Source organism: Streptomyces sp. NBC_01481, assembly GCF_026339995.1.
Taxonomy (GTDB): Bacteria; Actinomycetota; Actinomycetes; order Streptomycetales; family Streptomycetaceae; genus Streptomyces.
Genome location: NZ_JAPEPT010000001.1, coordinates 1760564 through 1817142, shown reverse-complemented (window position 1 = coordinate 1817142; position 56579 = coordinate 1760564). Strand labels below are relative to the sequence as shown.

General features: G+C 71.1%; 55 protein-coding genes and 1 riboswitch (2 of these 56 running past the window's edge). Of the genes, 29 read left to right on the top strand and 26 right to left on the bottom strand.

Annotation, left to right across the window (positions count from 1 at the left end):
• Window positions 1–982, top strand: the 3' portion of a protein-coding gene (tyrS, locus tag OOK40_RS08380) for a tyrosine--tRNA ligase (protein WP_266477861.1). It extends 287 nt beyond the left edge of the window; only the last 982 of its 1269 coding nucleotides appear in the window; its start codon lies beyond the left edge, outside the window; it ends in the stop codon at window positions 980–982.
• 227 nt (window positions 983–1209) lie between these two features.
• On the opposite strand, the gene OOK40_RS08375 is transcribed toward tyrS, so the two are convergent.
• The gene (locus OOK40_RS08375) at window positions 1210–1485 is read right to left on the bottom strand and encodes a GlsB/YeaQ/YmgE family stress response membrane protein (protein WP_266477859.1); all 276 of its coding nucleotides are present in this window, start codon (window positions 1483–1485) and stop codon (window positions 1210–1212) included.
• A 215-nt stretch (window positions 1486–1700) separates the two neighbouring features.
• Between OOK40_RS08375 and OOK40_RS08370 the strand changes: the two genes are divergently transcribed.
• Complete coding sequence (locus OOK40_RS08370) at window positions 1701–2075, top strand: DUF3099 domain-containing protein (RefSeq protein ID WP_266479009.1); 375 nt, start codon at window positions 1701–1703, stop codon at window positions 2073–2075.
• A 180-nt stretch (window positions 2076–2255) separates the two neighbouring features.
• Window positions 2256–2492 (top strand): hypothetical protein, encoded by a 237-nt coding sequence (locus OOK40_RS08365; protein WP_266477856.1) that lies wholly within the window; start codon window positions 2256–2258, stop codon window positions 2490–2492.
• Between the two features lie 26 nt (window positions 2493–2518).
• Here OOK40_RS08365 and moaA read toward each other — a convergent pair whose 3' ends face one another.
• From moaA to OOK40_RS08350, 3 genes are all read right to left on the bottom strand, one after another.
• Window positions 2519–3508, bottom strand: coding sequence for a GTP 3',8-cyclase MoaA (gene moaA, locus OOK40_RS08360; RefSeq protein ID WP_266477853.1), 990 nt, complete (start codon window positions 3506–3508; stop codon window positions 2519–2521).
• A 157-nt stretch (window positions 3509–3665) separates the two neighbouring features.
• Window positions 3666–5306 carry a cation acetate symporter gene (locus OOK40_RS08355; RefSeq protein ID WP_266477851.1) on the bottom strand — a complete coding sequence of 547 codons (1641 nt, stop codon included), beginning with the start codon at window positions 5304–5306 and terminating at the stop codon, window positions 3666–3668.
• Window positions 5303–5668, bottom strand: a complete 366-nt coding sequence (locus OOK40_RS08350; protein WP_266477849.1) for a DUF485 domain-containing protein — start codon at window positions 5666–5668, stop codon at window positions 5303–5305. Before OOK40_RS08350 ends, OOK40_RS08355 begins: the two co-directional genes overlap by 4 nt.
• 259 nt (window positions 5669–5927) lie before the next feature.
• Here OOK40_RS08350 and OOK40_RS08345 point away from each other — a divergent pair, with 259 nt between their 5' ends.
• Window positions 5928–7460: a S8 family serine peptidase gene (locus OOK40_RS08345; protein WP_266477847.1), complete on the top strand. Its 1533-nt coding sequence runs from the start codon at window positions 5928–5930 to the stop codon at window positions 7458–7460.
• A 58-nt stretch (window positions 7461–7518) separates the two neighbouring features.
• Here the strand turns inward: OOK40_RS08345 and OOK40_RS08340 are convergent, their stop codons facing one another.
• From OOK40_RS08340 to OOK40_RS08305, 8 genes are all read right to left on the bottom strand, one after another.
• A complete protein-coding gene (locus OOK40_RS08340; RefSeq protein ID WP_266477845.1) occupies window positions 7519–8577 on the bottom strand; it encodes a zinc-dependent alcohol dehydrogenase family protein in 1059 nt (352 codons plus the stop codon).
• An 18-nt stretch (window positions 8578–8595) separates the two neighbouring features.
• Window positions 8596–9261 carry a lysoplasmalogenase gene (locus OOK40_RS08335; RefSeq protein ID WP_266479005.1) on the bottom strand — a complete coding sequence of 222 codons (666 nt, stop codon included), beginning with the start codon at window positions 9259–9261 and terminating at the stop codon, window positions 8596–8598.
• A gap of 29 nt (window positions 9262–9290) precedes the next feature.
• Window positions 9291–10175, bottom strand: a complete 885-nt coding sequence (locus OOK40_RS08330) for a sterol desaturase family protein (protein WP_266477843.1) — start codon at window positions 10173–10175, stop codon at window positions 9291–9293.
• A 104-nt stretch (window positions 10176–10279) separates the two neighbouring features.
• Window positions 10280–10990 (bottom strand): VIT family protein, encoded by a 711-nt coding sequence (locus tag OOK40_RS08325; RefSeq protein WP_266477841.1) that lies wholly within the window; start codon window positions 10988–10990, stop codon window positions 10280–10282.
• A gap of 24 nt (window positions 10991–11014) precedes the next feature.
• Window positions 11015–12250, bottom strand: coding sequence for an amidohydrolase family protein (locus OOK40_RS08320; RefSeq protein WP_266477839.1), 1236 nt, complete (start codon window positions 12248–12250; stop codon window positions 11015–11017).
• Window positions 12247–13536 carry an amidohydrolase family protein gene (locus tag OOK40_RS08315; RefSeq protein WP_266477837.1) on the bottom strand — a complete coding sequence of 430 codons (1290 nt, stop codon included), beginning with the start codon at window positions 13534–13536 and terminating at the stop codon, window positions 12247–12249. The genes OOK40_RS08320 and OOK40_RS08315 overlap by 4 nt, the downstream gene beginning before the upstream one ends.
• A 10-nt stretch (window positions 13537–13546) precedes the next feature.
• Entirely contained in the window at window positions 13547–14431 is an 885-nt protein-coding gene (locus OOK40_RS08310) for an SDR family NAD(P)-dependent oxidoreductase (protein ID WP_266477831.1), read from the bottom strand.
• Window positions 14431–15228 (bottom strand): acetoacetate decarboxylase family protein, encoded by a 798-nt coding sequence (locus OOK40_RS08305; RefSeq protein WP_266477829.1) that lies wholly within the window; start codon window positions 15226–15228, stop codon window positions 14431–14433. Before OOK40_RS08305 ends, OOK40_RS08310 begins: the two co-directional genes overlap by 1 nt.
• A gap of 93 nt (window positions 15229–15321) precedes the next feature.
• Here OOK40_RS08305 and OOK40_RS08300 point away from each other — a divergent pair, with 93 nt between their 5' ends.
• From OOK40_RS08300 to OOK40_RS08275, 6 genes are all read left to right on the top strand, one after another.
• Complete coding sequence (locus OOK40_RS08300) at window positions 15322–15942, top strand: TetR/AcrR family transcriptional regulator (RefSeq protein ID WP_266477827.1); 621 nt, start codon at window positions 15322–15324, stop codon at window positions 15940–15942.
• Window positions 15943–16292: 350 nt separating this feature from the next.
• Window positions 16293–17285 carry a DEDDh family exonuclease gene (locus OOK40_RS08295; protein WP_266477825.1) on the top strand — a complete coding sequence of 331 codons (993 nt, stop codon included), beginning with the start codon at window positions 16293–16295 and terminating at the stop codon, window positions 17283–17285.
• Window positions 17286–17349: 64 nt separating this feature from the next.
• Window positions 17350–17583 (top strand): hypothetical protein, encoded by a 234-nt coding sequence (locus tag OOK40_RS08290; protein WP_124002417.1) that lies wholly within the window; start codon window positions 17350–17352, stop codon window positions 17581–17583.
• 132 nt (window positions 17584–17715) lie between these two features.
• Window positions 17716–18504, top strand: a complete 789-nt coding sequence (locus tag OOK40_RS08285) for an SURF1 family protein (protein WP_266477821.1) — start codon at window positions 17716–17718, stop codon at window positions 18502–18504.
• 71 nt (window positions 18505–18575) lie between these two features.
• Complete coding sequence (locus OOK40_RS08280; protein ID WP_266477819.1) at window positions 18576–20360, top strand: glycoside hydrolase family 15 protein; 1785 nt, start codon at window positions 18576–18578, stop codon at window positions 20358–20360.
• A 4-nt stretch (window positions 20361–20364) separates the two neighbouring features.
• On the top strand, window positions 20365–21120 hold the full coding sequence (locus OOK40_RS08275) for an SDR family oxidoreductase (protein ID WP_266477817.1): 756 nt from the start codon (window positions 20365–20367) through the stop codon (window positions 21118–21120).
• Window positions 21121–21669: 549 nt separating this feature from the next.
• Here the strand turns inward: OOK40_RS08275 and amaP are convergent.
• Genes amaP through OOK40_RS08250 form a run of 5 tightly spaced genes read right to left on the bottom strand, consistent with a single transcriptional unit; the run spans window position 21670 to window position 23941 of the window.
• A complete protein-coding gene (amaP, locus tag OOK40_RS08270; protein ID WP_266477815.1) occupies window positions 21670–22248 on the bottom strand; it encodes an alkaline shock response membrane anchor protein AmaP in 579 nt (192 codons plus the stop codon).
• 6 nt (window positions 22249–22254) lie between these two features.
• Entirely contained in the window at window positions 22255–22893 is a 639-nt protein-coding gene (locus tag OOK40_RS08265; protein WP_266477813.1) for a DUF6286 domain-containing protein, read from the bottom strand.
• A complete protein-coding gene (locus OOK40_RS08260; RefSeq protein WP_266477811.1) occupies window positions 22890–23237 on the bottom strand; it encodes a hypothetical protein in 348 nt (115 codons plus the stop codon). Before OOK40_RS08260 ends, OOK40_RS08265 begins: the two co-directional genes overlap by 4 nt.
• Window positions 23238–23243: 6 nt before the next feature.
• Window positions 23244–23435: a hypothetical protein gene (locus OOK40_RS08255; protein WP_266477809.1), complete on the bottom strand. Its 192-nt coding sequence runs from the start codon at window positions 23433–23435 to the stop codon at window positions 23244–23246.
• 11 nt (window positions 23436–23446) lie between these two features.
• Complete coding sequence (locus OOK40_RS08250; RefSeq protein WP_266477807.1) at window positions 23447–23941, bottom strand: Asp23/Gls24 family envelope stress response protein; 495 nt, start codon at window positions 23939–23941, stop codon at window positions 23447–23449.
• Between the two features lie 92 nt (window positions 23942–24033).
• On the opposite strand from OOK40_RS08250, the gene OOK40_RS08245 reads away from it, so the two are divergent.
• Window positions 24034–24699, top strand: a complete 666-nt coding sequence (locus OOK40_RS08245; RefSeq protein ID WP_266477805.1) for a hypothetical protein — start codon at window positions 24034–24036, stop codon at window positions 24697–24699.
• A 49-nt stretch (window positions 24700–24748) separates the two neighbouring features.
• Here the strand turns inward: OOK40_RS08245 and OOK40_RS08240 are convergent, their stop codons facing one another.
• From OOK40_RS08240 to OOK40_RS08230, 3 genes are all read right to left on the bottom strand, one after another.
• Complete coding sequence (locus tag OOK40_RS08240; protein ID WP_266477803.1) at window positions 24749–25540, bottom strand: enoyl-CoA hydratase/isomerase family protein; 792 nt, start codon at window positions 25538–25540, stop codon at window positions 24749–24751.
• Between the two features lie 128 nt (window positions 25541–25668).
• Window positions 25669–25887, bottom strand: a complete 219-nt coding sequence (locus OOK40_RS08235) for a helix-turn-helix domain-containing protein (protein WP_019060653.1) — start codon at window positions 25885–25887, stop codon at window positions 25669–25671.
• 428 nt (window positions 25888–26315) lie between these two features.
• On the bottom strand, window positions 26316–27914 hold the full coding sequence (locus OOK40_RS08230; protein WP_266477769.1) for an ABC-F family ATP-binding cassette domain-containing protein: 1599 nt from the start codon (window positions 27912–27914) through the stop codon (window positions 26316–26318).
• 284 nt (window positions 27915–28198) lie between these two features.
• Here OOK40_RS08230 and OOK40_RS08225 point away from each other — a divergent pair, with 284 nt between their 5' ends.
• Window positions 28199–28603 (top strand): VOC family protein, encoded by a 405-nt coding sequence (locus tag OOK40_RS08225; protein WP_266477767.1) that lies wholly within the window; start codon window positions 28199–28201, stop codon window positions 28601–28603.
• A 21-nt stretch (window positions 28604–28624) separates the two neighbouring features.
• On the opposite strand, the gene OOK40_RS08220 is transcribed toward OOK40_RS08225, so the two are convergent.
• The 3 genes from OOK40_RS08220 to OOK40_RS08210 form a co-directional block, all read right to left on the bottom strand.
• On the bottom strand, window positions 28625–29974 hold the full coding sequence (locus tag OOK40_RS08220) for a hypothetical protein (RefSeq protein WP_266477765.1): 1350 nt from the start codon (window positions 29972–29974) through the stop codon (window positions 28625–28627).
• Between the two features lie 212 nt (window positions 29975–30186).
• Window positions 30187–31314 (bottom strand): alpha/beta hydrolase, encoded by a 1128-nt coding sequence (locus tag OOK40_RS08215; protein WP_266477763.1) that lies wholly within the window; start codon window positions 31312–31314, stop codon window positions 30187–30189.
• A gap of 132 nt (window positions 31315–31446) precedes the next feature.
• Window positions 31447–32109 carry a class II aldolase/adducin family protein gene (locus tag OOK40_RS08210; RefSeq protein WP_266477761.1) on the bottom strand — a complete coding sequence of 221 codons (663 nt, stop codon included), beginning with the start codon at window positions 32107–32109 and terminating at the stop codon, window positions 31447–31449.
• 223 nt (window positions 32110–32332) lie between these two features.
• On the opposite strand from OOK40_RS08210, the gene OOK40_RS08205 reads away from it, so the two are divergent.
• From OOK40_RS08205 to cobI, 9 genes are all read left to right on the top strand, one after another.
• The gene (locus OOK40_RS08205) at window positions 32333–33565 is read left to right on the top strand and encodes an inorganic phosphate transporter (protein ID WP_266477760.1); all 1233 of its coding nucleotides are present in this window, start codon (window positions 32333–32335) and stop codon (window positions 33563–33565) included.
• Between the two features lie 12 nt (window positions 33566–33577).
• The gene (locus OOK40_RS08200) at window positions 33578–33799 is read left to right on the top strand and encodes a hypothetical protein (protein ID WP_266477759.1); all 222 of its coding nucleotides are present in this window, start codon (window positions 33578–33580) and stop codon (window positions 33797–33799) included.
• A gap of 108 nt (window positions 33800–33907) precedes the next feature.
• Window positions 33908–34050, top strand: a riboswitch (cobalamin riboswitch).
• Between the two features lie 105 nt (window positions 34051–34155).
• The gene (locus OOK40_RS08195; RefSeq protein ID WP_266477758.1) at window positions 34156–35121 is read left to right on the top strand and encodes a cobalamin biosynthesis protein; all 966 of its coding nucleotides are present in this window, start codon (window positions 34156–34158) and stop codon (window positions 35119–35121) included.
• Window positions 35118–36635: a cobyric acid synthase gene (locus OOK40_RS08190; RefSeq protein WP_266477757.1), complete on the top strand. Its 1518-nt coding sequence runs from the start codon at window positions 35118–35120 to the stop codon at window positions 36633–36635. The genes OOK40_RS08195 and OOK40_RS08190 overlap by 4 nt, the downstream gene beginning before the upstream one ends.
• Window positions 36632–40324 (top strand): cobaltochelatase subunit CobN, encoded by a 3693-nt coding sequence (gene cobN, locus OOK40_RS08185; RefSeq protein WP_266477754.1) that lies wholly within the window; start codon window positions 36632–36634, stop codon window positions 40322–40324. Before OOK40_RS08190 ends, cobN begins: the two co-directional genes overlap by 4 nt.
• A 73-nt stretch (window positions 40325–40397) precedes the next feature.
• Window positions 40398–42404, top strand: a complete 2007-nt coding sequence (locus OOK40_RS08180) for a putative cobaltochelatase (protein WP_266477746.1) — start codon at window positions 40398–40400, stop codon at window positions 42402–42404.
• Window positions 42404–43012 (top strand): cob(I)yrinic acid a,c-diamide adenosyltransferase, encoded by a 609-nt coding sequence (gene cobO / locus OOK40_RS08175; protein WP_266477744.1) that lies wholly within the window; start codon window positions 42404–42406, stop codon window positions 43010–43012. The genes OOK40_RS08180 and cobO overlap by 1 nt, the downstream gene beginning before the upstream one ends.
• Window positions 43006–44544 (top strand): cobyrinate a,c-diamide synthase, encoded by a 1539-nt coding sequence (locus OOK40_RS08170; protein WP_266477742.1) that lies wholly within the window; start codon window positions 43006–43008, stop codon window positions 44542–44544. Before cobO ends, OOK40_RS08170 begins: the two co-directional genes overlap by 7 nt.
• Complete coding sequence (cobI, locus tag OOK40_RS08165; protein ID WP_266477740.1) at window positions 44541–45269, top strand: precorrin-2 C(20)-methyltransferase; 729 nt, start codon at window positions 44541–44543, stop codon at window positions 45267–45269. The genes OOK40_RS08170 and cobI overlap by 4 nt, the downstream gene beginning before the upstream one ends.
• A gap of 5 nt (window positions 45270–45274) precedes the next feature.
• On the opposite strand, the gene OOK40_RS08160 is transcribed toward cobI, so the two are convergent.
• On the bottom strand, window positions 45275–45994 hold the full coding sequence (locus OOK40_RS08160; protein ID WP_266477738.1) for a ZIP family metal transporter: 720 nt from the start codon (window positions 45992–45994) through the stop codon (window positions 45275–45277).
• Between the two features lie 84 nt (window positions 45995–46078).
• Here OOK40_RS08160 and cobM point away from each other — a divergent pair, with 84 nt between their 5' ends.
• The 4 genes from cobM (at window position 46079) to cobC (ending at window position 50675) form a co-directional block, all read left to right on the top strand.
• A complete protein-coding gene (gene cobM / locus OOK40_RS08155; protein WP_266477736.1) occupies window positions 46079–46900 on the top strand; it encodes a precorrin-4 C(11)-methyltransferase in 822 nt (273 codons plus the stop codon).
• Window positions 46897–48588, top strand: coding sequence for a precorrin-3B C(17)-methyltransferase (cobJ, locus tag OOK40_RS08150; RefSeq protein ID WP_266477734.1), 1692 nt, complete (start codon window positions 46897–46899; stop codon window positions 48586–48588). The genes cobM and cobJ overlap by 4 nt, the downstream gene beginning before the upstream one ends.
• Before the next feature lie 127 nt (window positions 48589–48715).
• Entirely contained in the window at window positions 48716–49636 is a 921-nt protein-coding gene (locus tag OOK40_RS08145) for a sirohydrochlorin chelatase (protein WP_266477732.1), read from the top strand.
• Entirely contained in the window at window positions 49620–50675 is a 1056-nt protein-coding gene (gene cobC, locus OOK40_RS08140; RefSeq protein WP_266477730.1) for an Rv2231c family pyridoxal phosphate-dependent protein CobC, read from the top strand. The genes OOK40_RS08145 and cobC overlap by 17 nt, the downstream gene beginning before the upstream one ends.
• Before the next feature lie 235 nt (window positions 50676–50910).
• Here the strand turns inward: cobC and OOK40_RS08135 are convergent, their stop codons facing one another.
• Window positions 50911–51996, bottom strand: coding sequence for an amidohydrolase family protein (locus OOK40_RS08135; protein ID WP_266477727.1), 1086 nt, complete (start codon window positions 51994–51996; stop codon window positions 50911–50913).
• A 396-nt stretch (window positions 51997–52392) separates the two neighbouring features.
• On the opposite strand from OOK40_RS08135, the gene ectA reads away from it, so the two are divergent.
• Genes ectA through thpD form a run of 4 tightly spaced genes read left to right on the top strand, consistent with a single transcriptional unit; the run spans window position 52393 to window position 55559 of the window.
• A complete protein-coding gene (gene ectA / locus OOK40_RS08130) occupies window positions 52393–52929 on the top strand; it encodes a diaminobutyrate acetyltransferase (RefSeq protein WP_266477725.1) in 537 nt (178 codons plus the stop codon).
• A 26-nt stretch (window positions 52930–52955) separates the two neighbouring features.
• Window positions 52956–54224: a diaminobutyrate--2-oxoglutarate transaminase gene (gene ectB / locus OOK40_RS08125; RefSeq protein ID WP_266477723.1), complete on the top strand. Its 1269-nt coding sequence runs from the start codon at window positions 52956–52958 to the stop codon at window positions 54222–54224.
• 30 nt (window positions 54225–54254) lie between these two features.
• On the top strand, window positions 54255–54659 hold the full coding sequence (locus OOK40_RS08120; protein WP_142216390.1) for an ectoine synthase: 405 nt from the start codon (window positions 54255–54257) through the stop codon (window positions 54657–54659).
• A 3-nt stretch (window positions 54660–54662) separates the two neighbouring features.
• Entirely contained in the window at window positions 54663–55559 is an 897-nt protein-coding gene (thpD, locus tag OOK40_RS08115) for an ectoine hydroxylase (protein WP_266477715.1), read from the top strand.
• A gap of 86 nt (window positions 55560–55645) precedes the next feature.
• Here the strand turns inward: thpD and OOK40_RS08110 are convergent, their stop codons facing one another.
• Window positions 55646–56579, bottom strand: the 3' portion of a protein-coding gene (locus OOK40_RS08110) for an alkene reductase (RefSeq protein ID WP_266477712.1). The gene runs 146 nt beyond the window's last position; 934 of the gene's 1080 nt are visible here — the last part of the coding sequence; its start codon lies beyond the right edge, outside the window; the stop codon is at window positions 55646–55648.

Here is a 56579-nt window from a genome sequence, read left to right as displayed (position 1 = left end):
CTGGGTGGAGCGGCTGCGCGGGCAGATCGAGCGCTTCCTCGACTTCGAGGGCCCCCATGCCGCGACCATGGTCAACAACCTGGACTGGACGGCGGGCCTGTCGGCGATCGACTTCCTGCGCGACATCGGCAAGTACTTCCGGGTCAACAAGATGATCGCCAAGGAGGCGGTCGCCCGACGGCTGAACTCCGACGCGGGCATCAGCTACACCGAGTTCAGCTACCAGATCCTGCAGGGCATGGACTTCCTGGAGCTGAACCGGCGGTACGGCTGCACGCTGCAGACCGGCGGCAGCGACCAGTGGGGCAATCTGACCGCGGGTACCGACCTGATCCACCGGGTCGAGCCGGAGGCCGAGGTGCACGCGCTGGCCACCCCGCTGATCACCAAGGCGGACGGTACGAAGTTCGGCAAGACGGAGACCGGCACGGTCTGGCTCGACCCGGAGCGCACGACTCCGTACGCCTTCTACCAGTTCTGGCTGAACGCGGACGACCGGGACGTCTCCAAGTTCCTGCGGATCTTCAGCTTCAAGTCCCGCGAAGAGATCGAGGAGCTGGAGACGCTGACCGCGGAGCGGCCGCAGGCGCGTGCCGCGCAGCGGGCGCTGGCGGAGGAGCTGACGACGCTCGTGCACGGCACGGACGAGTGCGCGGCCGTCGTCAATGCCTCGAAGGCGCTGTTCGGGCAGGGCGAGCTGGCCGGGCTCGACGAGCCGACGCTGCGGGCGGCGCTCTCCGAGCTGCCGCATGCCCAGGTCGCCGAGCTGGCTCCGGTCGTGGACCTGTTCGCGGAGGTGGGGCTCGTGGCCAGCAAGTCGGCCGCCCGCCGGACCGTGAAGGAGGGCGGGGCCTACGTGAACAACGTCAAGGTCGCCGCGGAGGACGCGGTGCCGGCGCGTGAGGATCTGCTGCACGGGCGCTGGCTGGTGCTGCGCCGGGGCAAGAAGAACCTGGCCGCGGTCGAGGTCACCGCGGGCTGACCGGCTGCGCCAATGACTCCGCCCCTTGGGCCTGTCGTTTGGATCAGGCCGGATCAGTGAGCGGGGTCTGGTGCGTGGGATCGCAAGGCGGAGGAAAGAGCCGACGCGGAGCGTCGGCGACTGACGACAACGCAGCGAGCGTGCGTGCCAGGGCACGCGAACCCGGCAAGATCCGAACGACAGGCCCTAACGCCCGCTGCGGGTTCGGGGCGGAGCCTTGCCGGGGCTCAGGCTCTTTGCCTGTTGCCGCGTACGGCGGTGTAGGCCATGTCTCCCAGGAGCACGATCACCACGGCCGCCGCGAGCTGGAGTACGTGACGCCCCCAGTCGATGCCGCTGGTCTCGTCGATGCCGAACCCACGCGCCAGCGCATTGCCGATCAGGGCGCCGATGATGCCGAAGATGGTGGTCAGCCAGAGCGGACTGTGCTGCTTGCCCGGGATGATCGCCTTGGCGATCAGACCGAGCACGAATCCCACGATGATCGCCCACAACCAGCCCATGGCTGCCTCCTCGTACAACTCTGCGTGAGCATTACGCCTCAGTCTCGGGCTGCCCGCCGTACAGCGCATGCCGGGCACAGCCATACGCACTACGGCGCAGCCGCGACCACGCAGGTGGGGCCCGCCCCGGTCTCGTAGGTGTCCGATGCGCGGCGTACGGTGGAAAGCGTCAGGACCGGGGAGTGTCCGACGTGGAAATCGGGTGGTGGAACGTGATGCGGAAGCATGGCAGCACGGAGGTCTTCCGGATCACGGGAGCGCGCCAGGGTCTCGCTGACGATGTGCGCGGACGGGAGCGCCGCTATGTGATCTCGATGTCGGTCCGGACCGTGGCGGTGATCCTTGCCGTGGTCCTGTGGAATGTGGAACGCCCTGTGGCGATCGTGGCGCTGGTGCTCGGCGGGATTCTCCCGTACATCTCCGTGGTGATCGCCAACGCGGGCCGGGAGAGCGCCCCTTCGGCCCCCTCGACGTTCGTCCCCGCACCGTCCCGGCCGATGATCGCGCCGGTCTCCCCGCCCGCCGCCGCGGAAGGAGAGCCGGAAGCCGACGGAGCCCGGCAGGAGGCCCAGGGGCGGGAACAGAGCTGATTCCAGGGGGCTCCCGAAGCTCAGGAAAAGCTCAGATCAATCATGAAGTTCCGGTGCACCTCACCCCACTCCCCGTGACATACTTCGTAGGCGCTCCGCATCCCCCGTCGGAGCGACGGACCGACGCCGGGCAGCTCCCCCCGTGGCTGCTCGGCGTCGCCATGTGGTGGTCATTTCGGTATGGACGTAAGAGTGAGTGACGAGACCCCGATCTGCTCCGCGAAGGCCTGCCGCGCCGAGGCCGTCTGGGTGCTCGCGTGGAACAACCCGAAGCTGCACACTCCGGAGCGCCGCAAGACCTGGCTCGCCTGTGACGAGCACCGCGAGCACCTGTCCAACTTCCTTGGCCTGCGCGGCTTTCTGAAGGATGTCGTGACGCTGGAGGAGTGGGAGCGCAATCCGGGTGCCGGAGGCTAGCTAGGGCCTGATCCAAACGACAGGCCCTAACCGCCGATCGCTGACATCGGGCGGTCGGGCTGCAGGAATGAGGGGTCGTCGAGGCCCGAGCCCGCCTTCTTGCCCCACATCGCCAGCTTCCATATGCGGGCGATCTCCTCGTCCGGCGCGTCCGAGCGCAGGGCGGACCGCAGGTCCGTCTCCTCACGGGCGAACAGACAGTTGCGCACCTGGCCGTCGGCGGTGAGCCTGGTGCGGTCGCAGGCGGAGCAGAAGGGGCGGGTGACGGAGGCGATGACCCCGACGCGGTGCGGCCCGCCGTCCACGATCCAGCGCTCGGCGGGCGCAGAGCCGCGCTCCTGCTCGCCCTCGGCGGTGAGCGTGAAGCGCGTACGCAGCGACTCGAGGATGTCGCCCGCGGTGATCATGCCGTCGCGCTTCCAGCCGTGCTGGGCGTCCAGCGGCATCTGCTCGATGAAGCGCAGCTCGTAGCCATGGGCGACGGCCCAGGCCAGCAGTTCGGGGGCCTCGTCGTCATTGAGGCCCGGCATCAGGACAGTGTTGACCTTGACCGGGGTGAGGCCCGCCTCGCGGGCGGCCTCCAGGCCGTCCATCACGTCGTGGTGGCGGTCGCGGCGGGTGAGGGTCTTGAAGACCTCGGGCCGCAGGGTGTCCAGCGAGACATTGACCCGGTCCAGGCCCGCGGCCTTGAGGGCCGCCGCGGTGCGCTTGAGGCCTATGCCATTGGTGGTCAGGGACATCTTGGGGCGCGGTGCGAGAGCGGCGCAGCGCTCCACGATCCCGACCAGGCCGGGCCGCAGCAGCGGCTCCCCACCGGTGAAGCGGACCTCGGTGATGCCGAGATCGGTGACGGCGATACGGATCAGCCGGACAATCTCGTCGTCACTGAGCAGATCGGGCTTGGCGAGCCACTGCAGGCCTTCTTCCGGCATGCAGTACGTACACCGCAGATTGCAGCGGTCGGTGAGTGAAACACGCAGGTCAGTGGCCACACGGCCATAGGTGTCGATGAGCACGGTGGGCCCCCTCCCCGGTTCAGCGGATCTTATTGCTACCGAGCCTACGCCAGGGCACCGACAACGCACGGGGCCCGATTGTCACGAGGAGCGGTGCGGCCGCGTCGTAGGACTCTACGACGCGGCCGCGGGACGGACTCGTACGATGCCCTCTCGCTCAGTGTGCTCCGGTGCCGGTGAGGGACCTGACCTCGAGCTCCGCGTACTTGCCCTTGTCGGGCTCCTCCTTGGACAGCACGGTGCCGAGCCAGCCGAGCAGGAAGCCCAGCGGGATCGAGACGATGCCCGGGTTCTCCAGCGGGAACCAGTAGAAGTCCGCCTCCTTGAACATGGAGGTGGGCTTGCCGGAGACGACCGGCGAGAAGAGCACCAGCACCACGGCCGAGGTCAGACCGCCGTAGATGGACCACAGCGCGCCCTGCGTGGTGAACCTCTTCCAGAACAGGCTGTAGAGGATCGTCGGCAGGTTCGCGGACGCGGCGACCGCGAAGGCGAGGGCGACGAGGCCGGCGACGTTCAGATCGCGTGCCATCGCGCCGAGCGCGATGGAGACGATGCCGATGGCGACCGTCGCCCAGCGTGCCGCCCGGACCTCTTCCTTGTCGGTCGCCTTGCCCTTGCGGATGACGTTCGCGTAGATGTCGTGCGCGAAGGAGGACGAGGAGGCCAGGGTCAGGCCCGCGACCACCGCGAGGATGGTGGCGAAGGCGACCGCGGAGATCACCGCCAGCAGGACGGAGCCTCCCGTGGAGCCCGAGCCGCCGCCGATCTCCAGGGCCGCCAGTGGCGCCGCCGTATTGCCTGCCTTGTTGGAGGCGATGATGTCGCCGGGCTTGAGCAGGGCCGCCGCGCCGAAGCCGAGCACGATGGTCATCAGATAGAAGGCGCCGATGATGCCGATCGCCCAGTTGACCGACTTACGCGCGGCCTTGGCGGTGGGCACGGTGTAGAAGCGGATCAGGATGTGCGGCAGTCCCGCGGTGCCAAGCACCAGCGCGAGGCCGAGCGAGATGAAGTCCAGCTTCGATGTGCCGGTCTTGCCGTACTTGAGCCCCGGCTCCAGGAAGGACGCTCCCTTTCCGCTGTTCTCGGCCGCCTTGCCGAGCAGGTCGGAGAGGTTGAAGTTGAACTTCAGCAGGATCAGGAAGGTGATGAGCACGGTGCCCGCGATGAGCAGCACCGCCTTGACCATCTGCACCCATGTGGTGCCCTTCATGCCGCCGATGGTCACGTACACGATCATCAGCACGCCGACCAGGGCGACGATCGCGATCTTGCCCGCGTCGCTGGTGATGCCGAGCAGCAGCGAGACCAGCACGCCCGCGCCCGCCATCTGCGCCAGCAGATAGAAGATCGAGACGACGATGGTGGAGGTGCCTGCGGCGGTACGGACCGGGCGCTGGCGCATGCGGTAGGCGAGGACGTCGCCCATCGTGTAGCGGCCGGAGTTGCGCAGCGGTTCGGCGACCAGCAGCAGCGCGACCAGCCAGGCGACGAGGAAGCCGATCGAGTAGAGGAAGCCGTCGTAGCCGAAGAGGGCGATGGCGCCCGCGATACCGAGGAACGACGCGGCCGACATGTAGTCGCCGGAGACCGCGAGACCGTTCTGGAAACCGGTGAACTGGCGGCCGCCCGCGTAGAAGTCGGCGGCGTTCTTGGTCTGGCGTCCGGCCCACACGGTGATGAACAGGGTGGCGACGACGAAACACGCGAAGAGCGTGATGATCAGCGGCCGGTGTTCGCTCGCTTCTTCGGCGGCGAGCTGGACCGTGGGATACGCGGCGTACGCGGCGCTCATGCGTCGTCCTCCATGCGGGACTTGATCGCCTCGGCCTTGGGGTCGAGCTTCTCGGCTGCGTGACGCGAGTAGAGCCAGGCGATGAGGAACGTGGTGGCGAACTGGGCGAGTCCGAAGACGAGGGCGACATTGATGTTGCCGAAGAGCTTGGTGCCCATAAAGCCGCCGGCGTAGTTGGACAGCAGTACGTAGAGCAGGTACCAGGCGATGAAGGCGACGGTCAGGGGAAAGGCGAAGGAGCGGTATGTGCGGCGCAGTTCGCCGAATTCCGCGCTCTCCTGCACCTCGACGAACGACTCTGTCGTGGGCTGAACGGGGCTGGTGTCCGTACCGCCCTGGGGCGGCGGTGCATCGGTGGCCACGGAAACTCCTCGCGACGCGGGTGCGGTGGGGTTGGACATGGGGACCTCACTGGTCGGGGGTGCTTTTGATGTTGCTCCACCCCCTGACAACGGCACGGAGAGCACGCCGAGCCGGTTCAACATCGGCCTCTTTCTTCCCGCTTTCTTCCTGAACTCATTGATGGCGGCACATGATCGGCGATAGCTTCGCTCGTCATGTACCCGCTCATTCGCAACAGGGGTGTCTGGGCGGGTTTGTCACGGATGATGAGGAGAACCCATGGCTCATCTGGGATCCAGACGGCGGCGCGCACTCGCTCTGCCCGCAGGTCTGGCGCTCACGGCCTCGCTCGGTTTCCTTCCTGCGGGAGCCGCCTCGGCCGCCCCGGCGGACGAGGTCCCCGCCGCGGTCGTGACCGACGGCCCGAAGCTGTCATACGTCGTGAACGTCAAGGGCGGGCACCACGCCGCCACATCGGTGAAGAAGGCGATAGCCAAGGCCGGCGGCACGGTGGTGATCGCCTATGACCAGATAGGCGTCATCGTCGTCCACTCGCAGAACGCCGACTTCGCCAAGACGATCCGTCAGGTCCGGGGCGTGGCCTCGGCGGGCGCGACGCGCACCGCGCCGATCGCCCCCGTGAGCGACACGGCGATCGACTCCGAGCGCCCGCTGACGGCCGACGAGGCGAAGACCGCGGCCGCGCAGGCGGACGCCGGTCAGGACCCGCTCGAGCCGCTTCAGTGGGACCTGCCCGCCATCAAGGCGGACAAGGCACACGAGAAGACGCTGGGCAGCAAGAAGGTCACGGTCGCGGTCATCGACACGGGTGTCGACGACACCCACCCCGATCTCGCGCCGAACTTCGACGTCGCGGCGTCCGCCAACTGTGTGAGCGGCAAGCCCGACACGACTCCCGGCTCCTGGCGGCCGGCCGCCAACGAGAGCGACCACGGCACGCATGTCGCGGGCACGATAGCCGCGGCCAAGAACGGCGTCGGCATCACGGGTGTCGCCCCGGGCGTCAAGGTCTCCGGCATCAAGGTGTCGACCACGGACGGCTTCTTCTACACCGAGGCCGTCGTCTGCGGCTTCGTGTGGGCCGCCGAGCACGGCGTCGACGTGACCAACAACAGCTACTACACCGACCCGTGGCTGTTCAACTGCAAGAACGACCTCGACCAGGGCGCTCTCGTCGAGGCGCACCGCCGGGCCATCGGCTACGCGGAGCACAAGGGCGTGGTGAACGTCGCCGCGGCCGGCAACTCCAAGATGGACCTCGCCGCCGACGAGCTCACCGACACGACGAGCCCGAACGACACCACCCCGGGCACGCGGGTCATCAACCCCCGTGAGTGCCTGGACATTCCGACCCAGATTCCCGGGGTCGTCACCGTCTCGGCGCTGGGTGCGAAGAACCTGAAGTCCTCGTACTCCAACTACGGTCTCGGCGTCATCGACATCTCCGCCCCCGGCGGTGACTCGACCGCCTTCCAGAAGCCGGACGCGCCGGCCGTCGACGGCCGGATCCTGTCCACGCTGCCGGGCGGCAAGTACGGCTACAAGGCCGGTACGTCGATGGCCTCGCCGCATGTCGCAGGCGTCGTCGCGCTCATCAAGTCGCAGCACCCGCACGCTTCGGCGGCCGCGGTGAAGGCCCTGCTGTACGCGGAGGCGGACGACACGGCCTGCACGAACCCGTACGACATCAACGGGGACGGCACCATCGACGCGGTGTGCGAGGGCGGCACCCGCAAGAACAGCTTCTACGGCACCGGTGTCGCGGACGCGCTGGACGCGGTTCGCCGCTGACGGCTGAGGAGTTCAGGGGGCCGGACGCGCGGGTCGCGTCCGGCCTCTCCGCGCTGTGTCACGGCTTGATGAGGACCTTCAGCGCGGTGCGCTCGTCCATCGCCCGGTAGCCCGCGGGGACACCGTCGAGGCCGACCGACAGGTCGAAGACCGGCGACGGGTCGATCGTGCCGTCCAGTATGTCGGGCAGCAGCTCGGGGATGTACGCGCGCACGGGGGCGACGCCGCCGCGCAGGGCGATGTTCCGGTCGAACATGACGCCCAAATCGAGGCCGGTGCCGCTGCCGTGGGGCACGCCGACATAGCCGATCGCGCCGCCGTCGCGGGCGATCCCGACGGCCGTACGCATCGACTGCTCGGTGCCGACGGCCTCGATGACGGCATGCGCGCCCTGTCCGCCGGTCAGTTCACGGACGGCCGCGACGGCCGCGTCGCCGCGCTCGGCGACGACATCGGTGGCGCCGAAGGTCCGGGCGATGTCGGTACGCGCCTCGTGGCGGCCGAGCGCGATGATCCGCTCGGCGCCGAGCCGCTTGGCGGCCAGCACTCCGCACAGGCCGACCGCGCCGTCGCCGACGACCGCGACGGTGGAGCCCTTGGTGACTCCCGCGCCGATGGCGGCGTGGTGCCCGGTGCCCATGACGTCGGAGAGCGCGAGCAGCGCGGTCAGCAGCCGGTCGTCGGACGCGGCGTCCGCGGGGAGCTTGACGAGGGTGCCGTCGGCGAAGGGAACGCGTACGGCCTCGCCCTGGCCGCCGTCGGACGCCTGGCCCCCGGCGTCGATCGAGCCCCAGAAGCCGCCCTGCGGGCAGGAGGTCTGCAGGCCGTCGGCGCAGTACTCGCAGCTGCCGTCGGACCAGACGAACGGAGCGACGACCAGATCGCCGGGCTCGAAGCCGGTGACCGCGGAACCGGCCTCCTCGACGACGCCCAGGAACTCGTGGCCGATCCGCTGCCCCGGCTTTCGGGCCGACTCACCCCGGTACGCCCACAGGTCGCTGCCGCAGATACAGGCGCGCAGGACGCGCAGGACCACATCGGTCGGCTGCTGGATCGCGGGGTCGGGCACCTCCTCCACGCGGATGTCGTGCGGGGCGTGGATGACGGTGGCGCGCATGGGGCAGGTCCTTGCTGATCAGACTGTGGGACGTGGAACGGGCCTTTCACGGTACGCCTGTGCGAGCAGTACCTGTGCGCCGAGATACGTCAGCATGATCCAGAAGTCGGGGCGCGGCAGCTGTGGCCAGTCGGCGACACCGGTGGCGATGAGCATGTCGGAGAGCAGGAAGAGCGCCCCGCCCAGCCCGACCAGGAGCCCGAGCCGCGACGAGCGGTAGGCCATGGCGGTGAGCAGCACGCTGTATCCGGCGACCGGAATGCGCAGCTCGGCCGGAAGGTCCGGCCAGAGCGCGGCAACGGCGGCGACCAGTGCGATGCCGTAGCCGATGCCCAGCCCGGGGTGGGTACGTCCCCGCCCGAAGAGCAGCAGGTAGCAGACGTGCCCGGCCGCGAAGCACCCCATACCGAGAAGGAAGGCGATGTCGGCCGAGGCCAGCAGGAACACGTCTCCGCCCCAGCCGCAGAGCAGCGCGGCGACCAGCAGCCGCCGCCCGCCCCGCGCGTACACATGGCCCGCGAGCAGCGGCATGAGAAGGGGTTTGGCGACCTGGTGACCGGCCTCGGCGCCTGCGAGGAGGGAGCCGAGGTCGACGGCGACGGCAAGGCCGAAGGCGATGAGCAGGACACGGGAGAGCGCCTCGCGGCCCGAGCGGGATTCCGGGGCCGCCTGCCGGCGGGCCAGGTCGCGGGCGCCGACGCCTTCCGGTGTGCTCACGTGGCCGGCTCCGCGGCCGTTTCCGCCACCGGTGCGACAGCCGGCCGCGTGGCGGCGGGCTGCCAGCCGGGCCCGCGGAAGACGCGCCCGGCCCGCTCGCGCCAGGTGCTCGCCGCCCGTACGTCCCTCGCGATGGCCGCGTACTCGTGTGTCGCGACCCGCAGCGGGTTGTACGTCTCGATGTTCTTGGTGAGCCCGAAGACGGGCCGTTCGGTCTCCGGCGCGAAGGATCCGAAGAGCCGGTCCCACACGATGAGGATCCCGCCGAAGTTCCGGTCCAGGTAACCGCCTTGGGAGGCGTGGTGGACCCGGTGGTGGGAGGGCGTGTTCAGTACGTACTCGAAGGGCCGCGGCAGTCTGTCGATCCGCTCGGTGTGCACCCAGAACTGGTAGACGAGGTTGGCCGACGAGCAGAAGGCGAGCGCGGCGGGATGCACTCCGCACGCGATGAGCGGCAGATAGAACGGCCAGACGGTCAGGCTCGTCCAGGGCTGGCGCAGCGCGGTGCTGAGGTTGAACTTCCGGCTGGAGTGGTGGACGACATGGCAGGCCCACAGGATCCGGATGACGTGGTGGCCCCGGTGGGACCAGTAGTAGAAGAAGTCCTGCACGAGCAGCATCAGCAGTACGGTCCACCACAGGACGGGGACGCGGGCCGGGGTGAGCTCGTACACCGCGGTGTAGATCGCGACGATGGGGATCTTCCAGAGGAAGTCGAAGCCGAGACTGCCGAGCCCCATACCGATGCTGGTGGCGGCGTCCTTGGTCTCGTAGCCTGCGGCGTCCTCGTCGGGATGGATCCGGTAGCTCACGATCTCCAGGACGGTGAGCAGCACGAACGCGGGTATCGACCACAGCACGGCATCGGGCAGGTTCGGCATGCGAGCACCGTAGAGGCGGGGCGGGGCTACGGCTAGATGTTGCTACCGACAAGTATGTGAGACCACCTGTCAGCTGTGGTTGGTGACTTCTGCCAAGGCGCCGCTCAAACCCCCACCGCGCCGAGCACCGATCCCGCGCCATAGGTGACCGCCATCGCCAGCGCTCCCCCGCCCACGTTCCGCAGCACCGCGGGCCCTGCCGATGCCGCGCCCAGGCGGGCGCTCCACCAGCCCGTGAGGGTCAGGGCCGCGAGAACCGAGAGGACCGTGACCGGCAGGCGCAGCCACGCGGGCGGAAGCACGATCGCCAGCAGGGGCAGCAGCGCGCCCACCGTGAACGCCAGGAAGCTCGCTCCGGCCGCATGCCACGGGTTGGCCAGCTCGTCCGGGTCGATGCCGAGCTCCACGCGAGCGTGGGCGCGCAGGGCGTCGCGTTCGGTGAGCTGCTCGGCGGCCTCGCGGGCCACGACCTGCGACAGGCCGCGGGCCACCAACAGGCCGGTCAGTTCCTCCAGTTCCTCCTCCGGCCGCTCCCGCAGCTCGCGCCGTTCCACGGCCAGGGCCGCCTTCTCGGAGTCGCGCTGGGTGGAGACGGAGACGTACTCGCCGGCCGCCATGGACATCGATCCGGCAAGCAGTCCCGTGAGGCCGGCCGTGAGGAGGGTGGCGCGCGAGTCGGTGGCGCCTGCCACGCCGACGACGATGCCCGCGGTGGACACGACGCCGTCGTTGGCGCCGAGGACCGCGGCACGCAGCCAGTTGAGGCGCGCGCCGAGAGCCCCGCCGTGGGCTTCGTCGTGCGGTGTGTCGGTCACCACGGGAGGGTCTCACCCTCCCTCTCACCAGACGCGCACCGACCCGCCCCGGGCGAACGCGGGGCTGGTCGCCGCCGCCGGGATCTCGGTCAGGGGCTCCGCGATCTCCTCGACCGTCGGGCCGACCTTGGCCGCGATGGTGTCGAGGACACCGAGGTCGAAGCCGTAGACCCGGGCGGCGTTGCCGCCGGTCATCGCCGCGACCTCGTTCCTCTCCAGCCCCGCGTAGGCGATGCGGAGACCTTCGCGGGAGTAGGGCGTGGTGCCTTCGTCGTGCGGATAGTCACAGCCCCACATGATCTTGTCGAGGCCGATCCGGTCGCGCAGCGGCACTTCGTGCGGGCGCATGAAGCTCGCGCCGACGAAGCAGTTCTCGCGCCAGACCTCGCTCGGGCCCCTGCCCATCGAAGCGGCAAGCCCCGCGCCGAACTTGGACTCCGCGGTGGCGGCCCTCGTTGCTGCGGCCACCAGGCGCGCGTGGTAATAGTCCAGCATGTCGAGCACGCCCGGGATCCAGCCCGAGCCCTGTTCGGTGAGGACCAGCTTCAGCTCCGGGTGGCGGCGGAAGGCCCCGCCGAAGATCAGATGCCACAGGGCCCGGTGCGAGAACCATGTTGTCTCCACCATGAACACCGCGCGGGCCGCCGGTTCTTCACCCAGCGGCGGGGACGCCGAGCCGCCGTGGTGGTTGACGGGTACGCCGAGCTCGTCGCAGACCGCCCAGATCGGGTCGTACGTCTGCGAGTACAGCTCGGGAAGGCCCGAACCGGGTGGTGTGCCCGGCAGCAGGATCCCGCCGGTGAGGCCCGCCCGGCTCGTGCGGCGGATCTCGCGGACCGCCTCGTCGACGTCGTTGAGCAGGATCTGTGCCACGCCCGCCCGCCGCCCGGGCGCCGCCGCGCAGAAGTCGGCGAGCCAGCGGTTGTGGGCGCGCAGCCCGGCCCAGCGCTGTTCGTACTCCTCCCGCGTGGGCGCCGGGGCCATCAGCGAGGCGCTGGGGAAGAACGGAGGAATGGTGTTGGGGAAGACGACCTCGGCGACGATGCCGTCGGCCTCCAGCTCCCTGAGGCGGCGCTCCGAATTCCAGTTGCGGTCGGCGGTGTCGGCGAGCAGATCCTCGTACGGATTGACGTACGTGGCAGCCCACGCGTCGAAGTCGTCGTGGTACCTCTTCTCCAGATACGGCTTGTAGTCGAGGAGATCGGCCCCGGCGTGGCAGTCGGCCGAGATGACGGTGTAGCGGTCGGCTCCGTCTCTCATGACGAGACCCCCAGAACAGGGAAGTCGTGCTCGGTCAGCCAGTGGCGGCCCACCTCCCGTGACCTCGCCCAGGATGCCTCGACGGCCGACTGGTCCTCGGACTGGCCCAGTTCGGCCGGGGTCGGGCCGATGCGCCGGGCGACCGGGGCGAGCCGTTCGGTGTCGAAGCCGAAGACGTCCGCGGCGGCCTGGCCCAGCATGCGGCGGGTCTCGGCGACGGGGATGTCGTGGAAGGTTTTCGCCAGCCACGCGCGCGTGTCGGGCCAGGTGCCCTCGGGGTGCGGGAAGTCGCTGCCCCAGAGGATGTTGTCGACGCCGATCTCGTAGCGCTGGGCGAGTTCGCGCCGCTTGGTGTTGGTGGCGCAGATGAAGATCTGCCGGTCGAGATACTCGCTCGGCGGCCGCTTCAGCTCGGCGAAGGGCGAGAGCTTCTTGCCGCCGTGCGCGCCGAGATAGAGCCGGTCCATGAACCACAGCTGGTTGGGAAGCCACCAGCAGCCGGACTCGGCGACGCCGAACTTCAGGCCGGGATGGCGCTCGAAGACGCCGGACCAGAGCAGGAACCACAGCGGCCGCGCGGGCCACCAGGTGACCTCGGAGACATAGATGCCGAGGTGGTCGCCGTACTCGTGGCGCGGTGCCGCGCCGGAGTGGGTGACCACCGGCATCCCGCTCTCTGCGGCGGCCGCCCACACCGGGTCGTAACGCCGGTCGTGGTACGGCTCCTTGTCGACCCACATCGAGGGGATCATCAGCGCGCCGAGCCCGGACTCCTTGGCCCGGTGGATCTCGGCGACGACCTTCGCGGGCTCCGCCGTGATGGGCAGCAGGGCGACCCCGCAGTGGCGCTCGGGGTTCTGGCCGACGAATTCGGCGAGCCAGCGGTTGTGCGCCCGCGCACCCGCCATGCCGAGTTCGGGGTCCTGGTCGCCGCTCAGGCCGAGCCCCACTCCGAAGGGCGCGGCGGTCTGGCTGTCGACGGCGTCCGCGTCCGGGAAGACGACCTCGGCCGCCACTCCGTCGCCGTCGAGCTCCTTGAGCCGCTGGGCGGTGTCCCAACCACCCTTGACGCCTTCCTCGTTGTCGCTGAACCACTTGTCGGCGAAGGCTTCGTTGCGTACACCGAGCCGGGTCATCTCCTCGCGGCGGCGGCCCTGCCCGGCGAGGAAGTCGTCGAAGTCCCGGTGGAAGCGGGACTCCAGATAGGGCCGGTACCGCTCGGTCGGCAGTCCGGCGTGGCAGTCGGAGGAAATGATCAGGTACGGGTCTGACCTTGGCTCTGACATCAGGTGTCCCTCAGTCGAGAATGAAGCTTTCCGGGTACGACGGGTCCGCGCGGTCGAGCATCGACTGCGACCTGGCGCGGATCTGCCGGTCGCTGTGCTCGCTCGCGGGCAGCATCCAGAAACGGTCCGCGCGGATCGAGTCCACGACGAAGTCGGCGACCTCCTCGACCGGGGTGAATCTCACCTCGTGGCCGGCCTCCTTCATCGCCCTCTCCCACTGGTCCAGGCTCCGGTACGGCGTCTTGCGCGGACGCTCCTTCGCGTACCGCCGGGGCCTGTTGCGGTGCGACTCCCACAGTCCGGTGCGCAGCATGTGCGGCCCCGGGAACAGGACGGACGCGCCCACGCGCGCGTGCTCCGCCTTCAGATGCGCGTACAGCGACTCCGTCATCGTCACCACCGCCGACTTGGTGACCGCGTACACGGACGCGGTGGGCAGGGGCGCGATCCCGCCGTCGCCGGACGAGGTGTTGACGACATGGCCCGGCTCGCCGCTCGCGATCATGCGCGGCACGAAGGCCTGGATGCCGTGGAAGACACCCCAGACGTTGACGGCGAAGGCCCATTTCCAGTCGTTGGGCTCGTGCTCCCACATCCGGCCCTCGGCGCCGGAGCCGACCCCCGCGTTGTTGCACAGCAGATGGACGGCGCCGAAGGTCTCGTACGCGGCGTCGGCAAGCCCGAAGACGGAGGCGCGGTCCGCCACGTCGACGGTGTGGGCGAGCACCCGCGCCCCGTCCGCGATGAGTTCGTCCGCCGCCTTGTGCAGGGCCTGTTCCTCGACGTCCGCGAGGACGACCCCCAGCCCTTCGGCCGCGAACCGCCGCGCCATGGCGAGCCCGATGCCGCTCGCCGCGCCCGTGACGACGGCGACCTGTCCCTGCCTCAGCCGCATCAGGCGCTCCCCGCGGGGGGACCGTCGAGGATCTGCTGCGGGTCGTCGTAGCGCTGGTGGATGTAGGGCAGCAGCGCCTGGGCGCTCACCCGCTCGGCGACCCTGCCCCTTTGGTCGCTGGTCTTCTCGCCGATGGTGAGCTCGACGACACGGCGTACGGGCAGGTCCGCGACGGGGTCGTACATCGACTCGCGCAGCACCACATCGCCGGTGAATTTCTCCAGCTTGCGGAACTTCTCGTTGCGCGTGCAGTGCACGAGGACGGGGTCGGCGTCGAAGCCCTGTCCGTCGACCGCGGGCAGGAACTTGAAGTAGAAGTCGAGCTTCTGAGCCGGTTCGGGCAGCGGCAGCGGGCCGTCCACCGCTCCGCGCACCTCGACGAAGGCGATTCCGTGCCGGGCGAGCACGGCCCGTACGACCAGGCCGTCGCGTTCGACGCCGACCTCGCCCAGCTTCTTCGGCTCGCCGAAGACTTCCCGTCCGCCGATCAGCGCGCGCTCGTGGGTCATCGGCATGACGAGGGGGTACCAGCCCTCGCGCCCGTCGTGGAGCGCCGCGACGGCCACGGAGCCGGCGCCGAGGGGATATCCGGACAGGTCGACCTTGCTGATACTGGCCCGCACCAGGGGCCGTTCGGTGGGTTTGAGCGGCGGGGGAAGTACGGCCGCCACCGCGTCGGGGTCGCTCTCCCAGACCGCCACGACGCCGGTGGACCAGATGTCGGGAAGCCTGGAGCTGGATGCGCGGGCCGCGGAGATCTCCGCCTCGGTGCGTGCGCCGTACCGTACGCGTGCCATGTCGTACCGCCCTTCGTCAGTCGGCCTGTAACACAGTTACACCGAGGCCGATGAAGGGTAAAGAGCCGTGCACGTACCGGAATTGGGGGCACCATGCCGAGAACCGCGCTGACCCGCGAAGAGGTGCTCGAAGCCGCCGCCTCGCTCGTCAAGCAGCACGGCCCGGGGGCCCTCACCATGCGCAAGCTCGCCGCCGAGCTGGGCACGGCGGTCACCTCCATCTACTGGCACGTCGGCAATCGCGAGTCGCTGCTCGACGCACTGGTGGAGCGGACGGTCCAGGAGATGGGCGCGATCCGGCCCGCCGGCCGTACGCCCGCTCAGCGCATCGTCTCGGTCGCCCGGCGGCTGCGCCGTGAGCTGCGCGAGCGCCCCCATCTGATCGCGATGGTCCATGAACGGGGGCTCACGGAACGGATGTTCCTGCCCGCGCAGCAGGCGCTCGTCCACGAGGTGCACGCCGCGGGACTGCGCGGGGCGCGCGCCGCCGAGGCGGTGCGCGCCGTCCAGTTCCAGGTCGTCGGCTTCGTACTCGTCGAGCGCAACCGGGAACGCTCGCCGGTCCAGTCGCCCGGGGAGCAGGAGCTGTGGGACGCGCCGACGGCCGAGCACGACCCTGCGCTGGCCCGCGCGCTGGCGCGGCCCGCCGATCCGGAGAAGCTGTTCACCGCCTCCGCCAGGGCACTGGTGAGCGCGCTGCTAGGCCGTGTCTGACAAATCTCGCCTGGCGCGCGACGCCCGGCACGCACACTCGCTGCGTTGTCGGAGTCATCCAAGTACGTCCAGTACGAGGATGATCCTCCGCCTTGCGATTGCACGCACCGGACGCCGCGCACCCCGCCCTGCGGGCGGACGGCGCTATTTGTCAGACACGGCCTAGCGCCCGCGCGACACACGGTCAGGTGACACCTGGTCGGGCGACACGGAGCGTATCTCGCCTGCCGCCGGGGCCCGTTGGCGGCGGTGGCCAGGAACAGCGCACTGCCGGGCAGCTCGCCGCCGCGCCGGACCGGCGGGCCGGGCCCATCCAGAGTTGTCAGTGCGGGCCCGTATTCTCTGTGACCATGCTCGACGACCGTACAACCGCAGCTACAACGTGGCCGGCCGCGTATCCCCAGGGGTACGCGGTCGTCGACGTGGAGACCACCGGACTCGCTCGCGACGACCGGATAATCTCCGCTGCTGTGTACCGTCTCGACGCCCGGGGCAATGTCGAGGACCACTGGTACACCCTCGTCAACCCGGAACGTGATCCGGGTCCCGTGTGGATCCACGGTCTGACGAGCGATGTGCTGGAAGGCGCACCGCTGTTCGGTGATATCGCCGAGGAGTTCTCCGAACGGCTCGACGGCCGGGTCCTCGTCGCGCACAACGCCATCTTCGACTGGTCGATGATCTCCCGGGAGTACGCGCGCGCGAGCGCCACCGCCCCCACCCGGCAGCGGCTGTGCACCATCGCGCTCTCCAAGGAGCTGCGGCTGCCGCTGCCCAATCACAAGCTGGAGTCGCTCGCCGCGCACTTCGGAGTCGTACAGCAGCGGGCGCACCACGCCCTGGACGACGCACGCGTGCTGGCCGAGGCGTTCCGGCCGAGTCTGCACACCGCGGCGCGTGACGGGGTGCGGCTGCCGCTGCTCGAATGCCGTCCGCTGACCGAGTGGTCGGACTCGCCCGCGACCCCGCGGATCGGTTACCAGGCTTCGTACGGCCAGAGCGCGTATGGGCACAGCAGCTGGCGGCCCTCGCGCAAGCGCCCCGCCTGTCCCTACCCCAACCCGGGGCGGTACGAGGTGGGCGGGGCGCTCGTGCAGGGCATGCGGGTGGCCTTCTCCGGCGACACCTCCGTCGACCGCGAACTGCTGGAGGACCGGGCGATCGAGGCGGGCCTGCATGTCGCCACGAGCGTGTCCCGGCTGACGAGCCTTCTGGTGACCAACGATCCCGGGGCCGCGACGTCGAAGACGGTGAAGGCGAAGGCGTACGGCACACCGGTCATCGACGAGGCGGCCTTCACCCAGCTGTTGCGGGACGTGGCCCCGGCACCCGCATCGGAGTGAACCGGACGCGACTCGCCCGCCGCCCGCTCGCACCGCGGCCGCCTCGCGTCCCACCCTGTGGCGCATGGCACGTTGCGAGGTTTGCGGAAACGACTACGGCATGTCCTTCGAGGTGCACGCGCAGGGCGCGGTGCACGTCTTCGACTGCTTCTCCTGCGCCATTCACCGCATGGCGCCCATCTGTGAGCACTGCCGGGTCCAGATCATCGGGCAGGGCGTCGAGGTCGAGGGCCACTGGTACTGCGGCGGGCACTGCGCCCGCGCGGAGGGGAGGGCGGGCATCGTCGACAAGGTCTGACCCGGCTGCGCACGGGTCGTAGCGCACCACGCCGCGGCGCGACCTGCTCCGGTCCCCGCGACAGCGGGGTCGGCGTGCCCGGGCGGGACCCCCGCTCCGGGCCCCGGCGCCCCAGCGGGTACGGTCGAAGCCGTGTACCGCTTCCTGTTGTCCCGCCAGTGGGTGATCCTCACCCTCATCGGCCTCGTACTCATCCCCACGATGATCGAGCTGGGCTTCTGGCAGCTCCACCGGCATCAGCACCGGGTCGCGCAGAACACACTCATCGCGAAGAACCTCCGGGCGAAGCCCGTCCCCGTGACCGAGCTCACCTCCCCGGGGCACACCGTCCCGAGCGCCGACTACTGGCGCCGGGTCACCGCCACCGGCACCTTCGACACCGCGCACGAAGTCGTCGTACGCCGCCGCACCTCCGCCGACGAACGCATCGGCTTCCATATCCTGACCCCGCTGGTCCTCGCCGACGGCCGGGCGGTCCTGATCAACCGCGGCTGGATCCCGACCGCGGCCGACCAGAAGGCCTTCCCCTCCGTGCCGCCCGCCCCCAAGGGGACGGTGACGGTCACCGGCCGGCTCAAGGCCGACGAGACGACGAAGGCAAGCGGCATCAAGGACCTCGCCGGTCTGCCGCCCCGCCAGATCATGCTGATCAGCAGCGCTCAGCAGGCGAAGGCGCTGGGCCGCACCGTGCTCGGCGGCTATCTGGAGCAGACCGCGCCCGTTCCCGCGGGCACCAGCCCGGAACTGATCCCGGACCCCGACCACGACTCCATCGGCTCGCACATGGCGTACGCCGTCCAGTGGTGGCTGTTCACCGCGGCGGTACCCGTCGGCTGGGTGATTCTCGTACGCCGCGAGAAGCGCGACCGCGAGGCCGCCGCGGCACAAACGGCACCGGAGCCGGCCCCCGCGAACGCCTAGGGGGTGTCTTTCGGATCTTGCCGGGCTCCGCGGCTGCTTAATCACCGCGCTGGGCGGGAACACGCGAATGCGTGACCCTACGCATCGAGGACTACGCCCTCATCGGCGATCTCCAGACCGCCGCGCTGGTGGGCAACAACGGCTCCATCGACTGGCTGTGCCTGCCCCGCTTCGACTCCGGAGCCTGTTTCGCCGCGCTGCTCGGGAACAAGGACAACGGCCACTGGACCCTCGCGCCCAAGGGCGCGGGTCCCTGCACCCGCCGCGGCTACATCGGGGAATCGCTCGTCCTGGAGTCGGTGTGGGAGACGCGGACCGGCACGGTCAAGATCATCGACTTCATGCCGCAGCGCGACACGGCTCCTGATGTCATCCGCATCGTGGAGGGCGTCAGCGGCTCGGTCGAGATGAGCGGCACGCTGCGGCTGCGTTTCGACTACGGCTCCGTGGTGCCGTGGATGCGGCGGACGGACGGTCACCATCTGGCGGTCGCGGGCCCCGACTCCGTATGGGTGCGCAGCGAGCCGGACGTCAAGACCTGGGGGCAGGAGTTCAGCACCCGCACGTCATTCACGGTCGGCGAGGGTGAGTCGGTGGCGTTCGTCATGACCTGGCATCCCTCGAACGAGCCGCGGCCGACGCTCATCGATCCGTACGACGCGCTGGCCAGCAGCCTGGACGACTGGGCCGAATGGTCCCGGCGCTGCCGGAACGGGGGTCAGTACCGCGAGGCCGTGATCCGCTCGCTCATCACGCTGCGGGCGCTGACGTACGCCCCGACCGGCGGGATCGTCGCCGCGCCGACCACCTCCCTGCCGGAGGAGCTCGGCGGCGTACGCAACTGGGACTACCGCTACTGCTGGCTGCGCGATGCCACCCTCACGCTGGGCGCGCTGGTGATGGCGGGCTACCAGGAGGAAGCCGGGGCCTGGCGCGACTGGCTGCTGCGGGCGGTGGCCGGAGACCCGGCGGATCTGCAGATCATGTACGGGCTGTCGGGAGAGCGCCGGCTGCCCGAGACGGAGCTGGAGTGGCTGAGCGGCTACGCGGGCTCCGCGCCGGTCCGCACGGGCAACGAGGCGGTCAAACAGCTGCAGCTCGATGTGTACGGAGAGGTGCTCGACGCCCTCTTCGTGGCCCGGGAGGCGGGTCTGCCCGCGCAGCAGCACGCCTGGGAGCTGCAGCTCAGCCTGCTCGGCTTCCTGGAGTCCAAGTGGCGCGAGCCGGACGAGGGGCTGTGGGAAGTACGGGGCCCCCGGCGCCACTTCGTGCACTCCAAGGTGATGGCGTGGGTGGCGGCGGACCGTGCCGTACGCACGCTGGAGGGGCATCGTTCGCTGCACGGCGACGCGGACCGGTGGCGCACCATGCGCGACGAGGTGCACCGGGAGGTGTGCGAGAAGGGCTTCGACCCGGTGCGGAACACCTTCACGCAGTCCTACGGGTCCGTCGAACTCGACGCGGCCGCACTGCTGATCCCGCGGGTCGGCTTTCTTCCGCCGGACGATCCGAGGGTGATCGGGACGGTGGACGCGGTGCGCGAGGAGCTGGGGACGGGAGGTCTCGTACGCCGCTACAGCACCGACAGCCGGACGGTGGACGGGCTGCCAGGGGGCGAAGGGGCGTTTCTGGCCTGCTCGTTCTGGCTGGTCGACGCGTTGCGGCTGACGGGGCGGGTGAAGGAGGCGCGGGAGCTGTTCGAGCGGCTGCTCGCCCTGCGCAACGACGTCGGGCTGCTGGCCGAGGAGTACGACCCCGTGGCCGGGCGGCAGGTCGGGAACTTCCCGCAGGCGTTCAGCCATATCGGGCTGGTCGTCTCGGCCCTCGCGCTGGCCGGGGAGGAGACGGCAGGATAGGCCCATGGATCTTGGACTGAAGGACCGCGTCTATGTCGTCACGGGTGCGTCGCGGGGGCTGGGGAACGCGTCGGCGCGGGCGCTCGTGGCCGATGGCGCGAAGGTAGTCATCACCGGCCGCGACAAGCAGTCGGTCGCGGACGCGGCGGCCGGGCTGGGCCCGAACGCCATCGGCATCGCCGCGGACAATGCCGACCCGGCGGGCGCGGAACGCCTCGTCGCCGCGGCACGGGCACACTTCGGGCGCTTCGACGGCATCCTGATCAGCGTGGGCGGCCCGGCACCGGGCTTCGCCGCGGACAACACGGACGAGCAGTGGCTCACGGCGTTCGAGGCGGTGTTCCTGGGCGCGGTACGGCTGGCCCGCACGGCCGCCGCGGCGCTGGACGAGGGCGGCGTGATCGGCTTCGTCCTGTCCGCCTCCGTCCACGAACCGATCCCCGGCCTGACGATTTCCAACGGCCTCCGCCCGGGCCTCGCGGGCTTCGCGAAGTCTCTGGCGGACGAACTGGGCCCCCAGGGCATCCGGGTCGTCGGCCTGCTCCCCTCCCGCATCGACACGGACCGCGTCCGCGAACTCGACGCCCTGTCGGGCGACGCGGATGCGGCCCGCACGGCGAACGAGTCCCGCATCCCGCTGCGCCGCTACGGCACGCCGGAGGAGTTCGGCAACACGGCGGCGTTCCTGCTGTCACCGGCGGCGTCGTACCTGACGGGCGTCATGCTCCCGGTGGACGGCGGCGCCCGCCACGGCTTCTGACGGTCCGGCCTGCGCCGGGCGCCCCGCGCTTCACGCTGGAGGCCTGTCCCACCTACCCGCCCGATCACCGCGGTCCGCACGTGCGGGGTCGGGAGGTGCGCCGACGCCGCGGCCGCAGCGCTCGCTGCACCCGGCCTGCCCGTGGCGAGCCAGCAGTGAACGCTGCGGCTCCGAACAGCGCGCTCATCCGGGAGATGCCGCAGCCGTCGCCGCTGAAGGTGCCGGTGATCGGCGCCCGCGCTCGGCGCGGGCGGCCGTCCCACCCACCGCCCGATGCTGCGGTGCGCAAGCCTGGGTCGCGCGGTGGGCCGGCACCGCGGCCGCCGCGCTCGCGGCGCTCGCTGCAGCGCGGGCCTGCCCCCGAGGGCAGGTGGCGAGCTGGCCGACAATCCGCCCCTGCGGCGCCAAGCAGCCGTGCTCGGCCGGGACATGCCGTGCACCCGCGGCGCGAAGCTGCCGCCCCCACGCGGCGGAGCCGCATATGTCACAGCGGGAAGGGGCGGGGTGGGGGAAAGGCCCCGCGCAGCGGCCGGGGCGCCCGGCCACGCGTCAGCTCACCCGCTCCGCACCGTGCTTCGCCGCCCTCAGCCGTACCTCCGCCGGCAGCACCTCCAGCCCCGCCGAGTCCCTCGCGTGGCCCACCGCCTCCTCCGTCAGCCGCTGCAGCGACTCCTCGGGGGACGCGTGCGGTTCCAGCAGCAGCGCGACCCGCGCCGACGGCGTGCTGCGGCGGCCCGTCAGGGTGACGTGGGCGCGGGACACGCCCTCCAGGGACTCCGCCTCGCTCTCCAGGACGCCCTCCAGCGCCCGCCCCCGCAGCAGCGCGCCCTCCCCGTCGCCGCTGTCCACGAGCACCTCCGCCAGCCGGGCGCGCCGCAGTTGGGCGATCAGCCACCACAGGGCGAGCAGCACGATCACCGCGAGCGCGGCGATGACCACGGGCCACCACCAGCCCTCGTCACGCCAGCGGTAGCGGTCCGCTTCACTCAGCAGTACGTCGTTCGACCCGTCCCAGGGCCACCAGGACGGCACCGCCCATCCGGCCCCCGCCGCGAGCACCCCGCCGCCCACGCACAGCAGCACCAGACCCGCCAGAGCGAGCAGTACGCGATTGACGACCCCGAGCATCCGCCCTCACCTCTTCTTCGCCGACGGCCGGGCGACGTGCACGGTCAGAGCCGGCGGCCGAGCGAGGCCGAGTTCCTTGATGCCGGCGGCCAGCGCCACGTCCAGATCCGCCCGTACTTCGTCGAGTTCGCGGAAGTGTGAAAGGGCCCGCACGGAAGCCTTCGTGCGCCGCATCCGGACCCGTACGGACTGCACCCCGGAGATCTCCATCGCCCGGTCCCGCAGTACCAGCGCCGCCGCGTCCCGGTCGAGCCCCGCCCGTACGGAGGCGACGTCACGCCGCATCGGCAGCAGCGCCCGCAGTCCGGGCGTGACGGCGATGACGACGAGGCAGACGCCGAGGACCATCGCGGCCACCGCGACGGCCAGCACCCCCAGCTCGTCCAGCCGCCATTTCGCGAGGTCCGCCGCGAAAACCCGGCGCCAGTGCATGGCGGGCCGGTCGGCCCGTACCGCCGCGATGTCGTACAGCAGCAGTCCCGCGCCACTGAGCACCACGAGGGCCACAAGCCCGGCCGGGATCCTGCGCTCCGACCAGAAGCGCCCCGCCTTGCCTCCGTCGCCCTCGGTCTGCCCGGGAGAGTGATAGTCCGCAGCCGACGCCGACTGGTCCAGTTCGAGTACGGGCCGTACGGGTTCGCTCATCGGATCCTCCCCTGTGCCGCCCTGCGCGAGTGCACCGAGTGCAGCCGCTCGACCAGCACCGCGACCTCGGGCACATCCATCCCCGCCAACGCCTTTACCCGCTGTACGACTCGGTGACGCACGGCCCCGCACTGACCGCCGATGTCGGAGGGGTAGCCAAGCTCCAGGCTGACCCGGACCCGGGCCATGTCATGGTGCACCGTGACCGTGGCCCTGGGTGCCGTGCTGCCCTCCGGTACGACGTCGAGCGCTTCCCGCGCCGCCTGCGCGGCGATCTTCGCGACGACCCGGTCGGCGATCGCGGTCGCCCCGCGCTCGGCGGCTTCGACGCGGTCGGCGGCCACCGCGGCTCACCGCCGCCGGTCGCCGCGCTCGCGACCGCGGAAGAAGTCGCCGGGTTCGAGGTCGCCGTCCAGGAACCGGCCTGCCACGAAGCCGACCGCCCCCAGTGCGGCCACCAGCAGAAAGGCACCGAACCCGCCGAAGTATCCGGCGAAGCCGAGTGCCATGCCGGCGATCATGCCGGCCACAGCCATGCTCATCGTGGGCTCCTCTACTGGAGACGCTGCTCCGACTCTTCCTCTTCCTCATCGGGCAGCTTCACATCGCTGACCGCGATATTGACCTCGACGACCTCGAGTCCCGTCATGCGTTCCACCGCGGCGATGACGTTCTCGCGGACCGCGCGGGCGACTTCGGTGATGGAGACGCCGTAGTCGACGACGATCTCCAGGTCGAGGGCCGTCTGCACCTCGCCGACCTCGGCTTTCACACCGCGGGTGGCGCTGGACTTGCTGGTGCCCGGAACCCGGTCGCGGACGGCGCCGAAGGTGCGGGAGATGCCGCTGCCCATCGCATGGACTCCGAGGACATCGCGGGCGGCGAGTCCGGCGATCTTCTCGACGACGCCGTCGGCGATGGTGGTACGGCCACGGGACGCGGGATCGCCGCCGCCGCGCTTGGTCGTTGACGTCTTCCTGGGTTCGTCGCCCGAGCCCGACGGTTCATTGGGGTTCTCGGGCCGGTTCCGGTGAGCGGTGTCGGTCATCGCCGTGCGTCCTTTCCGGGCGGGTTGGACTCCGCTGTCCACATTAAGTGCGCTTGCCCACTCTCGCGCCGGGGATGCGGCACGCTGGAGCAATGACCACCGCTGATGCAGTACGGCGACGGCTCGGGCTCGGCAGGCTGCTTCCGCTGGGCGGGGCCGCGGACGGGGCGTGGCTGGCGGAACAGGCGGCCGACGCGGTGCTTCGGCGCGCCGCGGCCGAGGTGCTCGGGGTGGTTCCGGGCAGGCTTCGGCTGGCGCTCGCGGATCCCGCCTCGGCGGGCCTTCCGTCCGTACCGCCGCCGCCGAGCGCGCTGCCGCCGGGGCCGCTGCGTATCGAGGCGGATTTCGCGGCGATTGCATGGCAGCCGCTCCCGGTGACGGCGTCCCTGCTGCGTACGGCGCTGTTCACGGCCGCGGCGGACCTGCTGGATCTGAGGATCGCGGAAGTGGATCTGCGGGTGACGGACGTACTGGACGCCGCTCCGGAACCCCCGCAGGCCGCTCCCCCACCCGGGGTACAGCCCGCCGCCCCGAAGGATCCGGCGGGATGGGCCACGTCCGGGGCCCCAGGAGTGGCTCATCTGACGGCGACCCTGGGTGCGGCGGTGCATCTCGCCCCGGACCATGTCCGTGTCGAGGTGGCGACGGCGAGGGGTCACCGTCCGCTGGAGGTGGTCCGGGCGGTCCGCGAGGCGGTGACGGCCGCGCTCGCGGACGGCCGCCCGGTGTCGGTGCTGGTCACGGCCGTGGAGGCGTGACCGGGGCCGCGCCCACGGCGGACCGGGCGGGTCCGGCGGACCCTGCGGATCAGTCGCCGATGCCGGCCAGGTCGCGCAGTCGGCGCGCCTGCGCCGCCCGCTCGGCGGTGCGCTGTTCCTCGTAGGAGCGGCCGCTCACACCCTGCAGCAGCGCCTTGGTCTCGATCACCGCGTCCCGCGGCGCCGCGAGCAGTGCCGCCGCCAGGTCCCGTACCGCGCTGTCGAGCTCGTCACCGGGCACGACAAGGTTGGCCAGCCCGGTGCGCTCGGCTTCCTCGGCGTGGACGAAGCGGCCCGTGGCGCAGATCTCCAGCGCGCGGGCATAGCCGACGAGCGAGACGAGCGGGTGCGTGCCCGTGAGGTCGGGGACGAGCCCGAGGCTGGTCTCGCGCATGACGAACTGCACGTCCTGCGCGACGACCCGGAGGTCGCAGGCGAGGGCGAGCTGGAATCCGGCACCGATCGCATGACCCTGGACGGCCGCAATAGTGACGACGTCACTGCGGCGCCACCAGGTGAACGCCTCCTGGTACTCGGCGATGACCGCGTCGAGCTCCGCGTCGGAGCCGCGCGCGAGGTCGAGGAAGGACGGCTCGCCGTCGAAGCCCTCGGGCGTGAACGCCTGCCGGTCGAGCCCCGCGGAGAAGGACTTGCCCTCGCCGCGCAGCACCACGACCCGCACGTCGCCCGGCAATGACCGACCCGCCTGCGCCAACGCCCGCCACAGAGCGGGAGATTGGGCGTTGCGCTTGTCCGGGTTGGTCAGGGTCACCGTGGCAACCGCGTCCTCGACGGTGAGCCGTACGCCGTCCTTGTCGAGCACAGAGTCGAGCGAAGTCATGGGGCGCCTCCGGTTCGGGTGCAGTCACTGCATACGAAGTTAAGTGACTGCACAGTAACCACCCGGCCGACCCTGCGACCGACCGGGTGGCCACCGTGGAAACCGGTGGACCGGAGGAGCCTCGACGGTCAGGCCGAAGCTTTCTTGCCTCGCGTCGCTCCGCCGCGTCCCCGCAGCGTGACTCCGGACTCACTGAGCATCCGGTGGACGAATCCGTAGGAGCGGCCGGTCTCTTCGGCCAACGCCCGGATGCTCGCACCGGAGTCGTACTTCTTCTTCAGGTCTGCCGCGAGCTTGTCGCGCGCGGCGCCGGTTACCCGGCTGCCCTTCTTCAGAGTCTCGGCCACCCGTGCCTCCTCATGGGAAGTGCGCTCTGGACTCTCATGATCACCCCTCGGGGGCTTCCTGGCCACCCATTCGGCAAGGTCCGTACGACAAGCTTTGGCGTCCGATAAGAGGCCGACACGAGCGGAATCTCTGATTCCGCGTGGGGCTGTCCGGGCGCCCGCACGGATTCCCCGCAGAAGTCGCAGGTCAGCGCCATGCGGGCGGGACGGGCGGGGCGCGACACCGGACGGAGCTGATCCGCTCGGTGCCACGCCGGGGTACGAGACGTTCTCACTCAGATGATGGATCACGCGTAGGCCGAATGATCCATACGGAGTGGATCAGAGCCCGACCGGACCGGAAAAGGCCGGTCCGGCGCGGATGAGGCGTCGGTCCGGCGCGGATGAAACACCATTCCGGCACGCCTGAGGCACCGGTCCGGGACCGGTCAGGCCAGCGCCACCAGGTCCGCGTAGTCCGCGCCCCACAGGTCCTCGACGCCGTCCGGCAGCAGGATGATGCGCTCGGGCTCCAGCGCCTCGACCGCTCCCTCGTCGTGCGTGACCAGGATGACCGCGCCCTTGTAGGTGCGCAGCGCGCCGAGGATCTCCTCGCGGCTGGCCGGGTCGAGGTTGTTGGTCGGCTCGTCGAGGAGCAGGACGTTCGCGGACGAGACGACCAGAGTGGCGAGCGCCAGACGGGTCTTCTCACCGCCGGAGAGCACCCCGGCCGGCTTGTCGACGTCGTCGCCGGAGAACAGGAAGGAGCCCAGCGTCTTGCGCACCTGGACCAGATCGAGGTCCGGCGCGGACGAGCGCATGTTCTCCAGAACCGTGCGCTCCGGGTCCAGCGTCTCGTGCTCCTGGGCGTAGTAGCCGAGCTTGAGGCCGTGGCCGGGGGTGACCGCTCCGGTGTCCGGTGTCTCCACGCCCGCGAGCAGGCGCAGCAGCGTCGTCTTGCCCGCGCCGTTGAGGCCGAGGATGACGACCCGGGAGCCCTTGTCGATCGCGAGGTCCACATCGGTGAAGATCTCGAGGGAGCCGTACCACTTGGACAGGCCCTCGGCGGTCAGCGGGGTCTTGCCGCAGGGTGCGGGCTCCGGGAAGCGCAGCTTGGCGACCTTGTCGGAGACGCGGACCTCGTCGAGCCCCGCGAGCAGCCGCTCGGCCCGCTTGGCCATGTTCTGCGCGGCCACGGTCTTGGTGGCCTTGGCGCGCATTTTGTCGGCCTGGGAGTTGAGGGCCGCCGCCTTCTTCTCGGCGTTCTGCCGCTCGCGCTTGCGGCGCTTCTCGTCGGCCTCGCGCTGCTGCTGGTAGAGCTTCCAGCCCATGTTGTAGACGTCGATCGTGGAGCGGTTGGCGTCCAGGTAGAAGACCTTGTTGACGACCGTCTCGACGAGATCGACATCGTGAGAGATGACGATGAAGCCGCCGCGGTAGGTCCTGAGGTAGTCGCGCAGCCAGACGATCGAGTCGGCGTCGAGGTGGTTGGTGGGCTCGTCGAGCAGCAGGGTGTCGGCGTCCGAGAAGAGGATGCGCGCGAGCTCGACGCGGCGGCGCTGGCCACCGGAGAGCGTATGGAGCGGCTGGCCGAGGACCCGGTCGGGCAGGCCGAGCGCGGCGGCGATGGTGGCGGCCTCGGCCTCGGCGGCGTAACCGCCCTTGGTGAGGAACTCCGTCTCCAGGCGCTCGTACTTCTTCATCGCCTTCTCGCGGGTGGCGCCCTGGCCGTTCGCCATCCGGTCCTCGTTCTCGCGCATCTTCTTCAGTACGGAGTCGAGGTCACGGGCCGAGAGGATGCGGTCGCTGGCGAGGGTCTCGAGGTCGCCGGTGCGCGGGTCCTGCGGGAGATAGCCGACCTCGCCGGAGCGGGCGATCGTGCCGGCCGCGGGGATGCCTTCGCCCGCAAGGCATTTGGTGAGGGTGGTCTTGCCCGCTCCGTTGCGGCCCACCAGGCCGACGCGATCGCCTTTGGCGATACGGAAGGAAGCGGACTCGATGAGGACACGTGCGCCGGCGCGCAGCTCGATGCCGGAAGCGGTGATCACGGAAAGACTCCAGGGCGGTATGGACGGCGGAAGGGACGGGCGCGGGAGCTTCGACGCCGCCTAATGCGCAAGGAGAATTGCCATACGGGCGAGTCTACCGGGGCCCTGCAAGTGGTTTTGCGCCAGCTTTCGCCGCTGCGGCCCCAGGGGCAGAAGGGGCGGACCACGACGGCTTCACCAACGGCGACATGGCCCGGTGCAACACCTGCGGCCGACTGTCAGTGGCGGCTGCAAGACTGAGATGCAGATCACATTTCCACCGTCGAGCCTGAGGAGTGATCGAGATGACTCAGTCACCAAGTATCTGTCCGACGTTGACGTACGCCGACGCGAAGGCCGCGATCAAACAGCTCACCGAGGCCTTCGGCTTCACCGAGCACGCGGTGTACGAGGACGAGGCGGGCGCCGTGGTGCATGCCGAACTGACCTTCGGCAACGGCATGGTGATGCTGGGCAGCAAGGGCACCGGCAGCGAGTTCGACAAGCTGATGGAGGGCGGCGGGCCGACGGGGGTGTTCGTCCACGTCGACGACGTCGACGCGCACCACAGCAGGGCGGTGGAGCACGGCGCGGACGTCGTGATGCCGCCGACCGACCAGGACTACGGGGCGCGGGACTACATGGCGCGGGACATCGAGGGCAATGTGTGGAGCTTCGGGACGTACGCGCCGGGGGCGGAGGGTTCGTAGCCCCCCACCCCCGGACACCCCTTACGCGCCGCCGGTGTGGACCTGGAACGCCGCCCGGCGTACGGCCTTCGCGAGGGCCGGGTCCGGGTGGGCGGCGGCCAGGGCGACCAGGACCTGCACCGTGCGGGGGTGGCCCCCGGCCCGGACCTCGTCGAGCAGCGCGGGGACTGTGCCCTGGACCGCGGAGTCGAGATGGCGCAGCAGGAGCTGGGGCTCGCCGTGGTCGGCGACGGCCGCCGCGGTGTCCACCCAGAGCCAGGTCGCTTCCTCCCGGGTGAGGACGTCGGCTGCGTCCTCGGGGTCCGCGCCCTCGTGCTCGGCGAGCCAGAGCAGGACGTAGGGGCGCAGCGACGGCTCGTCGGCGGCGGCGCGGACCTCGGCCTCGGCGGGGGCCCCGACGACACGCAGCGCCTCGAAGGCGAGGCCGCGCAGCAGGGCGTCCTCGCCGCGGGCGACGCCCAGGAGTTCGGCGACGGCGCTGGAGACGGTGCGGGCGGCGAGCCAGGCGCGGTACTCGGCGCGGGCCGGGCCCGGGGTGAGGCGGGCGCAGCCGCGCAGCATGTCCTCGGCGGACTGCTCGATATTGCCCGCCGGGCTCTGGGCGGCGACACAGATCTGCTCCAGTTTGACCCAGACCGCCCAGTTGCCGAGCGGGGTCAGGGTGGCCGAGCGGCCCTTGTCGAGCGTCAGCGCGCCGACGGCCGACAGCCCTTCCAGGGCCCAGTCGAGCAGGAGGGAGACGGGTACGGGAGCACCGGCGTCGGAGTCGGACTCGGGGACGTGTTCGGAGTCCGACGCCGGGCCGGAGTCGGCGTCGGCGTCCTCGGGCTGCGGGCCGTAGGCGACTTCGCAGCGCTCCTCGCGCAGTTCGGCGACCCGCTGCTGGAGCAGGTCGAGCAGCACCGGTACGAGCACGGGGCCGGCCGAGAGCTGGAGGAGGGAGAGGACCTGGGGCACGGCCTCGACTACCTCGGCCACCGCCGTGGGGGCGACGTCATCGGGCGCCGGGTGGACCAGCGACCAGGCGTCGAAAAGCGCGACCCAGCCGCGCAGTACGGCCATGTCGTCGCGGTCCCAGGCGCGCAGCCGCCAGCCGGGGCGGGCTGTGTCGCCGTGCAGCTCGACGAGTCCGGCCAGGCGGGCACGGTCCCAGCCGGCGCGCACCTGGAGCGGGGTCAACTCCAGTGCGACGGCGGCCCGTTCCTGGGTCCGACCGCTGAGCTGGGCAGTGCTGGGGTCCCTCTCGACCGCCGCCCAGCGGGCGATGCGGACGGCGTCGGCGAGGACTGTCCTGGCCTGTCGGGCCAGTTCCGAGGGGACAGGCGTGCCCTCGGGAGGCCGGGGTGCCGGCCTGGTACCCCGGGTCGTCACAGCCCGCCGTGCAGTGGCCAGCGATCGCGGGCGGACAAGACGGAGTCTGGAGTTGCGCGCCAATTGCTCATCAGGCTTTCGGGACGTCACGGGGAGCAGTCTTCCCGCTGATGGCCCGAAAGCCCAAACGGAACCTCTTCGGTTCGTTGAGTGGCCCTCCCGGCAGGGTCGCCGCAAGGGGCCGCCGGGCACCTCCGAGGGACGGCAGTGCGCTACATCAGGGGGGTGAGGAAGCGGCGGAGGGCTTCTTCGTAGCGCTCCGGGTCGGCGTTCCACATGGCGGCGTGCGGCGCGTTCCGTACGGTGTGAAGGCTGACCAGTTCGGGGCGGCGTGCGGCGAGTTCGCGGGAGAGCTGCCAGGAGGCGAGGGCGTCGTCGGGGCCGTGGAAGATCAGGGTCGGCACCCGCATGGCCTGGGGATCGGCGGCTTCGAGCAGCCGGTCGCCGTGCAGTCCCGTCCTGCCCTGGGCCGCCCGGACGGCGAGCGGCAGCAGGGGCGCGGGGGTGCCGCGGGCTGCGGCCAGGCTGCGCAGCGTGGCTTCCCAGTCGAGGACCGGGGAGTCCAGGACGAGGCCCCTGATCCGGTCGCGCAGCGCCGAGTTGGCGGCGGCGTGCAGGGCCATCGACGCGCCGGTGGACCAGCCGTGCACGATGACACGCTCGGCGCCCTGGCTCACGGCGTAGCGGATGGCCGCGTCCAGGTCGCGCCACTCGGAGTCGCCGAGGTGCCCGAGCCCGTCGGGCGGCGGGGGTGCGCCGGGGTCTCCGCGGTAGCCGAGGTTGAGCACCGGGAAACGCAGGGTGTGCAGGAACGGCAGGAGGTTCAGCGGATGTTCCCGGGTGGCGCCCAGGCCGTGCACCGTGATGACCCAGGTCTCGCGTGGCCCCGGCACGAACCAGGCGGGCAGCGTGCCGAGTTCGCCGGGTATGTCGACGTCCTTGTGGTCGAGGCCGAGCGCGCCGGACGGGTCGCCGTCGTGCACCCGCGGGGTGAGCCGGACCTTGGTGCCGGGCTCGAGGCTGCCGTGGTTGACCCGCTCCAGCCGGCGTACGACGGTGTCGGCGCGGCGCGGCACCTCGTCGAGTACGGCCCCGATGACGGCGTGGACGTCCTCGCCCTCGATTCCGTACCGGCCGGGGCGCTGGGTGGCGAGGCTGCGGGTGAGCGTCACATGACCGGCGGCCGTGGAGTGCACGGTGAGCCGCGGGTCGCCGGGCAGCGGGCGTCCCGGCGTTGTCTTGAGCGCGGCGTCGCTTGCGTAGCGGCCGGCCGCTATGACGGCCGCGCCGACGCCGATCAGTGTGGTGACGGCTGCTGCCGTCGCGGTAACCGGGCGCACCGTTCCAGTGTCGGCACCCGCGGGACGCCCTGCCAGTGGAGTGAGCCGTCGGTGTCAGGGGGTGTCTGGCGGATCAGGCAGGAGACGGAGTCGCATGACGCCGCGAGCCCAGCATGATCCGCCGGACACCCCCTAACACGGTTGCCCGTAGTTCCGGAGCTTCTCGGACGCCTCACTCAGCTGGGCGCTCGTCAGGAGGGTGGGTGCGTGTCCGGGCACGGACGCGGCGGCGAGCCAGAGGCGGCACATCCACTCCAGCTGGGCGGTGCGGTCGTAGGCCTGGTCCAGGGAGTCCGCGTAGGCGACGGTTCCGTGGTTCTGCAGGAGGCAGGCAGTGCGTTCACGCAGGGCGCGGAGCATGTTCTGGGCCAGTTCCTCGGTTCCGTACAGGGCGTACGCCGCGACGCGGACGGGCCCGCCCATGGCCCCGGCCATGTAGTGGATGGGCGGGAGTTCGGGGACGAGGGTGGAGACGGCGGTGGCGTGCACGGCATGGGTGTGGACCACGGCGCCGGCGGAGGTGTTGCGGTAGAGCTCCAGGTGCAGGGGCAGCTCGCTGGTCGGAGCGAGGTCGCCGAGGACCTGGTTGCCGTCGAGGTCGACGGCGACGGCGTCCTCGGGGGCGAGCCGGTCGTAGGGGACTCCGCTCGGGGTGACCAGGACGAGGGGGCCGACCCGTACCGAGACATTGCCCGAGGTGCCCACCACCAGGCCTTCCGTCGCCGTCCTGCGAGCCGTGGCCACGAGGCCCCGCCACGCCCGCTCGATCGCGTCCTGCCGCTCCTGATCGGTCATGCGGCGATCCTGTCAGGCGGCGGCCGGGTGCACGGGACGGTCGGTGACGGAGATCACGCGTATCGCCACGAAAGCCTTGTTTCAGCGGTACTGCCGCCACTCCCGACAAGCGGAATGGCAATCCTCACTTCAGAACACTGCAACGCCCGCCCTAGTTCATCTTCCGTTCATCCAGGTTAACTACGTTCACCGCGCCACTGACGTCAAAAGATTGCCTGGGTAAATGGAACACATCACGCTGCTGCTAGCGATCGTGATCGTGACAGCTCTCGTGTTCGATTTCACAAACGGTTTCCACGACACCGCCAACGCGATGGCGACGACCATCTCGACCGGCGCCCTGAAGCCCAAGACGGCGGTGGCCATGTCCGCCGCGCTCAATCTCGTCGGCGCGTTCCTGTCCGTCGAAGTCGCCAAAACGATATCCAGCGGCATCGTCACCGAGTCCGGCATCACCCCGGAAGTCATCTTCGCGGCGCTCGTCGGCGCCATCCTGTGGAATCTGATGACCTGGCTGATCGGTCTGCCGTCCAGTTCCTCGCACGCCCTGATGGGCGGACTGATCGGCGCCACGGTCGCCTCGGTCGGCATCGGCGGCGTCAACGGCGGCACCGTCGTCACCAAGGTCCTGATCCCCGCGATCGCCGCCCCCCTGGTGGCCGGTATCGCCGCGTTCCTGGCCTCCCGCCTGACGTACAAGATCGGCAAGAACGCCGACGCCAAGGCCACGGCGAAGGGCTACCGCGCCGGCCAGATCACCTCGGCGGGCCTCGTCTCACTGGCCCACGGCACCAACGACGCGCAGAAGACGATGGGCATCATCACGCTGGCGCTCGTCGCCGGCGGCGTGCTCTCGCCCGGCTCCAACCCCCCGATGTGGGTCATCCTCTCCGCCGGTCTCGCCATCGCGATGGGCACCTACCTCGGCGGCTGGCGCATCATCCGCACCATGGGCAAGGGCCTGACGGACCTTCAGCCGCAGCAGGGCTTCGCCGCCCAGACCAGTGCGGCCAGCGTCATCCTCGCCTCGTCCAACCTCGGCTTCTCGCTGTCGACGACGCACTCCTGCTCCGGCGCCGTGATGGGCGCGGGCCTGGGCCGCAAGGGCGGCGTGGTCCGCTGGTCCACCGCCACCCGGATGTTCGTCGCCTGGGGCCTGACGCTGCCCGCCGCCGCTCTGGTCGCCGCGGGCTCGGAGTTCGTGACCAAGCAGGGCGACTGGGGTGTCGCGGTCGTTGCGGCCTTCCTGATCGGCGCCTGCGCCGCGATCTGGTTCGTCTCCCGCCGCCAGGTGGTCGACCACACCAACGTCAATGACACGGACGCCGAGCCCGCGGGCGTCGTGACCGCCGCCATCGCGGCCGTCACCCCGCCGCCGGCGGGCACGCCCGCGCAGGACATCAAGACGACCATCCCGGCTCCCGGCTCCGAGCCGACGCGTCCGGCCACGGTGTAAGGACAGATCAGCATGAAAATCGACTGGGCAGCACTCGGCTCCGTCTTCGGCGTGAGCCTCGTCGCCACCGTCGCCCTGGTGGGTCTGTTCACCCTGGGCGTGGTGGGCCTGACCAAGCAGGAGTCCGCGGCCACGAGCGGTGGCTCCGCGGTTCTGGCGCGCACCGGGGCGTACGCGTGCTTCGCGCTCTGCGCGGCGGCTGTGGCGTACGGGATCTATCTGATCGTCACCTGACAGCCGTTTCGGATACAGCGGGTCCGGGCCGGGTCACCCCATCGGGTGACCCGGCCCGCGTGTGTGCCCCAACACACTCTCCCCGTGCAGGTCAAAGGCCAGTTGACGCCTGTTCTCGCAGCGTGGTGGACTGCCGGGGCCATCTACGGCGGCAGAAGAGGAAGCCGGTGCGAATCCGGCGCGGTCCCGCCACTGTCACGGGGGAGCACTCCCCCGGAAGCCAGGAACTCTCACCGCCGGTCACGTCGAACCAGGGCGCGGACACCCTGAGTGAGGACATATCGCCATGCGCGGCTGCGGTTCGGTTCCTGCGGTGAGTACGAGGTTCCAACGAGGCGGAACGACGGCCTGAACCCATGCGTGCCGACCGCCGATTCGTGTACGGCGCCACCGCCGGCCTGGCCGGTGACCTGCTTCTGGGCGATCCCCGCCGAGGGCATCCGGTCGCCGCGTTCGGGCGCGCCGCGGGTGGTGTCGAGCGTGTGCTGTGGCGTGACCACCGGGGGTGGGGCGCGCTGCACACCGTGGTGTGCGCCGGAGGCGCCGCCGCTGCCGCCGCACTGCTGAGCCGTGGAGTACGGGGCCGCTCGGCCACGTCCCTCGCACTGACCGCCGCCGCCACCTGGGCCGTCGTCGGCGGTACCTCGCTGGGCCGGGAGGCACGCGCCATCGGTGGCGCGCTGGCCGCCGGGGACGTGGAGGTGGCCAGGGAACGGCTGCCGCATCTGTGCGGGCGCGATCCGCAGGCCCTGGACGAGCAGCAGATCGCGCGAGCGGTCGTCGAATCCGTCGCCGAGAACACCTCCGACGCCGTGGTGGGCGCGCTGGTCTGGGGGGCGCTCGCGGGCGTGCCGGGGCTGGTCGGCTTCCGAGCGGTCAACACCCTGGACGCGATGGTCGGCCACAAGTCGCCCCGCTACCGGCGGTTCGGCTGGGCCTCGGCCCGGCTCGACGACGTCGCGGGCTGGCCGGGCGCCCGGCTCACCGCGGCGCTGGCGGTGCTCGCGGGCGGGAACGCGCGCGGAGCCGCCCGGGCCTGGCGGGACGACGCGAAGAAGCATCCGAGCCCCAACGCGGGCCCCGTGGAGGCGGCTTTCGCCGGTGCGCTCGGTGTACGGCTCGGCGGAACGCTCTCGTACGCCGGACGCGTCGAGCACCGTCCCGTACTCAACGGCGACGGCCGTCCTGTCCAGTTCGGCGACATCGAACGTGCCGTGCGGCTCTCGCGCCGCGTCGGCTGGCTGACACTTGCGACCTGCGCGGCAGGGCGCCTCGCGGGGCATGCGCTGCGTGCACGGCGCGCGGAAAAGGGGCGGGGATGAGCGGGCGCAGGGGCGGCGGACTGCTGGTCGCGGGAACCACGTCCGACGCGGGCAAGAGCGTCGTGACGGCAGGGATCTGCCGCTGGCTGGTGCGGCAGGGGGTGAAGGTCGCGCCCTTCAAGGGGCAGAACATGTCACTCAACTCGTTCGTGACGCGCGAGGGCGCGGAGATCGGACGGGCGCAGGCCATGCAGGCGCAGGCGGCCCGCGTGGAGCCGAGCGCGCTGATGAACCCGGTGCTGCTCAAGCCCGGCAGCGACCGCTCCAGTCAGGTCGTGCTGATGGGCAGGCCGGTGGGTGAACTCAGCGCCCGCGGCTACCACGGCGGGCGGCAGGAGTCCCTGTTCGGGACCGTCGTGGAGTGCCTGGAGGAGCTGCGGGGCACGTATGAAGCCGTGATCTGCGAGGGGGCGGGCAGTCCGGCCGAGATCAATCTGCGGCGTACGGACATCGTGAACATGGGCATCGCACGGGCCGCGCGCCTGCCGGTGCTCGTGGTCGGAGACATCGACCGCGGCGGCGTCTTTGCCTCCTTCTTCGGTACGACGGCATTGCTCGCCCCCGAGGACCAGGCGCTGATCGCGGGCTATCTGGTCAATAAGTTCCGGGGCGATGTGACGCTCCTCGAACCCGGCCTGGAGATGCTGCACGGCCTGACCGGACGGCACACCTATGGCGTGCTGCCCTTCGCGCACGGTCTCGGCATCGACGAGGAGGACGGGCTGCGGGTCTCGCTGCGCGGCGCGGTACGGGAGTCGGTGGTCGCGCCGCCCGTCGGCGAGGACGTGCTGCGCGTCGCCGTGTGCGCCGTACCGCTGATGTCGAACTTCACGGACGTGGACGCGCTCGCCGCCGAACCCGGGGTCGTCGTGCGCTTCGTGGACCGGGCCGAGGAGCTCGTCGACGCCGATCTGGTGGTCGTGCCGGGTACGAGGGGCACAGTCAAGGCGCTGGCGTGGCTGCGCGAGCGCGGGCTCGCCGATGCCCTGGCACGCCGGGCCGCCGAGGGGCGGCCGGTGCTCGGCATCTGCGGCGGCTTCCAGCTGCTGGGCGAGCACATCGAGGACGAGGTCGAGTCGCGCGCGGGCGCCGTCGACGGGCTCGGGCTGCTGCCGGTACGGGTGCGGTTCGCCCGGGACAAGACCCTCGCGCGGCCCGTGGGCACGGCGCTCGGCGAGAGCGTCGAGGGGTACGAGATCCATCACGGGGTCGCCGAAGTGCTCGGCGGTGAGTCCTTCTTGGACGGCTGCCGGGTCGGGTCGGTGTGGGGCACGCACTGGCACGGCTCGCTGGAGAGCGACGGCTTCAGGCGCGCCTTTCTGCGGGAGGTGGCAGCGGCCTCGGGACGGCGTTTCGTACCGGCGCCGGACACCAGCTTCGGGGCGCTGCGCGAGGAGCAGCTGGACCGCCTCGGCGACCTGATCGAAGAACACGCGGACACGGACGCGCTGTTGCGGCTCATCGAGTCGGGCGCTCCGTCGGGACTGCCCTTCATTCCACCGGGAGCGCCATGAGCACCGTGCTGTTGCTGTCCACCGCCGACACCGATCTGCTGGCGGCCCGGGCCTGCGGGGCGCCGTACCGGATCGGCAACCCCACCCGTGTCGACGTGGCCGAGGAACTGCCCGCGCTGATCGAGGGCGCCGACATCGCCGTCGTACGTCTCCTCGGCGGGAAGCGGGCCTGGGAGGACGGTCTCGCCGCGTTGAAGGCGGCCCGGATTCCGACGGTGCTGCTCGGCGGCGAGACGGTGCCGGACGCCGAGTTGATGGCCGAGTCCACGGTGCACGCGGGTGCGGTGACGGAGGCGCTGCGCTATCTCGTCGAGGGCGGTCCGGGGAACCTCGTCGAGCTGGCGCGCTTCCTCCTCCAGGACGTGCTGCTGACGGGGCACGGTCGTGCCGGAGGCGCGCAGAACAGGCACAGCGCCGAGCCGCAGAAGATGCCCGAGTGGGGCGTGCACGGCACGCGCGCGTACGTCGAGGGCCGGCCGACCGTGGGCGTGCTCTTCTACCGGGCCCACCAGCTCTCCGGGAACACCGCCTTCGTCGACACGCTCTGCGACCGGCTTGAGGAGCGGGGGGCCAACGCCCTGCCCGTGTACTGCGGTTCGCTGCGCGGCGCCGACCCCGGTCTGTACGAGCTGCTCGGCAGGGCCGACACGCTGATCGCCACCGTGCTCGCCGCCGGCGGCACGCGTGCGAGCGACGCAAGTGCGGGCGGCGACGACGAGGCCTGGGACATCGGGGCGCTCACCGAGCTCGACATCCCTGTGCTCCAGGGTCTGTGCCTGACGTCCTCGCGGGCGGTCTGGGAGGCGTCGGACGCGGCGCTGTCCCCGATGGACGCGGCGATGCAGGTGGCGATCCCGGAGTTCGACGGGCGGCTGATCACGGTCCCGTTCTCCTTCAAGGAGCAGGGCCCCGACGATGTGCCGGTGTACGTCGCCGACCCGGAGCGGGCCGGACGGGTCGCCGGAATCGCCGTGCGCCACGCGGAGTTGAAGCACAAGCCGAACGCGCAGAAGCGGCTTGCGCTGGTCTTCACCGCCTACCCGACCAAGCACTCACGCGTCGGCAATGCGGTCGGCCTGGACACCCCGGCCTCGGCGGTACGGGTCCTGGACGCCCTGCGCGATGCCGGTTACGCCGTCGAGGGCCACCCGGACAACGGCGACGAGCTGATCCACCGGCTCATCAACGCCGGTGGCCACGACGTCGAGTGGCTGACCGAGGAGCAGTTGGCCGCCGCCCCCGCGCGCGTGCCGCTCGCCGACTACCGGGCCTGGTTCGACACCGTGGATCCCGGGCTGCGCGAGGCGATGCTGGAGCACTGGGGCGAGCCGCCGGGCTCGCTCTATGTCGACGGCGACGACATCGTGCTGGCCTCGCTCCGGTTCGGGAACGTCGTGGTCATGATCCAGCCGCCGCGCGGCTTCGGCGAGAACCCGATCGCGATCTACCACGACCCGGACATGCCGCCCTCGCACCACTACCTGGCGGCGTACCGCTGGCTGCAGGCCCCGGCATCGGACGGGGGCTTCGGCGCGGACGCGATCGTGCACATGGGCAAGCACGGCACCCTGGAATGGCTGCCGGGCAAGGGCCTCGGCCTGTCGGCGGGCTGCGGCCCGGACGCCGTGCTGGGCGAACTGCCGCTGATCTACCCCTTCATCGTCAACGACCCGGGCGAGGGCACCCAGGCCAAGCGCCGCGGCCACGCCACCGTCGTGGACCATCTCGTGCCGCCGATGGCGCGCGCGGACACCTACGGCGATCTGGCGAAGCTCGAACAGCTCCTCGACGAGTACGCCCTCGTGTCCGATCTCGATCCGGCGAAGGCCCCGTCCGTACGGGCACAGATCTGGACGCTCGTGAAGGCCGCCGAGCTCCACCACGACCTGCATGTCGACGAACAGCCGGACGACGGCGACTTCGACTCGTTCGTCATGCACATCGACGGCTACCTCTGCGAGATCAAGGACGTCCAGATCAGGGACGGTCTGCACATCCTGGGCGGCGGCCCAGAGTCGGAGGCCCGGGTCAATCTCGTCCTGGCCGTGCTGCGCGCCTCCCAGGTGTGGGGCGGGCAGGCCAACGCCCTGCCGGGGCTGCGGGCCGCGCTCGCCGAGCACTTCGGGCTGGTCGAGAAGGATCTGCTCGCCGAGCCGGGCGCGCCGGTGAAGGTCCCGGTGGAGCTGACCGCGCTCGTCGGGGGTCCGGGCCGGACCGGCGCCGACGCGATCGATCTGCTGGAGCAGCTGTGCCGGCGGCTCGCCGAGGGCATGGAGGAGCGCAGCTGGTCCACCCACGACTGCGCGGCTCTGGTGCGCGACACCCTCGGCACCGAACTCCCCACCGCCGTCGCCGTACTGGGTTTCGCCTGCGAGGAGGTCGTGCCGCGCCTCGCCCGTACGACCGACGAGATCGGCAACATCCTGCGGGCCCTGAACGGCGGCTATGTGCCCGCAGGCCCCTCCGGCTCACCGACGCGCGGCCTCGTCAACGTCCTGCCGACCGGCCGCAACTTCTACTCCGTCGACCCCAAGGCGATCCCGTCCCGGCTGTCCTGGGAGGTCGGCCAGGCGCTCGCCGACTCGCTGGTGGCGCGCTATCTGACGGACACCGGCGCCTACCCGAAGTCGGTGGGCCTGACGGTGTGGGGCACCTCGGCGATGCGCACCCAGGGCGACGACATCGCCGAGATCCTGGCGCTGCTCGGCTGCCGCCCGGTCTGGGACGACGCGTCCCGGCGCGTGACGGGCTTCGCGGTGGTGCCGCTGCAGGAGCTCGCGCGGCCGCGCATCGATGTGACAGTGCGTATCTCCGGCTTCTTCCGGGACGCCTTCCCGCATGTGGTGGGGCTGATCGACGACGCCGTACGGGCGGTGGCCGAGCTGGACGAGCCGGCCGAGTCCAACTTCGTACGGGCGCACGCGGACGAGGACGCGGCGCAGCACGGCGACCGGCGGCGGGCCACCGCGCGGATCTTCGGCTCCAAGCCGGGGGCGTACGGAGCGGGTCTGCTGCCGCTGATCGACGCACGGAACTGGCGCTCCGACGCGGACCTCGCGGAGGTGTACGCGGTGTGGGGCGGATACGCCTACGGGCGAGGGCTGAACGGGCGTGCGGCGCGCGGGGACATGGAGACGGCGTTCCGCAGGATCGCGGTCGCCGCGAAGAACGTGGACACGAGGGAGCACGATCTCGTCGACGCGGACGACTACTTCCAGTACCACGGCGGGATGGTCGCCATGGTGCGCCATCTGACCGGCGAATCGCCCGAGGCGTACGTGGGGGACTCGGCGGTCCCGGACCAGATCAGGACGCGCACTCTGGGCGAGGAGACGCACCGCGTGTTCCGGGCGCGGGTGGTCAACCCGCGCTGGATGGCGGCGATGCGCCGGCACGGCTACAAGGGCGCGTTCGAGATGGCCGCGACGGTGGACTATCTGTTCGGGTACGACGCGACGGCGGGTGTCGTCGACGACTGGATGTACGAGAAGTTGTCGGCGGAGTACGTCTTCGATCCGGAGAACCGGGAGTTCATGCAGAAGTCCAATCCCTGGGCGCTGCGGGGCATCACGGAACGGCTGCTGGAGGCGGCGGAGCGGGGGCTGTGGGCGGAACCGGACGAGGGGACGCTGGAGCGGCTGCGGGCGACGTACCTGGAGCTCGAGGGCGAGCTGGAGGGGGACGCGTGAAGGTCTTTGACCGGGGCTCCGCCCCAGACCACGCGCCTCCGGCGCGGCTGATTCTTACCACCAAGGAGACCGCATGAGCACCCCCTTCCCCTTCACCGCCATCGTCGGGCAGGACGATCTGCGGCTCGCGCTGCTGCTGAACGCCGTGTCGCCCGCCGTCGGCGGTGTGCTCGTGCGCGGTGAGAAGGGGACCGCCAAGTCGACCGCCGTACGCGCCCTTTCCGCGTTGATACCGCAGGTTTCCGTCGTCTCCGGGTGCCGGTTCTCCTGCGACCCCGCCTCCCCCGACCCGGCGTGTCCCGACGGGCCTCACGAGGCGGGCGGCGGCACGGCGCGCCCCGCGCGGATGGTCGAGCTGCCCGTCGGGGCCTCCGAGGACCGGCTCGTCGGCGCGCTCGACATCGAGCGGGCGCTCGCCGAGGGCGTGAAGGCCTTCGAGCCGGGGCTGCTCGCCGACGCGCACCGCGGGATCCTCTACGTCGACGAAGTGAACCTGCTCCACGACCACTTGGTGGACCTGCTCCTCGACGCGGCCGCCATGGGCGCCTCGTACGTCGAGCGTGAAGGCGTCTCGGTACGGCATGCGGCTCGCTTCCTGCTGGTCGGGACGATGAACCCCGAAGAGGGCGAACTGCGGCCGCAGTTGCTCGACCGGTTCGGGCTCACCGTCGAGGTCGCGGCCTCCCGCGAGCCCGACCAGCGGGTCGAGGTGGTGCGCCGCCGCCTCGCGTACGACGACGATCCCGGCGGCTTCGCCGGGCGCTGGGCGGACGACGAGACGGCTCTGCGGGCGCGGATCGTGGCCGCGCGGGCGCTGCTGCCCGAGGTGCGGCTCGGCGACGGCGCGCTGCGGCAGATCGCCGCGACCTGCGCGGCTTTCGAGGTCGACGGTATGCGCGCCGACATCGTGATGGCGCGGACGGCCACGGCGCTGGCCGCGTGGGCGGGGCGGAGCGACGTACTGGCCGAGGACGTGCGCCAGGCCGCCCTGCTGGCGCTCCCCCACCGGCGGCGGCGCAATCCCTTCGACGCGCCCGGTCTCGACGAGGACAAGCTCGACGAGACGCTGGAGGAGTTCGGCGACGACGATCCCGACACCGATCCGGACGGGCCGGGCGGGGGTGGCGGGCAGCCGCCGCAGGACGGTCCCGGCACGCCGCCGCAGAGCGACGCGGGCGAGGGTGACACTCCCGCCGAGCCGCAGGAGGCCGAGGGCGGTCGGCCGCAGGCCGCGGGCGGCGGTGAGCAGCAGGCCGTACGGGCCGCGGAGCCGTTCCGTACGAAGGTGCTCAGCGTGCCCGGGCTCGGCGAGGGCGCGGCGGGGCGCAGGTCCCGGGCGCGGACCGAGCACGGGCGGACGACGGGAGCCCGGCGGCCCCGAGGGGCGCTCACCAAGCTGCACTTGGCGGCGACCGTGCAGGCGGCCGCCCCGCACCAGCGGGCGCGCGGGCGCAGCGGCCGCGGTCTGGTGGTCCGGCGTGACGACCTGCGGCAGGCCACCCGGGAGGGGCGGGAGGGGAACCTCGTGCTGTTCCTGGTGGACGCCTCGGGTTCGATGGCGGCCCGGCAGCGGATGAGCGCGGTCAAGGGCGCGGTGCTGTCGCTGCTGCTCGACGCGTATCAGCGGCGCGACAAGGTCGGGCTGATCACCTTCCGCGGCAAGGACGCGGAGGTGGCGCTGCCGCCGACCTCGTCGGTGGACGCGGCCGCGGCCCGGCTCGAACTGCTGCCCACGGGTGGCCGGACGCCGCTGGCGGCCGGGCTGCTGCGGGCGCACGACGTCCTGCGCGTGGAGCGTCTGCGCGATCCGGCGCGCCGCCCGCTGCTCGTCGTGGTCACGGACGGCCGCGCGACGGGCGGTGTCGATCCGGTGGCGCTCGCCTCGCGGTCCGCGCGGCTGCACGCCGCCGAGGGCACGGCCTCCGTCGTCGTGGACTGCGAGTCGGGGCCGGTGCGCCTCGGGCTCGCCGGGGAACTCGCCCGTGATCTCGGCGGCACCGCCGTCACCCTGGACGAGCTGCGTGCCGACAGCATCGCCGGACTCGTCAGGGACGTCACCGCAACCAGGAGGGCCGCTTAATGCCGCAGGGACAGCCGACCGTCGTTCCCCAGGACGGGCTCACCACCCGCCAGCGCCGCAACAGGCCGCTGGTGATGGTGCACACCGGCGTCGGCAAGGGGAAGTCGACGGCCGCCTTCGGGATGGCGCTGCGCGCCTGGAACCAGGGCTGGCCGGTCGGGGTGTTCCAGTTCGTCAAGTCCGCGAAGTGGAAGGTCGGCGAGGAGAACGCCCTGAAGGTCCTCGGCGCGAGCGGCGAGGGCGGCAAGGTCGACTGGCACAAGATGGGCGAGGGCTGGTCCTGGATCCAGCGCGCCCCCGCGGACGGCGAGCTGTCGAACGAGGAGAAGGCGCGCGAGGGCTGGGAACAGGTCAAGCGCGACCTGGCCGCCGAGTCGTACAAGTTCTACGTGCTGGACGAGTTCGCATATCCGATGCACTGGGGCTGGGTGGACCCCGCCGAGGTGATCCAGGTGCTGCACGACCGCCCCGGCACCCAGCATGTCGTGATCACCGGCCGCAACGCGCCCGCCGAACTCCTCGGCTTCGCCGACCTCGTCACCGACATGTCCAAGGTCAAGCACCCGATGGACGCGGGCCAGAAGGGGCAGCGGGGCATCGAGTGGTAGCACGTCTCGTCATCGCCGCGCCGTCGTCGGGCAGCGGCAAGACCACCGTCGCGACGGGCCTGATGGCGGCCTTCGTCGCGGCGGGCCTGACCGTGTCCCCGCACAAGGTCGGCCCGGACTACATAGACCCGGGCTACCACTCGCTCGCGACGGGACGCCCGGGACGCAATCTCGACGCGTACATGTGCGGTACGGAAATGATGGAACCGCTGTTCGCGCACGGCGCCGCGGGGTGCGACGTGGCCGTCGTCGAGGGCGTGATGGGGCTCTACGACGGTGCGGCGGGCGCGGGTGAACTGGCCTCCACGGCCCAGGTGGCGAAGCTGCTGCGGGCGCCGGTGGTGCTGGTGGTCGACGCGTCCTCGCAGTCGCGGTCGGTGGCGGCGCTGGTGCACGGTTTCGCGTCGTGGGACCCGCAGGTGCGGATCGGTGGCGTGATCCTCAACAAGGTCGCGTCGGACCGGCACGAGGAGCTGCTGCGGGATGCGCTGGAGGAGTCGGGGGTGCCGGTGCTGGGGGTGCTGCGGCGGGTGACTCAGGTTGCCTCGCCATCGCGGCACCTTGGTCTTGTGCCGGTGGCCGAGCGGCGGGCGGAGGCGGTGGCCGCGGTTGCCGCCATGGGCGAGCAGGTTCGGGCCGGGTGCGACCTGGAGGCACTGCTGGCGCTGGCGCGGTCGGCCCCGCGGCTGGGTGCGGCGGCGTGGGACGCGGGTGCCGCCTGCGGCGAGCCATTCCCCACCCCGCCCCTTCCCGAACTGGGGGCAAGCCCCCAAACCCCCGAACGCGCTTCGCGCGTGTCCTCAAACGCCGGACGGGCTGAAGTTCAGCCCCTTGGGGGTCCCCCCGGACGAAGTCTGGGGGAGTTTGAGGAGCGGGTCCGGGGCGGAGCCCTGGTTCGGGAAGGGGCGGGGTGGGGAACAAGCCCCGCGCAGCGGCCCGTCGTCGCCATCGCGAGTGGCCCCGCCTTCACCTTCTCCTACGCCGAGCACGCCGAACTCCTCACCGCCGCCGGCGCCGACGTCGTCCCCTTCGACCCCCTGCGGGACGAGCAGCTGCCCACCAGCACCGCCGGACTCGTCATCGGCGGCGGATTCCCCGAGGTGTACGCCCCCGAGCTGTCCGCCAACGAACCCCTCCGCAAGGCCGTCGCCGACCTCGCGTACTCCGGCGCGCCCGTCGCCGCCGAGTGTGCCGGGCTGCTGTATCTCGCCCGCTCGCTGGACGGGCAGCCGATGTGCGGCGTGCTGGACGCCGAGGCGCGGATGAGTGAGCGGCTGACGCTCGGCTACCGCGAGGCCGTCGCCGTCAGCGACAGCGTCCTCGCCGCGGCCGGGACACGGCTGCGCGGGCACGAGTTCCACCGCACCGTCATCGAGCCCGCCGCCGGACCCGACCCCGCCTGGGGCATGCACCGGCCGGAGCGCCGCGTCGAGGGGTTCGTCCAGCGGGGCGTGCATGCGAGCTATCTGCATACGCACTGGGCCTCCGCGCCCGGTGTCGCCCGCCGATTCGTTGAGGGGTGTGTGCGATGAGCAGGCTGATCGGGGTCGGAGTGGGGCCGGGCGACCCGGAGTTGGTGACCGTGAAGGGCGTGCGCGCGCTTCAGGAGGCCGATGTCGTCGTCGTACCGGTGATGGACACGCTGGAGCGGGGCCGCGCCGAGGCGACCGTCCTGCACTACGTCGGCGCCGAGAAGGTCATACGGGTCGTCTTCGCGCTCAACGAGCGCACCGACCGGGCCCGTCGTGAGGCCGCCTGGGACGCCGCAGGCGAGCGCGTCGCCGAACTCCTGCGTGCTCATGACGTCGTCTCCTTCGCGACGATCGGCGACCCGAACGTGTACTCCACGTTCACCTATCTCGCGCAGACCATCGGCGAACTGGTCCCGGGGACGGCCGTTCAGACCGTGCCCGGCATCACCGCGATGCAGGATCTGGCCGCCCGCAGCGGCGCGGTCCTCACCGAGGGCACCGAGCCGCTGACCCTGGTGCCGGTGACGGCCGGTGCGGCCGTTCTGAAGGGTGCCCTGGAGGGGCCCGGGACGGTGGTGGCGTACAAGTTCGGGCGGCTGGCCGCCGAGGTGGCGACCGCCCTGCGGGAGACGGGACGTACCGAGGGGGCGGTGTGGGGCTCGGCGCTCGGGCTGCCGGAGGAGTCGATCCGGCCTGCCGCCGAGCTGGCCGAGGGCCCGTTGCCGTATCTGTCGACGCTGATCGCGCCGGCGCCGCGGGACGGCGGCCGTGGGGGCAAGTTGTGAACCCGTCACTCGGACAGGCCGACCACCAGCCAGACGAAGCCGACTCCCCCGGCCGTGCACAGCAGGGTGGAGCGCGCGGGGTGGGCGTGGTGCGCCTCGGGCAGGATTTCGGCCGCGGCGAGGTAGAGCAGGGCGCCGCCGAAGAACCCCAGGTAGCTGCCGAGGAGTTCCGGCGGAAGCGTGAACAGCAGCGTGGAGGCGGCGCCCGCGACGGGGGCGAGCGCGTCGGCGACGAGCATCGCGAGCGCCTTTCCGCGGGTGTTCCCGTACAGGCTGGTGATCGTGTACGTGTTGAAGCCGTCGGCGAAGTCGTGGGTGATGACGGCGATTGCGACGGTCGCGCCCATGCCGCCGCCCACCTGGAAGGCCGCGCCCATCGCGATGCCGTCCATCAGGCTGTGGCCGACCATCGCCGCTGCCGCCGTCATGCCCACCTGCGGCGCTCTGTCGTCGACGCCGTGTGCCGCCCGGCGCACCGCCAGCAGCCGTTCCACCAGGTGCGCCGCGAGGAAGCCGCCGACGAACAGCAGCAGCGCCTGCGGCACTCCGAACACCTCGTTCCCGGCCGCCTCCAGCGCCTCCGGCAGCAGGTCGAGGCCGACCACGCCGAGCATCAGCCCGCCCGCCAGGCCGAGCACGAGATGGCGGCGGTCGGTGACGCGTCCGGCCGTCCAGCCGCCGAACAGCGTCATGAGGAACGCGCCGAGCGCGACGAACACCGCCATGCGCCCTTGCTAGCGGATTGACCTGCTCCCTGGCATATCAAGGACCACCGGATCCACCCGAATGACACGAGAGGACAGCCGCTCATGGCCGAAGCCGACCTCCGCGGGAAGGTGACCTTCGTCGGCGCCGGCCCGGGCGCCGCCGATCTGCTGACGTTCCGGGCCGCGCGGGCCATCGCCGAAGCCGACATCGTCATCTGGGCGGCGAGCCTGGTGCAGGCGGACGTCCTCGACCACGCGCGCGAGGGTGCCGAGATCCTCGACTCGGCGGCGATGTCGCTGGAGGACGTCGTCGCGGTGTACGAGCGGGCGTACGAGGGGGACTTGAGGGTCGCCCGTATCCACTCCGGCGACCCCGCGCTGTGGGGCGGTACGCAGGAGCAGCTCGACCGCTGCGGGGAGCTGGGTCTCGCGGTCGAGATCGTGCCGGGTGTCTCGTCGTTCTCGGCGGTCGCCGCGATCGCGCAGCGCGAGCTGACGATCCCGGAGGTCGCGCAGTCGGTGGTCCTGACCCGGCTCGGCGGCGGCAAGACGCCGATGCCGCCGGGCGAGGAGGTACGGGAGTTCGCGCGGCACGGCACGACGATGGCGCTGTTCCTGTCGGCGGCGAGATCCGGCCAGTTGACGCAGGAGCTGCTGGAGGGCGGCTATCCGACGAGTACGCCGGTGGTCGTCGCGTATCAGGCGACGTGGCCGGAGGAGCTGATCCTGCGCTGCACGATCGGCACGCTGGAGGAGACGGTCAAGGAGCACAAGCTCTGGAAGCACACGCTGTTCCTGGTCGGGCCCGCCCTGGCGGCCGCGGGGACGCGTTCGCATCTCTACCACCCGGGTCACTTCCATGGCTTCCGGAAGGCGGATCCGGCCGCCCGCAAGGCACTTCGCGCACAGGGAGCGGCTCAGTGATCGGCCTGATCTCCGCGACAGCTGCGGGTGCCGCGGCCCGCGACCGGCTGGCCGCGGCCTGGCCCGGACGCACGCGGGTGTACGAGGGTCCGGTGGGCCGGTCGGTGGAGCTGGCGTTCGCCGAGTGCGATCAGCTGGTGTGCTTCCTTGCTACGGGCGCGGTCGTGCGGCTGATCTCCCCGCTGCTCGCGGACAAGTCCGCCGACCCCGGCGTGGTGTGCGTGGACGAGGGGCAGCGGTACGCGGTGTCCCTGCTCGGCGGCCACGGCGGCGGCGCGAACGAGCTGGCGGCGCGGGTCGCCGATGTGCTCGGCTGCGCCCCGGTGGTGACGACGGCGACGGACGCGGCCGACGTCCCGGGTCTGGACACGCTGGGATGGCCGGTGGAGGGCGCGGTCGCGTCGGTGACCCGGGCGGTACTGGACGGCGAACCGGTGGCGCTGCGGGCCGACGCGGTGTGGCCGCTGCCGCCGCTGCCGGGGAATGTGGGTGCCGACGGCGACGCGGTTCTGCGCGTGACGGACCGGGTCGTCGAACCGCACGCGCGGGAGGCCGTGTTGCGGCCGCCGTCGCTCGTCGTCGGGGTCGGGGCCTCCAAGGACGCTCCCCTCGACGAGGTCCTCGGCCTGGTCGAGGAGACCCTGCGCGATGCGGGACTCTCGGCGCGTAGTGTCGCCGCGCTGGCGACTGTCGACGCGAAGGCGCAGGAGCCGGGGATCGTCGGGGCTGCGGAGCGTCTTGGCGTGCCACTGGTGACGTACGCGCCCGAAAAGCTCGCGTCGATCGCCGTCCCGAACCCGTCGAGCGCGCCGCTCGCCGCCGTGGGCACCCCGTCCGTCGCCGAGGCCGCGGCGCTCGCGGAGGGCGGTGAACTCCTCGTCCCGAAGCGGAAGTCGAGGGGGTGTCCGGCGGGCCGGGCCGCGATGGCGACCTGCGCCGTGGTGCGCCGGGTGCCGCGCGGCCGCCTCGCCGTGGTCGGACTCGGCCCCGGCGCCCGCGATCTGCTCACTCCGCGCGCCACGCAGGAGCTGCGCCGCGCCTCCGTCCTGGTCGGGCTCGATCAGTACGTCGACCAGATCCGCGATCTGCTCAGGCCCGGCACCCGGATCGTCGAGTCCGGCCTGGGCGCCGAGGAGGAGCGGGCCCGTACGGCCGTCGCCGAGGCCCGCGCCGGTCATGCGGTCGCGCTGATCGGCAGCGGTGACGCGGGCGTGTACGCGATGGCCTCACCGGCGCTCGCCGAGGCGTCCGGCGACATCGACGTGGTGGGCGTGCCCGGGGTGACCGCGGCGCTGGCCGCCGCCGCGATCCTGGGCGCGCCGCTCGGGCACGACCATGTCTCGATCAGCCTCTCGGACCTGCACACACCGTGGGAGGTCATCGAGCGGCGGGTGCGGGCGGCGGCGGAAGCGGACATCGTCGTGACCTTCTACAACCCCCGTAGCCGCGGGCGGGACTGGCAGCTCCCGAAGGCGCTGTCGATCCTCGCGGAGCACCGCGATCCGGGCACACCGGCAGGTGTCGTACGCAACGCGTCCCGGCCGGACGAATCCAGCCGCGTCACCACACTGGCCGGACTGGATCCGGCGACGGTGGACATGATGACGGTCGTGACGGTCGGCAACACGGCGACGCGAGAGGTCGCGGGCCGCATGGTGACCCCGCGGGGCTACCGCTGGCAGTCATGATCACGCACGTCACGACCACGCACGCCATGAAATCGCATGTTCCGAGGACGAGTCCCCGCCGTACCCTCGCCGCAGCCGTCGCCACGCGGAATGCTCTGCCGTACCACCCCCATTCCAAGGAGATTGCGTGACCACCCCGCCCGCACTGCTCATCGCCGGTCACGGCACCCGTGACGAAGCCGGGGCCGATGCCTTCCGTGACTTCGTACGGGAGCTGGGGCGGCGCCATCCCGAACTCCCCGTCGGGGGCGGCTTCATCGAGCTGTCCCCGCCGCCCCTCGGCGAGGCCGTCGCCGAACTGGTCGAGCGGGGCGTGACCCGCTTCGCCGCGGTGCCGCTGATGCTGGTGTCCGCGGGGCACGCCAAGGGCGACATCCCGGCCGCGCTGGCCCGCGAGCGGGAGCGTCACCCCCAGATCTCGTACGCCTACGGTCGTCCGCTGGGCCCGCACCCCTCGCTGCTGCGCGTCCTGGAGCGACGGCTGGACGAGGCGCTGGGCTCCGCGACCCGCAGGCCCGGGGACCGCGCGGACGTGACGGTGCTGCTGGTGGGCCGCGGTTCGACCGATCCGGACGCCAACGCCGAGGTGCACAAGGCGGCCAGGCTGCTGTGGGAGGGGCGGGGCTGCGCGAGCGTGGAGACGGCCTTCGTCTCGCTCGCCGCGCCCGATGTTCCCAGCGGCCTGGACCGCTGCGTGAAGCTGGGCGCCCGGCGGATCGTGGTGCTGCCGTACTTCCTGTTCACGGGGATCCTGCCGGACCGGGTGCGTCAGCAGACGCAGGGCTGGGCGGAGGCGCACCCCGGGGTGGAGGTCGTCTCGGCCGATGTGATCGGCCCGACCGAGGAGTTGCTCGACCTGGTGCTCGACCGCTACCGGGAGGCCGTGGAGGGCGACATCCGGATGAACTGCGACTCGTGCGTCTACCGGATCGCCATGCCGGGCTTCGAGGACAAGGTCGGTGCTCCGCAGCGGCCGCACTTCCACCCCGCCGACGACGGCCACGGCCCAAGTCACGACCAACACGGCAGCCATGCACACGCACACTGACGCACACGACCTGCGCCACCACGGTGACGCGGAGGTACGGGACGCCGGTCTCATCGACCTCGCGGTCAATGTCCGCGCCGGGACTCCCCCGGACTGGCTCCGCGCGCGCATCGCGGACTCGCTGACCGGACTCGCCGCGTATCCGGACGCACGGGCGGCACGGGCGGCGGTCGCGCGGCGCCACGGGCTGCCGGTGGAGCGGGTGCTGCTGACGGCGGGGGCGGCGGAGGCTTTCGTTCTGCTCGCGCGCGCCCTGAAGGTACGTCACCCGCTGGTCGTGCACCCGCAGTTCACGGAGCCGGAGGCGGCGCTGCGGGACGCGGGGCACGAGGTGGCGCGGCTGCTGCTGCGCGAGGAGAACGGCTTCCGGCTCGATCCGGCGGCCGTGCCCGAGACGGCGGACCTGGTGATCATCGGCAATCCCACCAACCCCACGTCCGTACTGCACCCGGCCGACGACATCGCCGAACTGGCCTGCCCCGGGCGGCTGCTGGTGGTGGACGAGGCCTTCATGGACGCGGTGCCGGACGAGCCCGAGGCGCTGGCGGGCCGGACCGACATCCCGGGGCTTGTGGTGCTGCGCAGCCTCACCAAGACCTGGGGGCTCGCGGGCCTGCGCATCGGCTACGTGCTGGCCGATGCGGACACGATCGCAACGCTGGAACGGGCGCAGCCGCTGTGGCCGGTGTCGACGCCCGCGCTGGCGGCGGCGGAGGCGTGCATGGAGCCCGCCGCGCTCAAGGAGGCGGCGCAGGCAGCGCAGCAGCTCGCGACGGAGCGGGCGCATCTGCTCGCGGGGCTCGCGGAGTTCGACGAGGTACGGGTGGTGGCGTCGGCGCAGGGCCCGTTCGTCCTGGCCCACGTCCGCCGCGGCGCCGAGGTCCGCGTACGCCTGCGCGCCCTGGGCTTCGCGGCCCGCCGCGGCGACACGTTCCCGGGCCTTGGCCCCGGCTGGCTGCGGCTGGCGGTCCGCGACCGGGCGACGACAAACCGCTTTCTGCAGGCGCTGGACCAGGCGTTGACGGCGGTGGGGGGGTAGGGGGTTTCCAGGGTCCGTGGTGAACCTGGGCCAGGGGGCGTTGGTGGTTGCTGCCCGGTGGGTGGTTTCGCGGGCGAACCCGGACGCCCCGCGCCCCTTCCAACGCCGGCGGGGCTGAACTTCAGCCCGTCCGGCGATTGAGGACATGCGGCCGAAGGTCGCATACGGGTCCGGGCGGAGCCCCGGTTAAGGGAACGGGCGGGGTGGGGAACAAGCCCCGCCGCAGGCGCACCCCTCAGCCGATCACCCTCCCGTTCAGCACCACCCGCCGCGGCCCCGCCAGCACCCTCACGTCCGCCCGCGGATCCTCCTCGTACACCACCAGATCCGCCGGTGCGCCCTCCTCCAGGACCGGGCGGCCCAGCCACTCGCGCGCGCCCCAGGCCGTCGCCGACAGTGCCTGGATCGGCGGGATGCCCGCCTTGACCAACTCGGCCACCTCCGCCGCGACCAGACCGTGGGCCAGCGAGCCGCCCGCGTCCGTGCCGACGAAGACCGGGATACCGGCGTCGTAGGCCGCGCGCACGGTGTCGTAACGGTTCTCGTGCAGCCGCCGCATATGGGCGGACCACTTCGGGAACTTGGACTCGCCGCCCGCCGCGAGCGCCGGGAACGTGGCGATGTTGACGAGGGTCGGCACGATCGCGACGCCCCGCTCGGCGAAGAGCGGGATCGTGTCCTCGGTCAGCCCGGTGGCGTGCTCGACGCAGTCGATGCCCGCCTCGACGAGGTCCCTCAGCGAGTCCTCGGCGAAGCAGTGCGCGGTCACCCGGGCGCCGAGCCGGTGCGCCTCCGCGATCGCCGCCTCGACCGCGTCCCGCGGCCAGCAGGCGGTCAGATCGCCGGCGTCCCGGTCGATCCAGTCGCCGACGAGCTTGACCCAGCCGTCACCGCGGCGGGCCTCCTGGGCGACATAGGCGACCAGGTCATCCGGCTCGATCTCGTGGGCGAAGTTACGGATGTAGCGCCGGGTGCGTGCGATGTGGCGGCCCGCCCGGATGATCTTCGGCAGGTCCTCACGGTCGTCGATCCAGCGGGTGTCGGCCGGGGATCCGGCGTCGCGGATGAGCAGCGTGCCCGCGTCCCGGTCGGTGAGCGCCTGTTTCTCGCTGGTCGCTTCGTCCACGGCGCCATGGTGGTCGAGCCCGACATGGCAGTGTGCGTCGACCAGCCCGGGCAGCGCCCAGCCGCGCACGGTGACGGCCTCGGCGCGCGGCCGTTCGTACGAGATACGGCCGTCGACCACCCAGAGCTCGTCCTTCACCTCCTCGGGTCCGACGAGCACCCGCCCCTTCACATGCAGCACCGTCTGATCGCTCATACGAGCACTGTACGAGGCTCACGCGCCCCGTGGCCCGGCAGTGCGGACAGCGGTGAACAGCATTTCCCCGGACAGTAAAGTCGACGTTAATTCGAAATTCCGGAAGCTGCTTTATTACGGGCACCTTCCCGTATTCGTCTGCCCCCGTTTCGCAAGCCTAAACACCAAGGTTTCGTCAGGGTCGAAGGCCGTAATTCGGACGGGTCTCACGGTGGTTACAGATATGTGACCGACTCCACAAGCCCGACCTATTCGCCCCTTATTTGCCGCACAAATCGTCCGAAAAGGCCACCGGCTGACCTCGGTGTCCGCGCCCGCGCGATAACACAACCGAGCGCTTCACCCAACCCCTTCCCTCAATGCATTTTCGAAATTAGCTGGGTAAATTTCCTCGACATGACCGCCGCACAAGAAGACCTTGTACGAGCCAACCCCCAGAGCGAATTCACGGAGATCGACACCCCACGAGTGGAGGACGGAGCCGCGATCTGGCGCATCGCCCGCGACTCCGAGGTCCTGGACCTCAACTCCTCGTACAGCTATCTGCTGTGGTGTCGCGACTTCGCGGCCACCTCCCTGGTGGCGCGCGGGGCCGACGGCGAGCCCATCGCCTTCGTCACCGGTTATGTACGCCCCGACCGCCCCGAGGCCCTGGTCGTCTGGCAGGTCGCCGTCGACCACGCGCACCGCGGCCGGGGACTGGCCGGTGTGCTGCTCGACGCGCTGACAGCGAGGGTGACCGGCGGGCGCGGGGTGCGGGAGGTCGAGACGACCATCACGCCCGACAACACCGCGTCCGACCGGCTGTTCACCTCGTACGCGAAGCGCCACGAAGCGCCCCTGGCCCGCGAAGTCCTCTTCGACGGCGAGCTGTTCCCCGAGGGGACGCACCAGCCGGAAGTCCTGTACCGCATCGGCCCCTTCTCCGCCTGACACCCCCCCACACCTGGAGACTTGCTGTGACCATCACCCCGCCCGCCCTGAGTGTCTTCGAGACCCTGGAGTCCGAGGTGCGCAGCTACTGCCGCGGCTGGCCCGCAGTGTTCGACCGTGCGCAGGGCAGCTACCTCCACGACGAGGACGGCCACACCTACCTCGACTTCTTCGCCGGCGCCGGATCACTCAACTACGGCCACAACAACCCGGTGCTGAAACGCGCCCTGATCGACTACATCGAGCGCGACGGCATCACCCACGGCCTGGACATGGCCACCACGGCCAAGCGCGCCTTCCTGGAGTCGTTCCAGAACGTGGTCCTGCGGCCGCGAGACCTGCCGTACAAGGTCATGTTCCCCGGCCCGACCGGCACCAACGCGGTCGAGTCGGCGCTCAAGCTGGCCCGCAAGGTGAAGGGACGCGAGTCCGTCGTCTCCTTCACCAACGCGTTCCACGGCATGTCGCTCGGCTCGCTCGCCGTCACCGGAAACGCCTTCAAGCGGGCCGGCGCCGGCATCCCGCTGGTGCACGGCACGCCCATGCCGTTCGACAACTACTTCGACGGCCAGGTTCCGGACTTCCTCTGGTTCGAGCGTCTGCTGGAGGACCAGGGCTCCGGCCTCAACAAGCCCGCCGCCGTCATCGTCGAGACCGTGCAGGGCGAGGGCGGCATCAATGTCGCCCGGCCCGAGTGGCTGCGCGCGCTTCAGGAGCTGTGCCACCGCCAGGACATGCTCCTGATCGTCGACGACATCCAGATGGGCTGCGGCCGCACCGGTGGCTTCTTCTCCTTCGAGGAGGCGGGCATCACGCCGGACATCGTCACCCTGTCGAAGTCCATCAGCGGCTACGGACTGCCCATGGCGCTCTGCCTGTTCAAGCCGGAGCTGGACATCTGGGAGCCGGGTGAGCACAACGGCACCTTCCGCGGCAACAACCCCGCCTTCGTCACCGCGGCCGCCGCGCTGGAGACCTACTGGGCGGACGGCCAGATGGAGAAGCAGACTCTGGCCCGCGGCGAGCAGGTCGAGCAGGCACTGCTGGCCATCATCGCCGAGAGCCCCGAGGACGGGGTGAGCTTCCGGGGCCGCGGCCTGGTGTGGGGCCTGGAGTTCGCGGACAAGTCGCGCGCCACCGCGATCTGCGCCCGCGCCTTCGAGCTGGGGCTGCTGCTGGAGACCTCGGGCCCGCAGGGCGAAGTGGTCAAACTGCTGCCCGCGCTCACGGTCTCGCCCGATGAGCTCGACGAGGGCCTTCGCATCCTGGCCCGGTCCGTACGCGAGACCGCCTGACACCCCGTACGAGAAAGGCAACGACTCACCGTGATCGTCCGATCGTTCAAGGACATCGAGAACACCGAGCGCCATGTGAAGGCCGCGTCCGGCACCTGGGAGAGCAAGCGCATCGTGCTCGCCAAGGAGAGGGTCGGCTTCTCGCTCCACGAGACCACGCTGTACGCGGGTACGGAGACGTCGATGTGGTACGCGAACCACATCGAGGCCGTGCTCTGTGTGGAGGGCGAGGCCGAGCTCACCAACGACGAGACCGGCGAGACCCACTGGATCGAGCCCGGCACGATGTATCTGCTGGACGGCCATGAGCGTCACACCATGCGCCCCAAGACCGATTTCCGCTGTGTCTGCGTCTTCAACCCGCCCGTCACCGGACGGGAGGACCACGACGAGAACGGCGTCTACCCGCTGCTGACCGAGTCCGAGGAGGGCTGAGAAATGACCACCGCCGCTGTACGCGCCGACCTGTACCCGACCCGTGGCGTGGGCGAGGTGATGACCCCGCGCCAGGACCCGGTCGTCTGGTCCGCACCCGGCGCGCCGGGGCCGATCGTCCCGTCCGAGCTGATGGGCTTCGAGCGGGACGGCTTCCTGACCGTCGACGAGCTGATTACGCAGGACGAAGTCGCCCTGTACCGCAGCGAGTTGGACCGGCTGATCGCCGATCCCGCCGTCCGGGCGGATGAGCGCTCGATCATCGAGCCGAAGTCCCAGGACGTACGCTCGGTCTTCGAGGTGCACCGGCTCAGCGAGGTCTTCGCCTCGCTGGTGCGCGACGAGCGGGTGGTGGGCAGGGCCCGCCAGATCCTCGGTTCCGATGTGTATGTCCACCAGTCCCGGATCAATGTGAAGCCGGGCTTCGGCGCCTCGGGCTTCTACTGGCACTCGGACTTCGAGACCTGGCACGCCGAGGACGGACTGCCGAACATGCGCACCGTCTCGGTCTCGATCGCCCTGACCGAGAACCGTGACACCAACGGCGGCCTGATGATCATGCCCGGCTCGCACAAGGCGTTCCTGGGCTGCGCGGGCGAGACGCCGAAGGACAACTACAAGAAGTCGCTGCAGATGCAGGACGCGGGCACCCCGTCGCACGCGGCGCTGACCCGGTTCGCGGACCGGCACGGCATCCGGCTGTTCACCGGCCGGGCCGGGTCCGCGACGTGGTTCGACTGCAACTGCATGCACGGCTCCGGGGACAACATCACCCCGTATCCGCGCAGCAATGTCTTCATCGTCTTCAACAGCGTGGAGAACGCGGCTCAGGAGCCCTTCGCGGCGCCGGTGCCGCGGCCCTCCTTCATCGGTGCGCGGGACTTCACACCGGTGCGCTGACCGTACGACCCGTGCGCTGACCGTCGTACGGCACGAGGGCGGGGCCGGTCCGATGGGACCGGCCCCGCCCTCGTGCCGTACGACGGTCAGTTCGCGATCAGCGCCGGGTAGTCGATGTAGCCCTTGTCGTCTCCGCCGAAGAAGGAGGAGGTGTCCGGGGTGTTGTACGGGCCCTCGGACTTGAGCCTGACCGGCAGGTCGGGGTTGGCCAGGAACAGCGCGCCGAAGGCGAGGATGTCCGCGGTTCCGTCCTCGATCAGCCCGAGCGCCGCGTGGTCGGTCGGGCCCTCGGTCGCAGGGTTGAGGATCAGGGTGCCGCTGAACTTCTCGCGCAGCTCCCGCGTGATCTCCCGGTAGCCGGGGACCATCTCGACGATGTGCAGATAGCCGATGCCCAGCGGCTCGATCTCGTTTATCAGCGCGGGGTAGACGGCCTCGGTGTCGGTCTCGGCAATGTCGTTGTACGCGTTGCCGGGAGAGACGCGCAGTCCGGTCCGCTCCGGGCCGATCGCCTCGGCCACGGCCTTGGTCACCTCGACGGCGAAGCGGATGCGGTTCTCGACGGAGCCGCCCCACTCGTCGGTGCGCAGGTTGGTGTTGGGGGCGAGGAACTGGTGGATGAGATAGCCATTGGCGCCGTGCAGCTCGACACCGTCGAAGCCGGCGGCGACGGCGTTACGGGCCGCCTCGACGAACTCCTCGATGATGGCCGGGATTTCGTCGGCGCCCAGCTCGCGCGGGGCGATGAAGTCCTTGGGTCCCTCGTGTGTGTACAGCTGCCCGGCGGGGGCGACGGCGGAGGGCGCCACACTGACCAGTTCCTGGTCGGGCCAGAGCACCGGGTGGCCGATGCGTCCGGCGTGCATGATCTGGGCGAAGATCTTGCCGCCCTTGGCGTGCACGGCGTCGGTGACCTTGCGCCAGGCGGCGACCTGCTCGTCGGTGTGCAGGCCCGGAGTGTTCGGGTATCCCTGGCCGAGTACGGACGGCTGGATGCCCTCGGTGACGATCAGTCCGGCC

Coding starts and splice junctions, on each gene's coding strand:
- OOK40_RS08375 (WP_266477859.1), bottom strand. CDS start 1,485: ATGGGCTGGTTGTGGGCGATCATCGTGGGATTCGTGCTCGGTCTGATC.
- OOK40_RS08370 (WP_266479009.1), top strand. CDS start 1,701: ATGCGGAAGCATGGCAGCACGGAGGTCTTCCGGATCACGGGAGCGCGC.
- OOK40_RS08365 (WP_266477856.1), top strand. CDS start 2,256: ATGGACGTAAGAGTGAGTGACGAGACCCCGATCTGCTCCGCGAAGGCC.
- OOK40_RS08355 (WP_266477851.1), bottom strand. CDS start 5,306: ATGAGCGCCGCGTACGCCGCGTATCCCACGGTCCAGCTCGCCGCCGAA.
- OOK40_RS08345 (WP_266477847.1), top strand. CDS start 5,928: ATGGCTCATCTGGGATCCAGACGGCGGCGCGCACTCGCTCTGCCCGCA.
- OOK40_RS08340 (WP_266477845.1), bottom strand. CDS start 8,577: ATGCGCGCCACCGTCATCCACGCCCCGCACGACATCCGCGTGGAGGAG.
- OOK40_RS08330 (WP_266477843.1), bottom strand. CDS start 10,175: ATGCCGAACCTGCCCGATGCCGTGCTGTGGTCGATACCCGCGTTCGTG.
- OOK40_RS08320 (WP_266477839.1), bottom strand. CDS start 12,250: ATGAGAGACGGAGCCGACCGCTACACCGTCATCTCGGCCGACTGCCAC.
- OOK40_RS08315 (WP_266477837.1), bottom strand. CDS start 13,536: ATGTCAGAGCCAAGGTCAGACCCGTACCTGATCATTTCCTCCGACTGC.
- OOK40_RS08310 (WP_266477831.1), bottom strand. CDS start 14,431: ATGCGGCTGAGGCAGGGACAGGTCGCCGTCGTCACGGGCGCGGCGAGC.
- OOK40_RS08305 (WP_266477829.1), bottom strand. CDS start 15,228: ATGGCACGCGTACGGTACGGCGCACGCACCGAGGCGGAGATCTCCGCG.
- OOK40_RS08300 (WP_266477827.1), top strand. CDS start 15,322: ATGCCGAGAACCGCGCTGACCCGCGAAGAGGTGCTCGAAGCCGCCGCC.
- OOK40_RS08295 (WP_266477825.1), top strand. CDS start 16,293: ATGCTCGACGACCGTACAACCGCAGCTACAACGTGGCCGGCCGCGTAT.
- OOK40_RS08290 (WP_124002417.1), top strand. CDS start 17,350: ATGGCACGTTGCGAGGTTTGCGGAAACGACTACGGCATGTCCTTCGAG.
- OOK40_RS08275 (WP_266477817.1), top strand. CDS start 20,365: ATGGATCTTGGACTGAAGGACCGCGTCTATGTCGTCACGGGTGCGTCG.
- amaP (WP_266477815.1), bottom strand. CDS start 22,248: ATGCTCGGGGTCGTCAATCGCGTACTGCTCGCTCTGGCGGGTCTGGTG.
- OOK40_RS08265 (WP_266477813.1), bottom strand. CDS start 22,893: ATGAGCGAACCCGTACGGCCCGTACTCGAACTGGACCAGTCGGCGTCG.
- OOK40_RS08255 (WP_266477809.1), bottom strand. CDS start 23,435: ATGAGCATGGCTGTGGCCGGCATGATCGCCGGCATGGCACTCGGCTTC.
- OOK40_RS08250 (WP_266477807.1), bottom strand. CDS start 23,941: ATGACCGACACCGCTCACCGGAACCGGCCCGAGAACCCCAATGAACCG.
- OOK40_RS08245 (WP_266477805.1), top strand. CDS start 24,034: ATGACCACCGCTGATGCAGTACGGCGACGGCTCGGGCTCGGCAGGCTG.
- OOK40_RS08240 (WP_266477803.1), bottom strand. CDS start 25,540: ATGACTTCGCTCGACTCTGTGCTCGACAAGGACGGCGTACGGCTCACC.
- OOK40_RS08225 (WP_266477767.1), top strand. CDS start 28,199: ATGACTCAGTCACCAAGTATCTGTCCGACGTTGACGTACGCCGACGCG.
- OOK40_RS08210 (WP_266477761.1), bottom strand. CDS start 32,109: ATGACCGATCAGGAGCGGCAGGACGCGATCGAGCGGGCGTGGCGGGGC.
- OOK40_RS08205 (WP_266477760.1), top strand. CDS start 32,333: ATGGAACACATCACGCTGCTGCTAGCGATCGTGATCGTGACAGCTCTC.
- OOK40_RS08200 (WP_266477759.1), top strand. CDS start 33,578: ATGAAAATCGACTGGGCAGCACTCGGCTCCGTCTTCGGCGTGAGCCTC.
- OOK40_RS08195 (WP_266477758.1), top strand. CDS start 34,156: ATGCGTGCCGACCGCCGATTCGTGTACGGCGCCACCGCCGGCCTGGCC.
- OOK40_RS08190 (WP_266477757.1), top strand. CDS start 35,118: ATGAGCGGGCGCAGGGGCGGCGGACTGCTGGTCGCGGGAACCACGTCC.
- cobN (WP_266477754.1), top strand. CDS start 36,632: ATGAGCACCGTGCTGTTGCTGTCCACCGCCGACACCGATCTGCTGGCG.
- OOK40_RS08180 (WP_266477746.1), top strand. CDS start 40,398: ATGAGCACCCCCTTCCCCTTCACCGCCATCGTCGGGCAGGACGATCTG.
- cobO (WP_266477744.1), top strand. CDS start 42,404: ATGCCGCAGGGACAGCCGACCGTCGTTCCCCAGGACGGGCTCACCACC.
- cobI (WP_266477740.1), top strand. CDS start 44,541: ATGAGCAGGCTGATCGGGGTCGGAGTGGGGCCGGGCGACCCGGAGTTG.
- OOK40_RS08160 (WP_266477738.1), bottom strand. CDS start 45,994: ATGGCGGTGTTCGTCGCGCTCGGCGCGTTCCTCATGACGCTGTTCGGC.
- cobM (WP_266477736.1), top strand. CDS start 46,079: ATGGCCGAAGCCGACCTCCGCGGGAAGGTGACCTTCGTCGGCGCCGGC.
- cobC (WP_266477730.1), top strand. CDS start 49,620: ATGCACACGCACACTGACGCACACGACCTGCGCCACCACGGTGACGCG.
- OOK40_RS08135 (WP_266477727.1), bottom strand. CDS start 51,996: ATGAGCGATCAGACGGTGCTGCATGTGAAGGGGCGGGTGCTCGTCGGA.
- ectA (WP_266477725.1), top strand. CDS start 52,393: ATGACCGCCGCACAAGAAGACCTTGTACGAGCCAACCCCCAGAGCGAA.
- thpD (WP_266477715.1), top strand. CDS start 54,663: ATGACCACCGCCGCTGTACGCGCCGACCTGTACCCGACCCGTGGCGTG.